47 protein-coding genes and 8 pseudogenes (1 of these 55 cut by a window edge) are annotated in these 57,671 nt (G+C 50.1%); 28 read left to right on the top strand and 27 right to left on the bottom strand.

The window, feature by feature from the left end; translation table 11 throughout:
- The 5 genes from ACL2XN_RS01775 to ACL2XN_RS01755 form a co-directional block, all read right to left on the bottom strand.
- Positions 1-681 carry the 5' portion of an ABC transporter substrate-binding protein gene (locus tag ACL2XN_RS01775; RefSeq protein ID WP_413729977.1) on the bottom strand. The gene continues 360 nt to the left of window position 1, outside the view, so only the first 681 of its 1,041 coding nucleotides appear in the window; the start codon lies at positions 679-681; its stop codon lies off the left edge, out of view.
- A gap of 57 nt (positions 682-738) precedes the next feature.
- Positions 739-1,848, bottom strand: a complete 1,110-nt coding sequence (locus ACL2XN_RS01770; protein WP_413729976.1) for a mandelate racemase/muconate lactonizing enzyme family protein — start codon at positions 1,846-1,848, stop codon at positions 739-741.
- A complete protein-coding gene (locus tag ACL2XN_RS01765; protein WP_413729975.1) occupies positions 1,845-3,116 on the bottom strand; it encodes an ROK family transcriptional regulator in 1,272 nt (423 codons plus the stop codon). The genes ACL2XN_RS01770 and ACL2XN_RS01765 overlap by 4 nt, the downstream gene beginning before the upstream one ends.
- Positions 3,116-3,805, bottom strand: a complete 690-nt coding sequence (locus ACL2XN_RS01760; protein ID WP_413729974.1) for a cyclase family protein — start codon at positions 3,803-3,805, stop codon at positions 3,116-3,118. The genes ACL2XN_RS01765 and ACL2XN_RS01760 overlap by 1 nt, the downstream gene beginning before the upstream one ends.
- 538 nt (positions 3,806-4,343) lie before the next feature.
- Positions 4,344-5,975 carry a sigma 54-interacting transcriptional regulator gene (locus ACL2XN_RS01755; RefSeq protein WP_413729973.1) on the bottom strand — a complete coding sequence of 544 codons (1,632 nt, stop codon included), beginning with the start codon at positions 5,973-5,975 and terminating at the stop codon, positions 4,344-4,346.
- A gap of 372 nt (positions 5,976-6,347) precedes the next feature.
- Between ACL2XN_RS01755 and ACL2XN_RS01750 the strand changes: the two genes are divergently transcribed.
- The 15 genes from ACL2XN_RS01750 to atzF all read left to right on the top strand — a co-directional run bounded on the left by ACL2XN_RS01750 (position 6,348) and on the right by atzF (position 20,269).
- On the top strand, positions 6,348-7,154 hold the full coding sequence (locus ACL2XN_RS01750; RefSeq protein ID WP_413729971.1) for an ABC transporter ATP-binding protein: 807 nt from the start codon (positions 6,348-6,350) through the stop codon (positions 7,152-7,154).
- Positions 7,151-7,969: an ABC transporter permease gene (locus ACL2XN_RS01745; RefSeq protein WP_413729970.1), complete on the top strand. Its 819-nt coding sequence runs from the start codon at positions 7,151-7,153 to the stop codon at positions 7,967-7,969. The genes ACL2XN_RS01750 and ACL2XN_RS01745 overlap by 4 nt, the downstream gene beginning before the upstream one ends.
- A 25-nt stretch (positions 7,970-7,994) precedes the next feature.
- Entirely contained in the window at positions 7,995-8,975 is a 981-nt protein-coding gene (locus tag ACL2XN_RS01740) for an ABC transporter substrate-binding protein (RefSeq protein ID WP_413731041.1), read from the top strand.
- Between the two features lie 7 nt (positions 8,976-8,982).
- Complete coding sequence (locus ACL2XN_RS01735; protein ID WP_413729969.1) at positions 8,983-10,647, top strand: carbon-nitrogen hydrolase family protein; 1,665 nt, start codon at positions 8,983-8,985, stop codon at positions 10,645-10,647.
- A gap of 224 nt (positions 10,648-10,871) precedes the next feature.
- Positions 10,872-11,867 carry an ABC transporter substrate-binding protein gene (locus ACL2XN_RS01730; protein ID WP_413729967.1) on the top strand — a complete coding sequence of 332 codons (996 nt, stop codon included), beginning with the start codon at positions 10,872-10,874 and terminating at the stop codon, positions 11,865-11,867.
- The gene (locus ACL2XN_RS01725) at positions 11,864-12,661 is read left to right on the top strand and encodes an ABC transporter permease (RefSeq protein WP_413729965.1); all 798 of its coding nucleotides are present in this window, start codon (positions 11,864-11,866) and stop codon (positions 12,659-12,661) included. Before ACL2XN_RS01730 ends, ACL2XN_RS01725 begins: the two co-directional genes overlap by 4 nt.
- A gap of 3 nt (positions 12,662-12,664) precedes the next feature.
- On the top strand, positions 12,665-13,420 hold the full coding sequence (locus tag ACL2XN_RS01720) for an ABC transporter ATP-binding protein (RefSeq protein WP_413729964.1): 756 nt from the start codon (positions 12,665-12,667) through the stop codon (positions 13,418-13,420).
- 9 nt (positions 13,421-13,429) lie between these two features.
- Positions 13,430-14,128 carry a nitrile hydratase subunit beta gene (gene nthB / locus ACL2XN_RS01715; protein ID WP_413729963.1) on the top strand — a complete coding sequence of 233 codons (699 nt, stop codon included), beginning with the start codon at positions 13,430-13,432 and terminating at the stop codon, positions 14,126-14,128.
- Complete coding sequence (gene nthA, locus ACL2XN_RS01710; RefSeq protein ID WP_413729962.1) at positions 14,121-14,783, top strand: nitrile hydratase subunit alpha; 663 nt, start codon at positions 14,121-14,123, stop codon at positions 14,781-14,783. Before nthB ends, nthA begins: the two co-directional genes overlap by 8 nt.
- Entirely contained in the window at positions 14,783-15,169 is a 387-nt protein-coding gene (locus tag ACL2XN_RS01705; protein WP_413729961.1) for a nitrile hydratase accessory protein, read from the top strand. Before nthA ends, ACL2XN_RS01705 begins: the two co-directional genes overlap by 1 nt.
- Entirely contained in the window at positions 15,166-15,870 is a 705-nt protein-coding gene (locus ACL2XN_RS01700) for a cysteine hydrolase family protein (RefSeq protein WP_413729960.1), read from the top strand. The genes ACL2XN_RS01705 and ACL2XN_RS01700 overlap by 4 nt, the downstream gene beginning before the upstream one ends.
- An 80-nt stretch (positions 15,871-15,950) precedes the next feature.
- Positions 15,951-16,856, top strand: a complete 906-nt coding sequence (locus tag ACL2XN_RS01695) for a LysR family transcriptional regulator (RefSeq protein ID WP_413729959.1) — start codon at positions 15,951-15,953, stop codon at positions 16,854-16,856.
- A gap of 99 nt (positions 16,857-16,955) precedes the next feature.
- A complete protein-coding gene (locus tag ACL2XN_RS01690) occupies positions 16,956-17,747 on the top strand; it encodes an urea amidolyase associated protein UAAP1 (RefSeq protein WP_413729958.1) in 792 nt (263 codons plus the stop codon).
- 10 nt (positions 17,748-17,757) lie between these two features.
- The gene (locus tag ACL2XN_RS01685; protein WP_413729957.1) at positions 17,758-18,396 is read left to right on the top strand and encodes an urea amidolyase associated protein UAAP2; all 639 of its coding nucleotides are present in this window, start codon (positions 17,758-17,760) and stop codon (positions 18,394-18,396) included.
- 67 nt (positions 18,397-18,463) lie between these two features.
- Entirely contained in the window at positions 18,464-20,269 is a 1,806-nt protein-coding gene (gene atzF / locus ACL2XN_RS01680; RefSeq protein ID WP_413729956.1) for an allophanate hydrolase, read from the top strand.
- Between the two features lie 284 nt (positions 20,270-20,553).
- On the opposite strand, the pseudogene ACL2XN_RS01675 reads toward atzF, so the two are convergent.
- Positions 20,554-20,715 (bottom strand): annotated as a pseudogene (locus ACL2XN_RS01675) (transposase domain-containing protein); the annotation flags it as partial.
- Between the two features lie 73 nt (positions 20,716-20,788).
- Between ACL2XN_RS01675 and ACL2XN_RS01670 the strand changes: the two are divergent.
- Positions 20,789-21,904: pseudogene (locus ACL2XN_RS01670) on the top strand (IS110 family transposase).
- A 272-nt stretch (positions 21,905-22,176) separates the two neighbouring features.
- On the opposite strand, the pseudogene ACL2XN_RS01665 reads toward ACL2XN_RS01670, so the two are convergent.
- The 3 genes and pseudogenes from ACL2XN_RS01665 to ACL2XN_RS01655 form a co-directional block, all read right to left on the bottom strand.
- Positions 22,177-22,671 (bottom strand): annotated as a pseudogene (locus tag ACL2XN_RS01665) (IS66 family transposase); the annotation flags it as partial.
- Between the two features lie 360 nt (positions 22,672-23,031).
- Positions 23,032-23,367: a helix-turn-helix domain-containing protein gene (locus ACL2XN_RS01660; RefSeq protein WP_413729955.1), complete on the bottom strand. Its 336-nt coding sequence runs from the start codon at positions 23,365-23,367 to the stop codon at positions 23,032-23,034.
- Between the two features lie 168 nt (positions 23,368-23,535).
- A complete protein-coding gene (locus ACL2XN_RS01655) occupies positions 23,536-24,543 on the bottom strand; it encodes a zinc-dependent alcohol dehydrogenase family protein (protein WP_413729954.1) in 1,008 nt (335 codons plus the stop codon).
- A 110-nt stretch (positions 24,544-24,653) separates the two neighbouring features.
- Here ACL2XN_RS01655 and ACL2XN_RS01650 point away from each other — a divergent pair, with 110 nt between their 5' ends.
- On the top strand, positions 24,654-25,007 hold the full coding sequence (locus ACL2XN_RS01650; protein ID WP_413729953.1) for a winged helix-turn-helix transcriptional regulator: 354 nt from the start codon (positions 24,654-24,656) through the stop codon (positions 25,005-25,007).
- A gap of 419 nt (positions 25,008-25,426) precedes the next feature.
- Positions 25,427-25,654, top strand: a complete 228-nt coding sequence (locus ACL2XN_RS01645) for a LysR substrate-binding domain-containing protein (protein WP_413729952.1) — start codon at positions 25,427-25,429, stop codon at positions 25,652-25,654.
- Positions 25,655-26,173: 519 nt separating this feature from the next.
- Here the strand turns inward: ACL2XN_RS01645 and ACL2XN_RS01640 are convergent.
- Positions 26,174-27,085 (bottom strand): LysR substrate-binding domain-containing protein, encoded by a 912-nt coding sequence (locus tag ACL2XN_RS01640; protein ID WP_413729951.1) that lies wholly within the window; start codon positions 27,083-27,085, stop codon positions 26,174-26,176.
- A gap of 1,003 nt (positions 27,086-28,088) precedes the next feature.
- Here ACL2XN_RS01640 and aaeB point away from each other — a divergent pair.
- Entirely contained in the window at positions 28,089-30,065 is a 1,977-nt protein-coding gene (aaeB, locus tag ACL2XN_RS01635) for a p-hydroxybenzoic acid efflux pump subunit AaeB (protein ID WP_413729950.1), read from the top strand.
- A 344-nt stretch (positions 30,066-30,409) separates the two neighbouring features.
- Here the strand turns inward: aaeB and ACL2XN_RS01630 are convergent, their stop codons facing one another.
- Positions 30,410-31,876, bottom strand: coding sequence for a glycoside hydrolase family 1 protein (locus ACL2XN_RS01630; RefSeq protein ID WP_413729949.1), 1,467 nt, complete (start codon positions 31,874-31,876; stop codon positions 30,410-30,412).
- 168 nt (positions 31,877-32,044) lie between these two features.
- On the opposite strand from ACL2XN_RS01630, the pseudogene ACL2XN_RS01625 reads away from it, so the two are divergent.
- Positions 32,045-32,209, top strand: a pseudogene (locus ACL2XN_RS01625) (IS66 family transposase); the annotation flags it as partial.
- A 257-nt stretch (positions 32,210-32,466) separates the two neighbouring features.
- Here the strand turns inward: ACL2XN_RS01625 and ACL2XN_RS01620 are convergent.
- The 5 genes from ACL2XN_RS01620 to ACL2XN_RS01600 form a co-directional block, all read right to left on the bottom strand.
- A complete protein-coding gene (locus ACL2XN_RS01620) occupies positions 32,467-33,117 on the bottom strand; it encodes a TetR/AcrR family transcriptional regulator (protein WP_413729948.1) in 651 nt (216 codons plus the stop codon).
- A 52-nt stretch (positions 33,118-33,169) separates the two neighbouring features.
- Complete coding sequence (locus ACL2XN_RS01615) at positions 33,170-35,155, bottom strand: CocE/NonD family hydrolase (protein WP_413729947.1); 1,986 nt, start codon at positions 35,153-35,155, stop codon at positions 33,170-33,172.
- A 146-nt stretch (positions 35,156-35,301) separates the two neighbouring features.
- Positions 35,302-35,478, bottom strand: coding sequence for a zinc-binding dehydrogenase (locus ACL2XN_RS01610; protein ID WP_413731040.1), 177 nt, complete (start codon positions 35,476-35,478; stop codon positions 35,302-35,304).
- 19 nt (positions 35,479-35,497) lie between these two features.
- The gene (locus ACL2XN_RS01605) at positions 35,498-35,647 is read right to left on the bottom strand and encodes a hypothetical protein (RefSeq protein WP_413731070.1); all 150 of its coding nucleotides are present in this window, start codon (positions 35,645-35,647) and stop codon (positions 35,498-35,500) included.
- Positions 35,648-35,787: 140 nt separating this feature from the next.
- Positions 35,788-36,936: an MFS transporter gene (locus tag ACL2XN_RS01600; protein WP_413729946.1), complete on the bottom strand. Its 1,149-nt coding sequence runs from the start codon at positions 36,934-36,936 to the stop codon at positions 35,788-35,790.
- A 135-nt stretch (positions 36,937-37,071) separates the two neighbouring features.
- Here ACL2XN_RS01600 and ACL2XN_RS01595 point away from each other — a divergent pair, with 135 nt between their 5' ends.
- Positions 37,072-37,827, top strand: a complete 756-nt coding sequence (locus tag ACL2XN_RS01595; RefSeq protein WP_413729945.1) for an IclR family transcriptional regulator — start codon at positions 37,072-37,074, stop codon at positions 37,825-37,827.
- A 254-nt stretch (positions 37,828-38,081) separates the two neighbouring features.
- Positions 38,082-39,352 (top strand): annotated as a pseudogene (locus ACL2XN_RS01590) (tyrosine-type recombinase/integrase).
- A gap of 127 nt (positions 39,353-39,479) precedes the next feature.
- Here the strand turns inward: ACL2XN_RS01590 and ACL2XN_RS01585 are convergent.
- The 7 genes from ACL2XN_RS01585 to ACL2XN_RS01555 form a co-directional block, all read right to left on the bottom strand.
- Positions 39,480-40,322 (bottom strand): LysR family transcriptional regulator, encoded by an 843-nt coding sequence (locus ACL2XN_RS01585; RefSeq protein ID WP_413729944.1) that lies wholly within the window; start codon positions 40,320-40,322, stop codon positions 39,480-39,482.
- A gap of 339 nt (positions 40,323-40,661) precedes the next feature.
- On the bottom strand, positions 40,662-41,903 hold the full coding sequence (locus ACL2XN_RS01580) for an MFS transporter (RefSeq protein WP_413729943.1): 1,242 nt from the start codon (positions 41,901-41,903) through the stop codon (positions 40,662-40,664).
- Between the two features lie 451 nt (positions 41,904-42,354).
- Positions 42,355-43,869: an amidase family protein gene (locus tag ACL2XN_RS01575; RefSeq protein WP_413729942.1), complete on the bottom strand. Its 1,515-nt coding sequence runs from the start codon at positions 43,867-43,869 to the stop codon at positions 42,355-42,357.
- Between the two features lie 734 nt (positions 43,870-44,603).
- Positions 44,604-45,935, bottom strand: a complete 1,332-nt coding sequence (locus ACL2XN_RS01570; protein ID WP_413729941.1) for an MFS transporter — start codon at positions 45,933-45,935, stop codon at positions 44,604-44,606.
- Entirely contained in the window at positions 45,932-46,588 is a 657-nt protein-coding gene (locus ACL2XN_RS01565) for a hypothetical protein (protein WP_413729940.1), read from the bottom strand. Before ACL2XN_RS01565 ends, ACL2XN_RS01570 begins: the two co-directional genes overlap by 4 nt.
- 34 nt (positions 46,589-46,622) lie before the next feature.
- Entirely contained in the window at positions 46,623-47,996 is a 1,374-nt protein-coding gene (locus tag ACL2XN_RS01560; protein ID WP_413731039.1) for an amidase, read from the bottom strand.
- Positions 47,997-48,010: 14 nt separating this feature from the next.
- Complete coding sequence (locus ACL2XN_RS01555; RefSeq protein ID WP_413729938.1) at positions 48,011-48,727, bottom strand: DUF2848 domain-containing protein; 717 nt, start codon at positions 48,725-48,727, stop codon at positions 48,011-48,013.
- A gap of 171 nt (positions 48,728-48,898) precedes the next feature.
- Here ACL2XN_RS01555 and ACL2XN_RS01550 point away from each other — a divergent pair, with 171 nt between their 5' ends.
- The 4 genes and pseudogenes from ACL2XN_RS01550 (at position 48,899) to istB (ending at position 51,616) form a co-directional block, all read left to right on the top strand.
- Complete coding sequence (locus tag ACL2XN_RS01550) at positions 48,899-49,540, top strand: GntR family transcriptional regulator (protein ID WP_413731038.1); 642 nt, start codon at positions 48,899-48,901, stop codon at positions 49,538-49,540.
- 494 nt (positions 49,541-50,034) lie between these two features.
- A pseudogene (locus ACL2XN_RS01545) lies at positions 50,035-50,424 on the top strand (Arm DNA-binding domain-containing protein); the annotation flags it as partial.
- Positions 50,418-50,854 (top strand): annotated as a pseudogene (locus tag ACL2XN_RS01540) (IS21 family transposase); the annotation flags it as partial. The pseudogenes ACL2XN_RS01545 and ACL2XN_RS01540, both read left to right, overlap by 7 nt.
- Positions 50,851-51,616, top strand: a pseudogene (gene istB / locus ACL2XN_RS01535) (IS21-like element helper ATPase IstB). The pseudogenes ACL2XN_RS01540 and istB, both read left to right, overlap by 4 nt.
- A 60-nt stretch (positions 51,617-51,676) precedes the next feature.
- Here the strand turns inward: istB and ACL2XN_RS01530 are convergent.
- Positions 51,677-52,609 carry a LysR family transcriptional regulator gene (locus tag ACL2XN_RS01530; RefSeq protein ID WP_413723074.1) on the bottom strand — a complete coding sequence of 311 codons (933 nt, stop codon included), beginning with the start codon at positions 52,607-52,609 and terminating at the stop codon, positions 51,677-51,679.
- 85 nt (positions 52,610-52,694) lie between these two features.
- On the opposite strand from ACL2XN_RS01530, the gene ACL2XN_RS01525 reads away from it, so the two are divergent.
- Entirely contained in the window at positions 52,695-53,243 is a 549-nt protein-coding gene (locus tag ACL2XN_RS01525; protein WP_413723075.1) for a nuclear transport factor 2 family protein, read from the top strand.
- 18 nt (positions 53,244-53,261) lie between these two features.
- A complete protein-coding gene (locus tag ACL2XN_RS01520) occupies positions 53,262-53,666 on the top strand; it encodes a nuclear transport factor 2 family protein (RefSeq protein WP_413723076.1) in 405 nt (134 codons plus the stop codon).
- A 281-nt stretch (positions 53,667-53,947) separates the two neighbouring features.
- Here the strand turns inward: ACL2XN_RS01520 and ACL2XN_RS01515 are convergent, their stop codons facing one another.
- From ACL2XN_RS01515 to ACL2XN_RS01505, 3 genes are all read right to left on the bottom strand, one after another.
- The gene (locus ACL2XN_RS01515; protein ID WP_413729937.1) at positions 53,948-54,859 is read right to left on the bottom strand and encodes an SDR family oxidoreductase; all 912 of its coding nucleotides are present in this window, start codon (positions 54,857-54,859) and stop codon (positions 53,948-53,950) included.
- 483 nt (positions 54,860-55,342) lie between these two features.
- Positions 55,343-56,227: an FAD:protein FMN transferase gene (locus tag ACL2XN_RS01510; RefSeq protein WP_413728152.1), complete on the bottom strand. Its 885-nt coding sequence runs from the start codon at positions 56,225-56,227 to the stop codon at positions 55,343-55,345.
- A gap of 187 nt (positions 56,228-56,414) precedes the next feature.
- The gene (locus tag ACL2XN_RS01505; protein WP_413729936.1) at positions 56,415-56,993 is read right to left on the bottom strand and encodes a nucleotidyltransferase family protein; all 579 of its coding nucleotides are present in this window, start codon (positions 56,991-56,993) and stop codon (positions 56,415-56,417) included.
- Positions 56,994-57,671: the final 678 nt, after the last annotated feature.

The following is a 57,671-nucleotide window of genomic DNA, read 5'->3' as shown; positions in this document are numbered from 1 at the left end:
ATATAATAGCTTGTCGCGTTCTGATAATTTTGTCGGCGGCTGTGTAAAATAGAGGGTATTGCCCGTTGCATAGAGCGTGCCGTTTAATTGCTGTAATCGATATAAGAAGGGTTGCCAAGACAATAGCATATCAACGTCTCCGCGACTGGCCGCGACTACGCCTTCGCTCGGTTCCATATTCATCATCCGGATTTTCCTGACGTCAAAATGATACTTTTCAGCCAGATGAGATAAAATTAATGGGTTATTCGCGCCTTCGGTGAAAGCGCATCGTTTGCCCTCAAGCACAGACGGTGACTCCGGATGAAAACCTGGCGCCAATACCAGCCCTTGTCCACCGGATATATCAGCGAAGGCGCAGAGTATTTTTGCCGGTATGTTACGGGAGGCCAAAATAATCTGGCTAAGCGGATTGCCGACGCCGATGGGAAATCCGCCGCCCATAATGGTCAGCATGTCGCCACTAGACTGTTGCCAGCGGATAGTGACATCAATGCCCTGAGCCTGAAATAATTTAAAATAATCAGCCAAGGCCAATTGCATGCCTAATTGCGGATCCCGCACTCCCAATAATTCAAATTCAGTCAATTCATTTTTACCGCTTATCTCGGCGCTATTCGCCGTTTTTACGAGTAACGGCGAAACGGCGATGGCACTAAGAAAGGTTCTTCTGGTCAACATGTGTGTTTCTCCCAACTTTTACGCTTAATTAATGGAAATGATGAGATAAGCCGAAGATTATATTTTCAACTGCAATGATTTAATAATATCCAGATTGACTTCGACCCCGTGGCCCGGAGTGTCTGAAATGTTTACCATGCCGCCTCTAACGGAAAGCGGAGCAGAAGTCACGTCCTGGCTTAAATAATCCTGAGTAAAACTTACACCAGTATTTAACCGCGACACGGTGGCGGCTAAATGAGCCATCGCGCTGGAAGCCACGCTGGACTCCGCTATTTTGCACGCCAGCACCACATTGCCGTTAGTACTGTCACAATTCAGAACGCCGGCTAAAATGTGGTTATAAGTACCAAACTTCAATAATTTAAGATTGAACCACATCACGCCGAGATGACGTTCCCGCAAAATATCGGCGTCGGTATGCAGGCTTTCATCCGCCGCGATGTCCATCAGCGAGGAGTGAGCCAATAACATTTTCAGTCCATCGTCATCCGCAGGTTTCAACGGTTGCTCAAGATATTGCAGGCCCGCTGGGGAAGCGTGACGCATAAACTGAAGAGCCTTATCCACGTCCCAGGCCATATTGGCGTCGGCCGATAATGCAATTTTATCGCCATGGGTCGCGCGGATGGCGCAAATCCGTTCAGCATCTTCTAGCGGATCGTCGATACCAACCTTTATTTTAAAATAGCGATATCCTGCTCTGATTGCGTCGGTTAACGTTGCGTCATCCTGCGATTGGCCGGAACCACTTAATATCTTTAACGCTGGAATACTATCCCTTCTCTTATTCCCAAGCAGTTGCCACAGCGGGATATCTTTCTGACGAGCGACCAGGTCGGCAATCGCCATGCACAGTGCGGACTTGGCGGTTGTTGCTCCAGCGATAAGCCGGTCGATCTTATATTCAATTGCGGTAAAATTATCGGTATCCTCGCCAATTAAATGCGGAATAAGGGAATAATCTAGTGCAAATAATACATCAACCAAATATTCCCCAGTCATGGTCGCAGCAATGCTCGCCTCCCCCCAGCCATGGTGATTATCCGATGAAAGCACCCTGATGAAGACGTTCACAGTGGATTCAATTTTCTCACTGGCAAGCTTCATCGCCTGCTTAAGCGGCAAACGGACCGGATATATTTCTATTGACTTGATTTTACTCATACCGACGTTATCCCAATTGACGTTTTTATAGGATCGCCCTCACCAAATAATACCTGTTCAAGGCTATATAATTCCGCGATGGCGCCATAGCCCAGATCGTTGATTCTGACGAAAGGCGGTTCAATATTTAATCGCCGCCACATATTTTTCACCCCCTCGCTTACCCCCCTTTGATACGCCTGTACTTGTCCCACTACGCCGGACAGCACAATAGTTTTAAGCGTGAAGCAAACTGAAAGGGAAAATATGGCTTCGCCGAGCACAACACCCGCCGCAAAAAAACTGTCTTCGATTTTTTTATCACCGGCATTCAGCCGGGAAATTAAATTCAATAATTTTCCGGGTTCGATTTCATCCAGTAATATCGGTGCAAATCGGTACTCATCGCCGCTGCTTTGCTTGACCAGTGAATAACCGGACGCTTTCGTCAATAAACATCCCCTAGCACCGCATAGACAGAGATCGTCGGCACCGAGAACAGGAATGTGCGCAATCAGCCGATCATCGTTGATATTTCCATGGGCAATGCCGTTAATCAGTACATACGCCCCGATACCGAAGGCGATATAGATCAGAAGCGTCGCGTCCTTGCTCTTATAAGGATCCGGCGCAACGGAGTTGAATTCCAGAGGCCGCTTTTCAGAGAACACCTTTTCCCCTATGCTCAGCGCTTCGCCAATGGTTCCCAGATAAACAGGAACCTTAAAGAACTCCCCCAGCTTATGGGTAATTAATTGATTATTAAGAACATGGATCGAAGAAATACAAATTTTACCCTGTCTTTTATCAACCGCACCGATGGTCACTACTCCGATACCAATGATTTTATTTTTACTGATATTATTTTCAGACAATACCCCGTCAATTTTATCTATCAGGTCCTCAACCACGGTATTGCCGGAGCCTTTAAGAGTATCGGTAAGATCGCTGCGGGCAAGTTGCTGGCCGCGCAGGTTTATTATCGATACGCAATGCTCAAACGCGGTAAGGCACACCGAAATAATAAACTTTGAGGTGACGCTGAGCGCCAGGGGCACCTGCCGGCGGCCGGGTCCTTGCGCCTGTCCCTGCGGCGCAGCTTCACTGATTAAATCATCCTCGATCAATTCCCTGACAATACGGGAGATTGCCGCCTCGGATAAACTGAGGGTTTTAGCAATATCCGAACGTGACATCCTTCCATGCCGGCTCAGAGCATGAATGATCAGGCTGCGGTTATACTCTCTGATATTCACCGTATTACGGCCTTTTCCTTGTTCGTTCATCATCAGTCCAGCACCGCCACCGCTCTGATGGGGCTTCCCGTACCGCCTTTTATTTTCAACGGGAAACCGATAAATTTAAACCGGCCTTTACCGACCAATAACTCTAAATGTTCCAGCCCTTCCATATGCGTGAATCCCATATCCCGGCATACATGATGAACTTCGAAATTATTCCGTCCCGTCCGCCCGGGGCTCATGGCTTCGACCCCGAACATAGCTATGCCCTGCTGCCCCAGCCAGGTTGCGGAATCTTTGGTCAATCCCGGAAAATCGGTAATGTGCCCGGGCGTGCCCAGGGTTCGTTGATTGAAGGCCATATAGAGCAGTACGGTATCTTTCGCTTTTATTTCCACGCCGGCCTTCACGATGGCATCTTGTAAATCCTTCACACTGATATCACTGTTCAGCGGCTTGTGAGATAAATCCAGGCAAACCGCCTCGGTATAAAAGTTCTCCAGGGGCATTTCGTCGATAGATTTCGCCTGTGATGAATCATCAAAATGGTGAGGGGCATCGACATGTGTTCCGCTGTGCTCTCCCATGACCAGCAGATTCACTGCCGTTGAAAATAGATAGCCCTCCGCTGCCCTCTTCTCCTCATGGGTGGTAAATGGGGTAATGCTTACGGTGGGATGATTGGGTAACCGCTGCATTTTGTGGCTTATCTCTCTGCTCAAATCGATTAATTGCATTTGGCTTTCCTTTTGATCTTTCTTATAACTAATTGATTAATATAAATATTACCCTTATGAGAGGTCTGCAATCTCAATTCAAGAGACATTTGTATTATTTGCTGTCAGTAAGTAATTAATAAGCAAACAACATGCCAACCGACTGGGCATTCGACACCTTCAGGGTTACCCCCTCGTCTAATTAAAAATTATTCAAACAAGATGATTGTGTTATCAAAGAATTACCTGGTTAAAATTCCGAAGGAAATGCGGAAACGCAGAGAAAATGAACTTGCCCCTGCGCTACAACCTTAGTTACGTTTAACATTCTTTGCACAAAAAAAGTTCATTTTACGCGATACTTCGCACTGTGAACGCACAAACTCGCTTGGCGAGCCAGCGTCAACGGTAACATTCCGGAGCCGGCCGATGAGCTCCCCTGCTCAACGCAAGGCCTGCGCGTTACATTTTCCAGCGCTATCACCCATGCCGGCAGCACCAAGACCCATCATTTTGTCCTCGCTCAACACCATGACCGTTCAATAAAGCCTGGCATGCGTCAGGTGGCAGTCAGCCCAAGCTTGCGCATCCTATAAATGAGTTGGCTCAAAGTTATTCCCAGCCGCTGCGCGGCTCGTGACTTGTTACCACCGCAGTGGGAAAGTGCCAGTTGGATGGAGTTGGCATCGCTGGGTTCGATACGGGACGAAAAAAGGTGCGCCTGGGAGCTCCCTGCGGCGTCAAGAGGATCGTCCGCAGGCTGGTGCGTCGCAGCGGCTTGTTCATGTTCCAACAAAGCGGCAACGTGCTGGGCATCGATGATGGGTAATTCCGACAGTAAGACCAATCGGTTAACCACATTTTGCAGTTGGCGGACATTCCCCGGCCAGGTATAACGGATCAGCGCGGCCAGCGCCTCCGCGGAGCATTGCACCCGGCGCTGGAAACGCGCGCCGCTCTCTTCAATGAAATGCTGAATCAGCGTAGACAGATCCTCCGGACGCTCCCGCAGCGAGGGTAAAAATATCGGCACCACGTAGAGCCGATAGAACAAATCCAGCCTGAATCTCCCCTCGGCGACCTGCTGGCGAAGGTCCAGATTCGTCGCGGCGACTATACGGACATTGATCGACCGCTCCTCCCCGCCGCCGACTCGCTGAATCGTTTTTTCTTGCAATGCCCGTAATAATTTAGCTTGCAGATTCAACGGCAATTCACCGATTTCATCGAGGAATAATGTACCGTTGTCCGCCTTTTCAAAATGCCCTTGCTTGGTTTTGTCCGCTCCTGTAAACGCGCCTTTTTCATGGCCGAACAGCTCTGATTCAAACAGGTTTTCCGGCACGGCCGCACAGTTCATTTTGATATATTGTCCACTGCGTTTGCTGGCGATATGCACCGCCCTGGCAAACAGCTCTTTGCCGGTGCCCGATTCGCCGATCAGGAGTACCGTGACATCACTGCCTGCCACCTGTTCAATTTGGCGGATGGCGGCGCGAATTTTATCCGAATCGCCATAAATGCCATATTCCAGCATGTCATGCTTCAGGGCCTGTCGTAGCGTACGGTTTTCATGTTCCAGCGCCACGGTATGCATTTGGACCCGCTCGGCAATAAGATCTTCCATGCGCAGCATTTGAGCGATATGACCCACCACTTCGCGCAAAATCTCAATATCCGCGGTCAGGTTACGCGAGATACCGCGAAAGCGATTGGCGCAAAATACTCCTCGGGCTCTGCCGTTGAGCAGGATGGGGAAGAAAAACATCGACGTGACGCCGCTGGGTAACGCATCCCTGGTCACTGAACGCCATAAATAATTAGGTTCTGAATCGATATCCTGAACAATGGTCATCTGACCCGACAAGAATACCTTGCCGGTGACGCCTTCATCTGGCTGCAATAGGCCTCGCGCTTTTTCCCGCAGTGTCAATCCATAAGCGCAGCGGATGGAGAGCAAGCCGCTTTTATCGTCATAGATAAACAACCGACCTCGATTAAGCCCCAGGATCTCCGACAGCAAATGGAAAACCTCGCGAAGATTTTCGTCGGTATCGGTATAGCGGATGAGAATTTTCGCCATCTCCCGGCGAAAAAACAGTTCGTGCTGAGCCCAGTCGACATTGACATGCACTTCCGTAGTCAGTTCTGCTCGCGCGGAGGGTACCTGCGCGATATGGGGTTGTTGCATGGTCTTATCCTCTCTTTTTGAGAAAATGATCCGGGGAGCGATGTTGGTGGGCGCGACGTTAAGTGTGAGTTTCTCAGCGGCGCGGTGAATAAGTGAAAATTTAAAAATTATTAATAATTTATTAATTTGTCAATAAAATTTGAGTAATAAATCGACCTCCCCAACAAGGATTGACTCCTGTATTTACGCGGTTATATATCAACAACCTTATGATTTTTATAAAATTATATATTTATTTACTCCATTCATCACCGTTTGGCCCATAGTTTGCTTTATAAATCTATAACAGTTAAGGCTGACGGAACCAAAGGACAAAAACCATAATCCACTGGTTAAACAAAACCGTATTCACGTTAATGGTAGGGGACAGAAATGCGCGCGATGGTATATGACTCGGCTAATTCCTATTCCACAGGGATACGTCCTCCGGTGGTCACGATAACAAATCTCCGCAAATGTTTTGGTGCAGACGTTATTTACGATAATTTCAATTATGAGTTCAAACCCGGTACGTTTACCGCCATTTTTGGTCCGAATGGCTGTGGCAAATCGACATTAATCAATATGATGGCCGGGCTCACCCCTTATGACGCGGGCCAAATACTTTATAATGGCAAGGATGTCAGCAAAACCACTATCGGCTACGTTTTTCAAAATTATCGCGAGGCGTTGTTTCCCTGGTGGAAAGCCAGGGAAAATATTGAATATCCGTTGAAGATAAAAGGCATGAAGGCCGCTGAACGCCGTCGGCGCGTCGATGAATTGATAGTACAATTTGATATCAAATTTGACCTGGAGCGTTACCCTTACGAGTTCTCGGGCGGGCAGCAGCAATTGCTATCCATTTTAAGAGCCCTGGCGCCCCGACCAGAAATCATCTTTCTCGACGAGCCCTTTTCCGCTCTGGATTATGAAATGACTCTATTCATCCGGGAAAAGCTGCAACTGATATTTGCACAAAGCAAGATTGCCATGGTGTTGGTTTCGCACGATCTAGAAGATGCGGTATTTTTAGCTGAACAGGTGATGATGTTAAGTAAACGCCCGACCCGTCTGGTTGAAATGATCCCGGTTAATTTGCCTTATCCGAGAAATGATCTGACTTTGCTGCATCCCGATTTTATTGAAGCCAAACGGCATAGCCTCGAAATTTTCCAACAGGAGGTTCGCCGGCCATGAAACAGTCTTTTTTTATTGCCGCAAAGTCGGCGCGAACCTACAAGCCAAATTTTTCCTCGCTCTTTTTACGACTGCTACGGCCGGGGATTATCGGTCCGATAGTATTAATCGCGTTCTGGAGTCTGGCCCACTCCGCCCACTGGGTGACCCCGCGGCTTCTGCCCGGCCCGTTGGAGACGTTTTATGCTTTTACGCAAAGCGTCGTAGACGGCGGTTTGTGGGCGGACTTCATCCGCACGGTATTAAGGACGGTTTACTCTTTTCTGATCGCCGCCGCCATCGGTATTCCGGTCGGTATTACCATAGGAGCGAATACCGGCATTTATCGCTGCGTGGAATTCATTATCGATTTTTTTCGATCCACACCCGCGACCGCGTTATTCCCGCTGTTCTTGCTGATATTCGGTATCGGCGAGGAATCGAAGATCGCTATCGCGGCGTTTTCCGCCTGCCTGGTTATTCTTTTTAACGTAGCGTACGGCGTGATGAATGCGCGCCAGACGCGCATCCTGGCCGCCAGGGTCATGGGTGCCTCAAACTGGCGCATTCTTCGCGACGTGCTTTTGTATGAATCATTGCCGCAAACTTTTATTGGCTTAAGGCTAGGCGTCTCTTATGCACTGGTGGTGATTATCGTCGCGGAAATGTTTATCGGCTCCTCCGTTGGCATGGGCCACCGGATTATTGATGCGCAACAGGTTTATAACCTGGCTGAAATGTACAGCTCCATTATTGTCACCGGCTGTATCGGTTATCTCATCAACTTACTTTTCCTGCTCATTGAACGCCATTTCATTAAATGGTCTGGAAAATAATATTATTATCGCTGAAGGAAATATTATGAAACGCGTTATTTTATTGTCGATAGCTACGGCCGCAGTCCTGTTTTCTTCGCTTTCTGCACAGGCCAATGAAAAAGTAACCGTCGCTTGGCTACCCATTATGCAAACCACGGCCTTTTATATTGCCATGCATGATAAATTATTTGAGAAAGCGGGTATTGATATAACCGCCGTTAAATTTGAAAATCCTAATCAAATAATTGATTCACTGGTTTCCGGTCAGGCCGATGTCGGCGCGCCCGGCTCCGCCGCCGGTATAGCGGTGTTGGCGGAATCACGTTTTCCCGGCACGTTCAAAGTATTCGGACTGCAGGGCGGCAGCATCAAATACCACCGGATCAATGATGCGCTGATTGTCGCCAATGACTCGACGATTAACAGCTTTGCCGATCTCAAAGGCAAATCCCTGGGGCAATTACCTGGTGTACAGTGGCGAACCATCGCCCGTTATATGGTCCGCCAGGCCGGGCTTGATCCGGATAAAGATATCCACATGCAGGATATAGCTACCGGCTTACAGGTGCCCTCGGTGGTATCAGGGAGCGTCGATGCCACATTATCTCTTGAACCGGTCGGCTCTATCGCGGTGGCGAACGGCGACGCACAGCGGGCATTGACTAATCCCGCCGAAACGCTGATAGCCGACCCGTTTTATTCCGGCGTCTCGCTACTCACCACCAAGTTCCTCAAAGAGCGCCCTGAAACCGCCAAAAAAGTCGTGGCGGTGCTTGACGAGGCGACCCGTTTGGCCAATGAACGTTTCGCCGCTTATCGTCCGGTCATTGCCAATTATACGCCGATTAAAAAAGATCAGATTGCGCTGGTGGCGCAACCCTACCTACGCGCCTGGAAAGACATTGGTCCCGAGGATATTCACTCTTATCAGGCGCTGGTGAATGTATTTGAAAAAGAAGGCGTGCTGAAGACCCCGATGGACGTCAGCACAATGATCCTGCGTAACTCAGACTTTGCAAAGTGAGAACCCCATGCCAATAACGTTTAATGCCGCCGTGGTACAGACCCTTGCGGTGCTCGGCGATCTCAAAGCCAATATCGCTCTCGCTACCGACGGTGTGAAAGAAGCCGTACGACAGGGCGCAAAACTGATTGTTTTGCCGGAATGCATGAACACCGGCTATTTGTTCGACTCGGCGCAGCATTGCCGGGCATTGGCCGAACCGGTCGATGGCAAATATTGCCGGGCGCTGGCGTCACTCTGTATCGAATATAACGTATTTATCGCTTCCGGCATGACTGAACTGGGCGACGACGGCAAAATCTATAATTCGGGAGTCTTGTTCGACCCAACAGGGGTGCTGATTTGCCATTATCAGAAGCAATTTTTGGCAACCCATGATCAGAACTGGTTTGAAGTGGGCATTAAAGGCAATCCCTGGGTAGATACCGAACTGGGACGGTTGGGATTATTAATTTGTTTTGACGGACGTATCCCTGAAATCGCCCGTTGTCTCGCGGCGCAAAACGTCGATGTGGTCATTGATATGGCTAATTTTTTCGCCATGGATCAGGCCGAATTGTGGGTGCCGGCCCGCGCTTACGAAAATGGCTGTTGGATTATCGCCGCCACCAAGTCCGGCGTGGAGCGCAGTATCTATTATCCCGGCGGCAGTATGATTGTTGATCCGCAGGGCCGGGTGCAGGCCCGAATACCTTACGATACCCATGGCGTGGTGACCGCCCGGGTGGAGCTAGCTGGCAACGCGGCCAGTCCATGGTCGTTCGGCGGAGACAAGATGGCGGACCGGCGTCCGCCGGCCTACGGTATTATCGCGCAGCCATTCGAGACTACGCCACTGTCAGTTTTATTACGCGAACCGCTGGTGGCGGCACTGAGCAGCAGCAAAGTCGCCGCGGTGCAAGCCCATGTTTCAGCCGCCCATACCCTTGACGATGCCCTGGAAATGATAGAGCACGCGGCGCAGCTGGGCGTCAAGGTCATGGCGCTGCCGGCCTGCTTCGCCTCTCCCGTCTGGTGCCCGGACCAGGATGAGGCGCGGCGGCTGGCACGGGAGGCTGAGACCGTTATGAATGCCGTTACCGGCATTTGCAAACGCCACCAGGCATTGGTTGCCCTGCCCTCGACCACGGGAAAGAACGGCCAACTGCGGCATGAGCTGCTGTTAATCGGCCCGGACGGTATTATGGGACGCCAGCCCCAGGTGCATAACGGACCGCGCGCCGCTCAGTGGGCCTCCGGCGCCGAAGCAGGCTTCACGGTGTTTGATACCCGCTACGGCAGGATAGGGTTACTGAACGATTACGACGGCATGTTCCCTGAATCGAGCCGGGTGCTGACCCTCCTTGGCGCCGATATCATCTTATGGAGTTGCGCCTGGGAACACCCGAACCAGCGTAATCTACTGGCGGTGACCAAAGCCGAAGATAACCGTGTCTATATAGTCTGCGCCAATCGAACCGATTCGCCCTTTCCAGGCGGTTCCCTGGTTATCCCGCCCACCGGTTTTACCAACTGGAACCTCTCTTTCCTAATACCACCTGATATCCGGTGGGGGGCCGTTACGCCACTGTATGCTCACCGCGCGCTGACGAGACAAAAGGAAATGATTCCTGGTGTGGATATGGTGCGCAACCGCCAGACAGGCAGTTATTCAGTACTGATTAATTCATGACGTAGTGTATGTTCACCGGGCGGCACATGTTTTTATTATATTATCAAGCAGCATCTGTTTGAAAAGCCATTAATGCCCCATTAATTACTTTATAAAAAAGTGATGTAAACATGGAGTCACCGCTATTTATCCAATGACGCAAGACAAGCTAATAATAATGAAATGAGAAACGCCCGGTGACTCTTCACTGTGGCAAAGAGATGTTATTCTTAAAAGGAGAGAATATGAAATATGCCAGCGGATGTATTGTCGCAGCCACCCTGTTGGGTCTCGGAATTTCGCCTTTACGGGCCCAGGAAAAATTGACCCATATCCGAGTCGGCCATATGGTGGCGCTGGATATGGCGCCGCTTTTCGTGGCGAAGGAAAGCGATTGTTTTACACAGCAGGGACTGGATGTGGAAACAATGTTTTTCGCCAATCCCGGCGACAATAACGCGGCATTATCGGGCGGCGCGATTGATTTCAGCTTTCTGCCCTTCACCCTGCCGTTTTTCGCCGCTAACAGCGGCGTGCCGATCCGAGTGATTTCCGCCGGCGGCGGCTGGGGCGTCATGGAGGTTGTGGCGCAAGGCAAATTGGGTTTACATGATATGGCTGAGCTGAAAAGGTATATTCAACAACATCCCGGCCATCCGCTGAAAATAGCCACCTTGCAAGGCGACACGCTGGAATTAATTCTGGATCGGCAATTCGCCAAAAGCGGCATTGATCCCAAAAGTGTGGAATTGGTGTATTTCAACGATCTGCTGGCAATGGTTGAAGCCTTCCGCGGCGGTCAAGTTGATATTCTAAGCCATATAAAACCCTATACCACTGATATGGTAGTAAATAAAAACGCATCGCTACTAGCCAATAATGCCTCAACCTGGTCATTAAATTCACCCAATACGGTAGTCAGCGTATTGGATAAAACCCTGACCGAGCGCGGCCCGGTGGTTAAGGAATTCCTCAGCGGTCTGATCTGCGGCGCAAAAATCATCAATGAACACCCGGATCAAGCGGTGAGCTATTTAGATAAAGGACATTATTTCCGGGTTTCGTCCGCGGTACTCTCACAGGCGCTGAAATCCGCATCGGCGCCAATCAGTTTTACCCCGGATCTAAAATCCATACAAAGCGTGGTGGACGATATGAGCCGTCTCGGCTATATCAAAACCGGCGTACGCGCCGAAGATATTTTCCGACTGGATACCATCCGCGGCCTGGAGAAGCAATGAGCCGGTTTATAACGCGCCTGCAAGCCTGCCTGCCGGTACTGGTCGGTACTGCGTCCGTCGGTACGCTGGTGATGGTCTGGGAGCTTGCCGGCGCGGATGGGGGCTCGTCCCTGGCGGCGGTATTGCCGCCGCCCAGCCATTTTTTACGCACCATTGCTGAGAGCGATTTCCGGATCGGACTGGGCAGCCAATCCTCGCCAATAATTGATTCTGTTTTGGCAACGTTCGCCCGGGTTTTCTGCGGTCTGGCTCTCGCGTTTGCCGCCGCGATATTGAGCGCGGCGCTGCTTAGCCTATCGCAGGCGGCCACCTGGATTATCAGCCCGGTTATCTATCTCTTGTCCCCTATCGCGCCCATTGCCTGGATCCCCGCCGCCATTACTTTGTTTGGCATTGGCAACGATACGGCAATATTTATTGTTTTTATGGGGGTCTATTTTATCCTGACCATCGGGACGTTGGCCGAAATCCGCCGGCTGCCGGAAGAGTTCCTGATTGTGGCCCAGGATTTGGGCGCAAACGCATTGCAACGCTGGCTTTGGGTAGTGCTGCCGGCAGTATTGCCGGGCGCGTTCACGCTATTGCGCACCAATTTTATCGCGGCCTGGATGGCGGTGCTGGTGGCGGAAATGGTGGGATTACACGACGGCCTGGGTGCTATCATTATGATGGGGCGGAATCTGTTCAATAATGATCTGATCATGTTCGGCATGGTAGTCATTGGCCTGTCCGGTTTTATCGTCGATCGTTTGCTGGCTTACATTGGCAAATATCTGCTCTGGTGGAGGGTGTAAACCATGGCCGCCGACGCCGATAACGCCTTGTTCCATGTCGATCGCTTCAGCGTTGCCTACGCCGGGGCCTCACCGCTGAAAGAATTATCCTTGACGCTGAATCGGGGGGACATTACCTGCATCTTGGGCAAATCCGGCTGCGGCAAAACCACGCTGCTTAAAGCCCTGGGCGGCTTTGCGGTCGGCCATACCCAGGGAACCATTACTTTCCAGGGAAAAACGCTGCAAGGCCCTAACCCCGATAGCGTAATGATTTTTCAGGAAAACAATCTATTCCCCTGGCTAACGGTCAGACGCAACGTAGAGTTCGGCCTACGGTTCTCCGGGAATGTTTTATCACGCCGGGAACGCCAACTGCGCATCGAAGCGATGCTGGGCACCGTCGGCCTGCTCGACGCGGCCCACCGCTACCCGTTCCAGCTCTCGGGCGGCATGCGCCAACGCACCGCCATCGCGCGTGCGCTGGTTTCCAACCCCAGAGTGGTGCTGCTTGATGAGCCTTTCAGCGCGTTGGACATCAGCCTGCGCCGGCGGATGCAGCTGTTTCTCAAGCAATTGGGGGAGGAACGGCGAATATCGATGGTCATGGTCACCCATAACGTTGAAGAGGCCATTACGCTCGGTCATCGGGTGATTGTGCTGGGCGGGCAGCCGGCACGGATTCTGCTTGAACGCGAGACCCGCGCCGGGGCCTTCGGCGATCGCTACTCGACGGTGTTTCTCGATCTGCAACGGGAAATCGAATCCATTATCGATTAAGGAGTGGCGATGAACGGTATTCATGACATGGGCGGATTACATGGTTTCGGCCCGGTCAAGGTTGAAGCGGATGAACCGGTGTTCCACAGCGAATGGGAGAGCCGCGTTTTTTGCATCACCCAGCTCATCGATACGCTGGGGATATGGAATCTGGACGAACACCGCCATGAAATTGAACTGATGCGGCCGGCGGATTATCTGGACGCCGGCTATTACGGCCGATGGCTGTTTGCCATGGAAAGACTGCTGCACTGTAAAGGCATCGTATTCAACGATGAACTTGAAAACCGGATTGCCGAGTACTGGGCCGATGTCCGCCACTACAGCCAATCCGCTGCCAGACAGCGCAATTGGCCGTTGCCGGCGTCGGCCGAAGTCCGCTGGGGCGCCTGGCGCAAGGAGGCGACCGTGACGCCCCGCTATCAGTTGGACCAGCAGGTCAAGGTACGGAACATCCACCCGGCGGGGCATACACGGGTAGCCAATTATATCCGCGGCAAGGAAGGCATTATCGTCAATGTTCACGAGCAGGCATGGGTTTTTCCCGATACCCGGGCCCACTACCTGGGCGAGAAGCTACAGCCCGTTTACAGCGTAAAGTTCTGCGCCAAAACCCTATGGGGTCCACAGGCGGAAGCAGACGTATTTAACCATGTTGATCTGAGCGAAGATCATCTGGAACCCATAGCAGGAGATAAGCATGAGTGATAATCACAACCACGAAAAGCCCTGGCAAGCGGTCCGCACTGAAGCGATGGAGAGCCTGCTGGCCGAAATCGGGGTCATTCAAACAGACAGTGTCGACAGGATAGTCCGGCACTACGAGGAAAAGGTCGGTCCGCAGACCGGCGCGCGCGTGGTGGCCCGCGCTTGGGTGGATGCCGCTTTTAAACAACGCCTGCTCCACGACGGCCTGGCAGCCTGCGCTGAACTCGGCATCGGTGGTCCAGAGACCGAATACCTGACCGTGGTGGAAAACACCGCCGATCTCCATAACGTTATTGTCTGCACCTTGTGCTCCTGCTACCCCTGGCCGATTCTCGGACTGCCGCCGGCCTGGTATAAATCCAGCGCCTATCGTTCAAGGATAGTGCGGGAACCTCGCCGGGTACTGGCGGAGATGGGGTTGGAGTTACCGCCTGAGGTCACTGTACGCGTCTGGGATAGCGTTTCGGAAATCCGTTATCTAGTGCTGCCCCAGCGGCCTCCGGGAACCGAACGGCTGGATATGGCGGCCCTGGCCGCTTTGGTGACCCGGGACGCCATGATTGGCGTAGCCCGCGTGGCCCCGCCAGCCGCGCCAGCCGCGCCGGCAACACTCGGCGCAGCCCGACAGGCACCCATTAACCAGGACGGCAACTGATGAACCCGACCGATTTCTTAACTCAATCGCTGACGGACCGGCAATTTTTGCAATCCGTCGCTTTTCCCAATCCTTGGGCGGCCAGAGCTTTTGGATTGACCCTGGCCGCCGCCGAACAACGTTTGTTTACCCTGACAGAGTTTCAGCAATGCCTGATCGGCAGCATTGGCGAATTGGAAGCACAAGGACAGGCCATCACCGGCGAAGAACAGTATTACAGTTGCTGGATAGAAGCGTTGAGCCGATTACTCAAGCAAAAACGATTGCTGACGCCGGACAGATTACAATCCGAAGAACTGCGGATACGGGATTATACGCGGCAGTTGCATCAGCATCAGCCGCCTCATTACCCGCCCCGTCCATTGGTAATTCAGGAGGGCCGATGATTATCGCCGGCGAGCCGTACGATTTTCCGATTTCCGGTGATATGGCAACGACGGACAGTGCGTTATTGATTATCGATATGCAACGCGACTTTTGCGATCCGCGGGGATACATGAACCATCGTGGCGATGATATTTCCGCTGCGAGGGCGATCATCCCCGTCATCGAACGCGTGCGCGACGCCGCCACCCGTGCCGGGATCAAAATTATTTATACCCGGGAGGGCCACCGCCCCGACCTGTCCGATTTACCGTTAAGCAAACGGCTCAAGACCGCCAGGGCGGGGGCTGAAATCGGCGCGCGCGGCCCGTTGGGACGGCTGTTGATCCGCGGAGAACCGGGGTGGGAACTGGTGCCGGAATTACAACCGCGCGGCGAGGAAGCGGTAATCGATAAGCCTGGTACCGGCGCTTTCCACGGCACCGATCTGCACCATATCCTGGTCAACGAAGGCATCCGTAACCTGATACTGACCGGCGTGACTACCGGCGTATGCGTATCGTCCACCGCACGTGAAGCCAGCGATCGCGGCTACAGCGTTCTGGTGCTCAGCGATTGCTGCGCCGAGCCCGATCCGCTTAACCATGCGATGGCAATCGGATTGCTTAAAATCGAGGGCGGCTATATGGCCACCGTATCAACGGCGCGACACTTTATCGCCTCATTGACGCCACGAACCACCCCCGCGCCGCTGCAGAAGTGAATGGCGGAGTTCCGCGTGTTGCCTTCCGGACAAGCACGGGGACAATGCGTGATGGCGATTTTTGTTAACAGGGGGCTGGGATGGTTATCAGCAATATTGATTTAAAACTGTTGAAGGTATTCAAAACTGTGGTGGAATCCAACGGCTTTTCCAATGCCCAGACCCTGCTGAATGTCGCGCCATCCACCATCAGCGCACAGATGTCGCAGTTAGAGGTCAGGCTGGGATTCAGGTTATGCCAGCGCGGGCGTGCCGGTTTTCTACTGACCGCTAAAGGGGAAGCGTTCTATCAATACACGCTGCAATTTCTGCAATCGCTACACGAATTTCAGGAGCGCAGCACTGCGCTTAAGGGCGGCCTGACCGGTACACTGCGTATCGGTTTTCTGGATAATGTAGTTACTGACCCGAAAAATCCGCTCTGCCAGGCAATAGAGATGCTGATGCAGTTACCGCAAAATACGCTTCATCTGGAATTGGAAACGCTCTCGCCCCCTGAACTGGAAAAAAAAGTACTGGACCATAGTCTCGATGCGGCGATCAGTATCTTCCCCGGACGCCTGCCCGGTCTCTGTTACCAAGCGCTCTATGACGAACAGGATATTCTGGTATGCCGCAAAGATCATCCCTTGGTCGAGGTGGATAATCCCCAGCATATCATCAGTGCCCTGCCCGGCACACCGCGGGTGATCCGCACCTTTCTGACCAATAACGAGTTCCCGTTGCAGGTTGTCAAGGATACGGTATCAGCCAGCGTCAGCAATCTGGAGGCATCGGCGATACTGGTGCTCACCGGCCTATATATCGGTTTTTTTCCTCAACATTATATCCAGCGCTGGCTGGATTCGGGTGAACTGGTCTCCTTGCGGCCGGATAGCATCAGCCGCCATTCACTCTTCAAACTTATCTACCGCGATAAAAAGACGCCATTATCCCTGCCGCTCCAGGCGTTTTTACGTTGCGTTAATAGCGTCATGGAGACCTAGCTTATTGGGCCTGCGCCTCGCCAAGATTTCCGGATTGTGATAACCGGTCGTCGGCACGCTTCATCCGCAGCAATGCGTAACCAGAAAAGGGTAGAAAACATGACAGCTGAAAACACCGGGGAATTTTACAGCACCCTACTACCGGCCGGTTCCCACTGGTCGTTTCGTCTGCGGCGCGGTACCGCCCTGCGCCTCAACGACAGCCAGGGCGGTGCCAACGTCGGGATGCTGTTTTATAACCCGGAAAATTTGCTGGAGCGCTATAACGCCCCCGATACGCTGAAATGCCAGCACACGTTCCGCCTGACTACCGGCCACTGTCTCTATTCCGATATGGGCCGGATATTCTGCGGTATCGAAAAAGACAGTTTCGGTTGGCACGATACGGTCTGCGGCACCATGAACGCCGCGCTGACCGAACAGCGTTTCGGTCTAGCTAATTATCAGCAGGCGCTCAACGAACGCCATCAGAACGGCTATGATAGTTTTTTGGTCGAACTTAAGAAATACGGCCTCGGCAAACGGGATATGGCAGCCTGCCTCAATCTGTTTTCCAGGGTGGAGGTTAATGATGAGGGCGCAATCCGGTTAGTGGCGCATTCACAGCCCGGCAGTTCGGTTACGTTGCGATTCGCCATGGATTCGCTGGTAATACTGCATACGTGCCCCCATCCCTTGACACAAGCTGTCAGCTACCCCCGCGCCCCCGTGGAAATCGCCCTGCTGGCCGACACCGCGCCGTTGCCCGAAGCCTGCCTGAACCGCGATGAGAACCGCCGCGGACTTACCAATAATCAATTGTATTATGCGGCTTCGCCAGCCCCTTTCGGCGATAGGCAAGACAACCGGGCGCCGACTGCCAAGGCAGGCATCAGCCCCGTTATTCGTTGAGGAAAGTCACATGATCAAGACCAGCGACTTAGAGATGCAGGATTCCCGTTATCACCGCAGGATTGACGCAGGAGACTACTGGCTGTACCGCCTGGAGTCGGGTCATACGCTGCGCATAAGCGACAGTGAAGGTAACCAGGCGGTTGATACCTTATTTTTTAACGCCGATGATATTGCCGAACGCTACAGTATGATGGATACCCTGCGTGGACAACGCAATGTTTTTCTTACCGCCGGCAGCGTGCTGCGTTCTAACGACGATAACCCCATGCTGGAGATTGTCGCCGATACCTGCGGCCGTCATGACACTTTAGGCGGGGCCTGCGCCACCGAAAGCAATACGGTGCGTTACTCCCTGGAAAAACGCCACATGCATGCCTGTCGCGACAGTTGGATGCTGGCGCTGGCCGAACATCCCGAATATGGTCTGACTAAACGCGACATAACCCATAATATCAATTTTTTCATGAACGTACCGGTAACCGCTCAAGGAGGTCTCACCTTTGCAGATGGCATTTCAGCGCCCGGTAAATATGTTGAGCTTGTGGCCAGAATGAATGTGCTAGTGCTGATTTCCAATTGCCCGCAGCTTAACAATCCCTGCAACGGCTACCAGCCTACGCCCATCGAAGTCAATATCTGGTCATAACGATGACGGCTCGGCTTCCATTAGAGGCCGGGAGCGTTAATCCTCACATCCCAATAGGAACTTATGTATGCGACATATCACCTGCGCGACCGTGCAAGAATGGCAAACGCATTATCAGAGCAAACCTGAGACGGTAAGGGATACCTTGACATCCTTACTTGCCAGACTCGGTGGACCGGATACCGCATGGATCTATCTTGCAACGCCAGAGCAATTGGCCCTTCAATGCGACCAGCTTGCAAAACGCGTTGCCAGTATCAAAGGCAATCGTTCTGCCCTTCCGCTGTACGGTATCCCTTTTGCGGTCAAAGATAATATTGATGTCGGCGGCTGGCCGACCAGCGCCGCATGTCCGGAATTTATCTATGAGGCATCCCGTGATGCGCAAGTCGTTGCTCGCTTACGCGCGGCGGGCGCTATCGTTATCGGTAAGACCAATTTGGATCAATTCGCCACCGGACTGGTGGGAACCCGCTCGCCGTACGGAGCGGTGACCAATAGCTTTAACCCAGACTATGTCAGCGGCGGATCCAGTTCAGGTTCGGCATCGGTGGTGGCTCGCGGTCTGGTACCCTTTGCCCTGGGCACCGATACTGCCGGTTCGGGGCGTGTTCCGGCCGGTTTTAATAATATCGTCGGTCTAAAACCCACCAAAGGCTGGCTTTCCACTCACGGTGTGGTGCCCGCCTGTCGGCTGAATGACTGTGTTTCGGTCTTTGCCCTGACCGCTGCCGATGCTTGGACTATTGCCGAAATTGCCGGCGGCTATAGCGTTAACGACGCCTATTCCCGGCATCATCCGGGCACCACGCCGGCGCTGATGCCGGCCGCGCCGCGCTTAGCCGTGCCGGACAAGGTGGAGTTTTTTGGCGATCGAGCCAGCGAGCAAGCTTTTCGGCAGGCGCTGCAAAAGCTGCAAGACAGCGGCGCAATTTTGGAGGTCATTGATTATACTCCATTCAGCAGCTTGGCCGAGCAGCTTTATGAGGCCGCATGGGTGGCAGAACGTACGGTCATCATTGGTTCCCGATTGCAAGATGATCCCGCCAGCCTGGATCCGGTGGTAAGAAGCATTATCGCTAAAGGGCTGGACTATAGCGCTTGCGATGCCTGGCGGGCCGAGTATCTGCGAGCGGAGTTGTCCAGGAGTATCAATGAGACACTGCGCCTCTTTGACGCGCTATTAGTGCCTACCTCCCCCACCATTCGTACTATTGATGAGATGAAACAGGAACCGGTGCATTACAATTCACAGTTCGGTATTTATACCAATTTTACCAATTTGGCGGATTTGTGCGCTTTGGCGTTGCCTTCATCACTGCGCGACGACGGTTTACCGGCAGGTATTACGCTTATCGCACCCGCCTGGCATGACCGGGCGCTGGCCGATTTCGGCATGCGCTGGCAACAAGGGCTGAACCTGCCGCTCGGTGCGACCGGCCGCGCCATACCGGCGCAACGGCCGGTTCTCAGAGAACCTTCACTTTTGCATGTCAGGGTAGCGGTGGTCGGCGCCCATCTGCGCGGTATGCCGCTTAATGAACAATTGACCTCTCGTGGTGCGGTTTTTGTCGAGACAGGCAGCACCGCTCCGCAGTATCGTCTCTACGCGCTGGCCGCGACACTACCGCCTAAACCGGGCCTGACGAAGGCGGAAAATGGGCGAAGTATCGAAATCGAACTTTGGGATATTCCTTTGGCGCGCTTCGGCGAGTTTGTCGACAAAATCCCTGCCCCCCTTGGTATCGGTACGCTGATACTTGCAGATGGGCGTGCGGTCAAAGGTTTTATCTGTGAAAATTATGCGCTGGCGGATGCCCTGGATATTACTGCTTTCGGGGGCTGGAAAAATTACCTCGCCAGTCTTGCATGATGTGCCAATTGCACACCTCATATTGAGAACTTGTCGCCAACATTTTGCTGGCGTCCACCTAGCATCATTCCGATCTTTTTTACGAATTTCAAGTTTCAAGCTTAGCGGAACTCGTACAGGGAAGCGACAGTACTCGGGGTTATGAAGGAGGGTATCACTCAGGCCAGATGGAGATACCATCAAGTCACACTTCGCATACCACGCATGCCAAGTACCATTCAATCAAATTAAAATCTCTTGCCTACGCTTAAGAAATAAGCGTCAACTCAGGGCCGTATTGACGCTTATTCAGCAGGGATGTTGAGGTTCCACGGCAGGAGATCTGTGATTTTGTTGATCGGGTGATCCGCGATAGTGGCAAGCACATGGCGCAGATACGCTTCCCGCTCCACGCCGTTCAGTTTGCAACTGCCGATCAGCGTGTACATCCGCGCCGCCCGCTCTCCGAACCGAAGAACAGATAGATGGTATGACCTTGATATAATCGCTTTGGTATTGGTGCATTATTCGGAGGTCATCATGGCATCGAGTACTCCATCAGTTTATGTAGGTCTGGATGTTCATAAAGAGTCGCTGGCTGTAGCCATCGCCAACCCTGAAAGGCTTGGCGAAATCCGCTTCTACGGGAATATTCCAAATCAGCAGCAGAGCATTCATCATTTATTTCTGAAGCTACAAAAACAACATCCGTATATCACGGCTTGTTATGAGGCGGGCCCATGTGGATTTGGCATTTATCACCAACTTACTGAGATGAATGTCGAATGCATCGTTGTTGCTCCCTCCCGTATTCCCAAATCACCCACCGACAAAATTAAAAATGACCATCGTGACGCGGTCGGTCTTGCCCGGCTGTTGCGTGCCGGCGAACTCACTCCGGTCTGGATACCTGATCTGACTCATGAAGCCATGCGGGATCTGGTTCGGGCGAGAACCGCTGCCAAATTAGATAATAGGATCGCCCGGCAACGTATTCAGAGCATGCTGCTTCGTACCGATAGGCGCTACGATAAAAAGCCCTGGGGATATAATCACCGGGTGTGGCTGGCGGATCAGTCTTTCCCCCTTCCATAGCAACAGATTGCTTTTCAGCACTATTGCCAGAGCCTGGAACAAATTGAAAATAGGATTGAGCAACTGGATAAAGAAATTGAACGGTTGCTGCCAGAGTGGTCTCTGTACAATGTGGTCTGTCAGTTACAGGCACTGAAAGGCGTGGGGAAAATCATCGCGGTTTCCCTGGTATCCGAACTGGGTGATTTCTCCCGGTTTGCCAATCCCAAACAAATCATGGCCTATCTGGGGTTAATTCCTGGTGAGCATTCCAGCGGTAATACAACCCGGCCCAGGGGAATAACCAAAACCGGCAACAGCGAACTGCGCAGATTGCTTTATGAATCCGCCTGGTCTTACCGGGCTCCCGCCAAGGTGGGTGCATGGCTGATAACCTACCGGCCTGATTCGGTCACCCAGGACTCAAAGGATATCGCCTGGAAAGCTCAGCAGCGGCTTTGCTCCCGATATAAAAAATTGCTCCAGAAAGGAAAAAAATCACAGGTTGCCATTACCGCCGTCGCTCGAGAGCTGACAGGATTTATATGGGACATTGACCTGACAGCCCGACAATCCAGTTAACGGTACAGCGTTAAACCCTGAAGCGCGCCGGGCACGGAATGAGTGATCCTCGTCAAGAATTTAGGTCGGTAAACAGTAATCCGATACCAGCAGGTAGAAAGAGGCCAGCTCATGACGAAAACCATCGTGGGGCAAACCATCCCCAAATAAGAGTCTGTTAAATTCAGGATACAGCCCGGTCGCTTCAGGCACCATGACGCCAGTTACTGTCTACAGCGTAGCTGATCCAGGCTGTGCGGGATAAGTACGGGCGAAATCCTTGACAAAGGTCATAAGAGTTCTTGCGACCCCAGGCTCACCACCCGCAGCGCGTTTTCGGCGATATTGTTGTCGATCTCCGCCCAGCCATCGGTACTGTAATAACACAGTGCCTGCCAGTGGTTCATCAGGTAGTTGAACGCCTTCGCCGTATCGGCCAGGCGCGACAGCGTGGTGAGTTTTTCCCGGATCCAGCTCTCCAGGCTCATCAGTAACGGCCAGGATCGCGCTTCGCGCACCTGCCTTCGTTCTTCGGCCGGACGCCCCCGGATGTCGGCTTCGATCGCATACAGTTCACCGATCCACTGCAGGGCTACGGTAGTGGTCGGTGATGGATGCCGCATAGGGATATCATGGATCTTACGCCGGGCGTGGGCCATACAGCCGACCTCGCGGATACGGTCTTCTTTATACAGCGGGTTGAAGCCCGCATCCGCATCCTCCTTCCCCTGCAACAGTCCGCTGAACCCGGCCAGATGCGTTTGCGGGTGAACCCCCTTGCGGTCCGGGCATCAGTCTACGGACCGTTTTGCCATTAAGCAATATTTCTTCATTTTGTCACGCAAGTCTCAGGGGTCGGTATCCGTATCGCCCTTTATTCTGATGATACAGTCTCAGGATCAGCGCCTTTACGGTTTCATAGCGATCCGGGAGGATCATTATTTTCTGATGATAGTAGAATGTACTACGCGGCAGCCCTGCTGCCTTTAACAGCCGGGGCAGTGACCACCACCTATGCCTTAGCTCATTCACGATCTTTACTTTTCCCCTGGTAATGAACGTGATTTTTTGCGGAACCAAGGCCTGCAACTTTTTTAAGTTAGCATTCTTAGCCCGCAACTGTTCAAGTTCTTCCCGCTCTGTGCCGGTCAACAATGATGGCTGTGATGATGGTAATGATTGCAGCGTTTCAGGCAAGCTTCTGGCTTTTCCTTTTTTTCGGGTGAAGGCGTTTTCTCCTGACTTATTATATTTTTTAGCCAGAGCGATACAGTATAGAATGTAGGAATACCATACTTTACAGCAGCTTCTCGAATCGAGAGTTTATTGTGTAAAATTTCGCTGATGACGATAAGTTTGAAATCGGCTGTGGCTATATAGCGGCCCTTCTTCCCCGTCAGGGTTCCGATGCCCTGCTCTCGATATATATAGACCCACTTCCTCACGGTGCTAGGACTGATAACATGAAGTTCAGCAACTGACACAAGGCTGAGCTTCCCTTGGAGATACTTGTATTTGCCCCTTGATGATCCAATACTACTCCGCCACTTTCTGTTTGAACTCTAATGCAAACTTCGGCATTTGTGCCCCTCCATCAAATAAACTGGTCCGATGTCCAACAATTGGGGCGCAGATCACCACCTACGTTTTCATTAAATCTCCACAACAATTTTTCCGGTATGTTTACCCTTGAGCTGATATTGGAAAGCGTCAACAATTTTGTCCAGCGGCCAAACAGAATCAATCATCGGGCGGACGTCAGTTTTTTCTAAGGCCCGAATCATGTCCTGTTGATGCGTGCGGCAACCCACTGTGATGCCCTTGACGGTCAGTTGCTTACCCATAATTGCTCCGGTTGGCACGTCACCGGCGATACCGGTAAAGACACCAATCAAGGTGATTTTCCCTCCGATGCGCGAAGCCTTAATAGATTGTGCAAGAGTGCCCGGACCTCCAATCTCAACCACATGATCGACACCTCGGCCTCCTGTCATTTCAAAGATTCGTTCACCCCATTCCGGTTCTTGTTGGTAATTCACAACGCCCGCAGCGCCCTGGTCTCGCAACCAGATCATTTTATCCGGTGAGGAAGATGTTGCCCAAACTCTTGCTCCTGCCATCTTGGCAATCTGAAGAGCAAAAACAGACACACCGCCTGAACCGAGTATTAGCACATCCTCACCCGGCTTGATACGTCCCTCAACCACCAGTGCACGCCACGCCGTCACTGCAGCAGTCGGAAGTGTTGAAGCTTCGGCATGGGACCAACCTTCAGGCGCAAGCGTGAAATAATGTGCTGGTCTAACGACAAAGGTTGTTGCATAACCGTCGAGCCCATCGCCCGGTGTACGACTGAATCCGCTAACAGGACATTCCCCATTCTCCCAGTCCGGAAAAAATGTCGATATCACCGAGTCCCCCGGCTTAAACGCGGAAACGCCTTCTCCGGTGCTCTCGACAACGCCGGCGCCGTCAGACATAAGCACCCGTCCGGGAGCGGCGGGAAGAATACCTGCAACCACGTTATAATCATGAAAATTAAGTGAAACATTATGAATTCTGACCCTGATCTCGCCTTTTCCTGGCTTGCCCGGATCCGGGATATCGATAATCGAGAGGCTATCAATACCGGCTGTCTGACCTCGTTGAGCAGCTTTCATGTCGTGTTTTTCTCCCTATTTCAGTTATATTGACCGGCTGACTTTAGCGCTATTAAGCAATTCAGGTAAGTACCTACAAAAATGTCTGTATCTATAAAGGATGCTGCTAAATGAAAAATGTGCTGGCAGAACGTCTCCGCCGCCGTGAAACGTTTGATGCCAACTGTCCTCACAGGCGGCTGCTCAGCCATATCACGAGTCGTTGGGGGACATTGGCACTGATTACTATGATAGATGGTCCACACCGCTTCGGTGCACTGAAGCGAAAAATGGGTGGTATTACAGACAGGATGCTGATTAAAACACTACATGAGCTAGAAAAAGATTCAATGATCGTCCGACAGGTTTATCAGATTATGCCCCCTCATACGGAATATGAGTTAACAAAATCTGGAAAGGAAGCAGCTGTCCATATTGAAAATCTCACCGACTGGATAGCTGATTATTTGGATCAGCAAAAGTGAGCATCAAGCTTTTCCCAGACACTGAACGGACGGATGGAGTTACGCGAGCAAAGAAAAGAAACTGGCCTTCGGCCCGTACCCTGCTGTTTCGTCGGTATAAGACCGGCAACAACGAAATTGGACTGCCCTTGGGATCGTGAGCACATGTCATTGTGGCACGACACAAGGCGACGGATACTCCAGACTTATTCCCCCTCGAACTCTTCAGTTGACAGTAAAGATGTCGTCAGGGGTCAGATGAATGCGATAGTTCCTCTGCGCGTCCGGTCCCCCGTAACGCAATAAAGATGACAATGGCGGTTAGTGCCGTTACGGTCGCGAGCACAACGAGCAGGATGCTGACAAGGTGTCCCAACGGATCGTGGCGTTCGATATCCGGCAGGCAACGTTTCGTGTCGGACCGGGGCGAGGCGCTACTGGTGGCCGCCCTGTCTGGTATGGGCATCGCATATCTGCCCGCATTTCTGTTCGAACAGCATCTTGAAGCGAAACGACTCATACAGGTCCTGCCCGAGTGCCGTACGGAAGAGGTGCCAATCTCGGTTATGTATCCTTCGAAGCGTTACCTGCCTGCGAAGGTGCGCGCCTTCGTCGATGCGTTAGTGGAAGCGGCGAAGGATACAGCACCGGTTCCACCACGGTATTGATAACATTTTTTTCCTTTTAGTGAACCCGCGCGCCACCGAGATGAACGTGAAATGGCGCATTCGAATCCAAGGCCACTCGTTCGCAACTGAACTGGCCGGAATTTCAGCGGTTTGCCAACGGCTTGCGCGAGTGTTTCTCGAATCAAGCCAACAAGATAGGCTGATCACTGGTTGCGCTAGCGTGAGGTGTTGGCCAGAATGGCTTAGTACAAGGGACTGGTCACAGAAAGAAAATGAGTTTTCAATGAGATATTGGGAATATCTTCTTATTACACGTAATTATAGATAAACAGCTAATGTAACGGCCTAATAATCAAGGCCAGTAAAATATGCGTAGTGAATGTCATACACCATCTTTAATAAACTTCTTTCTCATAAGGACACTATCATGCTTTGTATCAAAAATTAATTTTACTAGGGACCGAATTTCAACACAATAATACCCGAACATGATAATAAAACCGATTAAACTAACTGTTTTTATAGTGCCAAAATTAACACGAAGTATGGCGCAAACTATTAATTATTGGTTTTTTTCATGGCTAGACGGAGAAAATTTTCTATGATTGGATTGTCTTCATCGATACGGCAAGCCACCGCCAATTTTGCAGTTTGATCATTTTTTGGTAACTTACGATAGATGATATTTTCAAGCTTTATCCTACTTAATGTTTCAGGTAAGATAGAAACACCGAGTCCTCCCGCGATCATCGTCATAATGGCCATGGCATTCCTCACAGGTTTGATTTTTTCGGGGATAAAACCACATATTTTTTGCAATATAGGAAGGAGTTCAAAATTGGATTCCGAATCTGTAAACACAAAAAATGTTTCATCGGCTAATAGCGCTAAATCTATAATTTCTTGGTTGGCCATGGCATGGTCGGACGGTAATGCAATCATCCAAGGCCATGCACCGACTTGTGCAATTTTGATAGACTCGGGGATGCTAACTGAATACAATGTAACGTAACCAATATCGAGTTGACTTTTTTGTAATCCTTGCAATTGTGATCGAATTGACATTTCATTCAAACTAATGTCCACCTGAGGATATTGCTGTCTAAAAGAACGTACAGTTGAAGATAAAACACCAGAATAAGCAGAATTGCCTGAAAATCCAATGTTGAGTTGTCCTATCTCACCTGCACCGGCACGACTAGCTAACAGTGCAGCGTGATCCACCTTTTCAAGAATCATCTTAGCTTCATGGAAGAAAATCCGGCCGGCTTCCGTTAACTCGACATGTCGATTAGTACGGTTAAACAAACGAACCCCGAGAACACCTTCCAATGCTTTAATTTGCATACTAAGGGCCGGTTGAACAATATTTAACAACTGAGCGGCTCTTCCAAAATGTAACTCACTCGCTACAGCTAAAAAATATCGCAAATGGCGTAGCTCTAAATTTTCGGGGGATTTAATAAGCATGATTAGCTATCTTAACTTTGGATGAATGATTTAATTATAACAATAATTTTCACTTATAACCAGAATAACATATAAATTTTTATATCTTTAACGCTTAAGTGTTACTGTATAATATAATACAAGATGCATTCAACTTTCTGTTATTTCTCATTTGACTAAACAGATTATTGTTATAAGTAAATATCTTCTAATATTAAGAATGATGGGGATAGAAAATTCATAAAATTTATTTAAGGCCATATAATTTCATTAAATAAGTTTTTTTGCGATACCTTTCCATGAGAATTTTTAACAATTCATGGAGTCGACGCCTTCACTCTTAATGTTACCGTGACAGGTTCCAGCACGACAAGTAAATATTAATTTCTGACAAGCATACTTAAATTCTAGGCCTGTTACCTCGTCGCCGAACTTGGGTAAACGCAGAGAAAGTATATAAAGCCTTACCTCTTTGTGGTTTAAAATATTTATTCATGTACTATTACAATACTTTTTTAACTTAATGGTTTTTTCATTCGGCTTAGCCATTTACTTCAACAAATTAACATATTGCCACATCAATAATGACAGTAAGTAAAATTCTACTTTCTTTGATTATTTTTTATAAGCAATACCGCTTTATCATATTTAAGTATATTAAGAAAACCTAGTTATCAATTCATCGTTACTTGATAGAATTCGTCTTTTTGAGTATCGCATTCCAGTAGTCATCATTAATACTGATTGATTGATAAAAATAATATATTATGATTATAATTAAAACTATCATATAATCCTTTCCGAGATAAATTATCAAAAAGAATGATTCGTCATATTTCTTAACTTCATTACTTTATAACATGATACCTGGCAATATTTAGCAAAGCACAAGTGATTTATTCCTTAAATTATTCACTATAAGGAAAAGTCTCATGCACATAGTCTTTTTATCTCATCACTTGTTTTTGATGCTGAACATAGCAACCTCACTGTTAAAGTTATCACTGATATATAAGGGTATTTGATGTCATTAATTTCAGCTCTGATCAGAATGCGTTTTGCTTTTAAGTTAAGTTTTGCCGTGCTTTTCGCGTTGGTAGTTGGATTTGAATTAAATTTACAAACCCCACGCTGGTCAGCAATGACCGCAATAATCGTCGCTGGCGGTTCCGCTCTTAGCGCGGGGGGAGAACCCTTCTCTGGTGCCATTCGGCATCGAGGTTGGCTCAGAATAGTAGGAACCTTTATTGGTACGGCCTTCGGTCTGGCGATTATTATTGCAAGCGCTCGTGCACCAATGGTCATGCTACTAGTGTGTTGTATTTGGGCAGGCATCTGCTCCTACTTCTCTTCACGTATTTCTCTAGAAAATTCTTATGCCTGGGCGCTTGCCGGTTATACTTCCCTCATTCTTATCGTAACCTGCGCTAGCAGCACGTCCAACCTTTTACTGGCCCCGCAGTTCGCGGTAGAACGCTGTTCTGAAATCGTACTGGGCATTCTAAGTGCTATATTAGCAGATGTGCTGTTCTCTCCTCGGTCGATAAAAAAAGATATCGACCGTTTGGCAGATAAACTAATAGTGGATCAGTTCCGTTTAATGCAGCTCTGCGTAAGCGGGGATAGCATGGAAGAAAGTGAACTTGACAGACGCTGGAATAGGCTAGTCCATGAAAGTAATAGTCTTACGGGAATGCGTACTAATCTTTTACTTGAATCTTCTGCCTGGCATCGAGTAACACGTCGTATCGAAGCCCTTCATAGTTTATCACTGGCGATGATTACTCATGCTTGTGAAACTTACTTTGTACTGCTCAATAATTCCAGTCAGCTATCAAGTAATATTAAAGATTTATTTAGCGCACCGGTGGAAACCCGGCAAGATGTGCATTCTCGCCTAAAGGTCTTGCGGCTAGAGCTGGCTAATCATGGTATTCAGGAGGTATTACAACCGGTGGTTGATTGGACTGGTGTTGCTACACGTTATTTATTAATAGGTAAAGGTATTCAAACCAATAGCTCAATTAGTATTATTGAAGAAGATGTCTTAAGCCGTGAGCGGTTGATTAAAAAAAATTCGGGAGACTGGCATCAGTCCATAGTCAATGGCATACGTACCTGGTTGGCGACCTCTTTTGGCTGCTTGTTGTGGTTATGGACCGGTTGGTCTTCAGGAAGTGGTTTTATGTTGGCAATTGCGGTAGTGACAACATTAGCAATGCGCACCAATAATCCACGTTTGGTAGCGTTGGATTTTGTTGTAGGATTTGCCCTAGCAGTTCCGGTAGCATCATTCTATTTTTTGTTTATAATTCCCTCAACTCAACAAAGCCTTCTACTATTATGTCTGAGTCTGGGTGTACTCACATTTTTCTCGGGCATTGAAATCCAGAAAAGACGTATGGGTATGCTTGGCATGCTATTGGGATCCGTAAATATATTAGTACTATCAAATCCCATGAAATTTGATATGATCACTTTTATTGATAGTGCAGCCGGCCAGCTCATTGGCGGTTGTGTCGCTTTGGTAGTGTTTACTCTTATCCCTAATCTTGCTCATAAAAAGGTTGGACAGAGGTTACTTGATAGTTTTGTTACTAGTGCTGTAACGGCATTAACAACACGAACCGCCAAGCGAAGCGAGAATCGCCTACCTTATTTATACTCACGGCTAAATAATATGATGATGTCATTTCCAAACGATATACAGAAGTATCGTCTGGCCATTTTATTAATAATTGCACATCAAAGATTTTTACGGACAGAGGTCCCAGACAATAAAGAATTTTTGCATTTACATAAACAAATAAGAAAGACCGCATCTAATCTAATAAAAACAAAAAATCCCGTAAAACGCACTTATTATTTTGATCATTTATTAAATAAGATAGATGATTATCAACTAGTGTTGAAAAAAAACAAAGTATCAAGGGACATTTGTGAACCAATTGATATTTTTTCGAAGATGCTTCATCAATATGGCAATATTTTATTTAAATAGTTTATTTTCGATACTAAAAAGATGATTATTTCTTTAGACATTACCATTACTTCATTAAATGTAAACTTCTGTAGATCTCCATGTGCTTTAATGAACCTGATACGGACATTACCAGCATAATTACATAAAGCAGTGTTGATATAACAGATAATATTCCTAGGTTTGTTTATTTGTTTAGAAAAAAAAGAATGTACTACTAAACAGAATATCCGCAATGCCTGGGGTAATACGGACCTCCTCGTTAATTCTGATGGTGTCGGAGCAGTCATAACGGATTGCGCGGGGTAACTATGTGCCTGTACATCCGTCACAGCTGCTGAATGTAGTTTTACTGCCTGCCGGCATTAACTCCCTTTACAGTCAGTTTCGCTGACTCTTTCGCCATGAATGATTTTGCTGTAGACCTCCGCGCTTAATTTTGGCGTTCTCTTCTGCGTGTCGTAATCCACATAGATCATGCCGAAACGGCTTTTATACCCGCTCAGCCATTCAAGATTGTCATGACTGGACCAGACGTGGTAACCCTGGACATTAGCGCCCTTCGCAATTGATCGTTTCATGGCAGCGATGTGAGCGACCAGGTAGAGACAGCGATTTACGTCGGTAACTTTACCATTGATTAACTTGTCCTCCCCCTCAAAACCTGCACCATTTTCGGTGATGATGACAGGTGGGTTACCATATTCATCCCTCACGCGCTCAAGCAGAGCGGAAAATTGATCGGGTCTGACCGCGCCATTAAAAGCAAGTTTTTCATCAGGCGGGAAGAAAAGTTCAGGGGCGTAGCTTTCGTTACTGCTTTGCTGATGGCGAATGAAAAAAGGGGCGTAATAATTAATACCAAGGAAGCCCAAACCAGCGTCGTGAATTCGTCTGGCATCATCAGGCTGAACATCTATATCCAGATGATATGCTGACACCAGTTGTAGGACATCAGCCGGATAGGTTCCTTTGTACATTGCATCAAGGAACCAGCGGTTCAAAATACCGTCAACGAGCCGGGCGTTGTCTTTATCCTCTTTTGACGCTTTTTTTCCCGTCAGCACAGGAAAGAAAGGCAGCGCAATGCCCAGACGGCCTTTATACTGTTTCGCTTTAAAACTTTCCGCTGCGGCGGCAGATGCCAGCAGGATGTGATTGTATGACTTGAGCGAAGTCTCAAGGTAAGGCAGCGTTGGCACGATGGGAGGAAACTTAATCTCTTCACCCTTTATCCGTTTCTCGGCCATGATTTTTGTTGCGACCTCAACGGTCGGCTCATTAATCAGAACGAATTGGTCGACCTGGTCTGAGAAGTTGGCAAAGATGACCTCTGCATAGCGACGAAACCACTCTACAGATTCACGATTTTCCCACCCTCCGGCCGCAGCCAGCGACTCTGGCATGTCCCAGTGATACAGGGTCACAAGCGGTACAATACCGGCCGCCTTAAGGTCCGCAATGAACTGGCGATAATGGGCGATGGCCTGCAAGTTCACTGGTCCCTGACCATCTGGGATAATGCGGGTCCAGGCAATAGAGAAGCGATAGCTGTTCAGACCGAGCGATTTGAATAGCTCAATATCTTTCAAATATTGGGCACGATCATAAAAATTAATGGCTACATTTCCTGAAATGCCTGGCCCTGCAAGATGTTTTTCATCAAGATAATAGTCCCATACGGACCGGCCTTTCCCGTCTGCATTGTTTGCGCCTTCAACCTGGTAAGCGGCTGATGCTGCACCCCACAGAAAATTGTCAGGCACATCGGCAGCCCACACAACATTCATTGCGGCGGTCAGGCCTAACGCCAGTACTCCTCTTATCATCATTTTCCCCTAGTTAACATCAATAGCTCGTTAAAATCACATTCCGGTCACTCTGTTTTTCAAAAAGGTGAACCAGCATAAATTCATGTGGCAAATATATCATCATCAGATGATATATTCCTTTAACTCTATCGTCGTTTCCATTTTATTTACGTAAGCGTTATCCCAGTAGGGTTCAGCGGGCTGTTGCAGGCGAAGGCGGATGCGGGCTTCAACCCGCTGTATAAAGAAGACCGTATCCGCGAGGTCGGCTGCAATGGGGCCCACGCTCGGCGTAAGATCCATGATATCCCTATGAGGTATCCGTCGCCGACCTCCGCCGAGGCCCTGCAGCGTACTGAGTGAAGAAGCCGTTGAACAGAAGAGATTACCCCGACATAATCAGTCTGGGCTGCTGAAACACAGCCATTGCGAACCTACATCCCTGTCCCGCATATTGCCATTGCTTTATTGGGCAGAAAAAGCAGAAAGCGCCGGATTGGTGGTAACCGTTCCAAAGCGTATATTTTGCTTTGACAACCCGGACGTTAAGCGCGCCAGACAGGTAAGCTGCGGAGTTCACCTGCGAAATACTGAAGTCTTTTCCACATGTATCAGAAGATGATCTGCGAGCCGGCGAATAGACGGATAGCTTCGTCCGCCATGTCATCAAGAAATGAAGACGATTGCTCCGCACCCTGGCTTATCAGGCCGGGCGTGATAATTGGCAATGAAATGGCCGAAATCAGTAGTGCAAAAATTATTTCCGGTTGTTTCCCATTAATGATGTCATGGGCGATTGCCTGCTTTATCACCGGAAGGCAACTTTCACGAAAAGGCGACACCAGATACCGAAGGAGATGATCCAGACGCACTTCGCCCCTGGCCGCTTCATTAAGCAGCAGTGACGGAAATTCAGGAATGTCTATACTAATGGTGATAAGTTGGCGAATGAAACGCCTGAATGAATTTTCTGGATTGGTGCTGAAGTGCTCATCAATATCCCTTATTTCAGCAAGATGAATGCGCTGTTTTTCAAGAAGATATTCGAGTACGGCCTCCCAGAGAGCCGATTTCGACCCAAAAAGGCGTGCCACCAGTGCCATATCGACACCTGCCTCGCTGGCTATTTTGCGCAATGACGCACCCTCATAGCCATATCGTGAAAAAAATCGGGTAGCAACCGGAAGCAACGCTTCACGACCAGATACTCTACCGCCGGGCCGGCGGCCTCGCATGGGAGATTTGATTTCTACTGAACTCATTATGCTACGCTATTGAGAGCACCGGGACTAGCCGGTGCTGACGTGTCTGTTGTCAAGACACCATATCATCTTTTGGCATAAAAGGGACTTGTAGATAGCTGTCATATTTACCGCCAAAATGAATGACATGAGTCCCAGCATTACGGCTCATGGGCGCCTGGACCTGCTGCTCACTAACAAACGATAGCAGGGTTGAGCGATCCCCGCCAAGCGCTAGACGCTTCACTTTGTTACCGGGCGTAAACGTCCCCCCCGACGCCGGTAAGGTGATAATAGCTGAGCCAAAACCCATATCGATACTGGTTGGGATAGGACGCTGTGCAGCAATGGTCAGCACTAATTCTTCACCGGGATGATAACGCATGGCCATTGGCCAGATGCCAATTTCCACGGGTACAATCTCGCCGGGTTTGAGTTTTTCTTCATGTGTGTGGAGCAGTAAGGGTTCTTCGTTCGTTGTCCGCTCAGGATCAAGGGCTCGCTGGGAAACCCTTAGTAAACCCGAGGCAACAACAGGACCTTTTACCCCCTCACCAAGAAGACGCTCGTAGGGTTTCCCGTTTTTATCGCGCTTCTCAACGCCAACCTCCAGTTCCATATCTTCCGATCCCCGCGCTTCCACCCAGAGTTTCAGCTTCATATAGCCGATGATCTCAGTTTCCTGAGTAAAGGTGTAATGCAGCTCAGTTTTTCCTTCGCCTGACACCTCATAAGACAGGGATGCAGACAAGCTCTGACCGAATGTGTCAAGCTGGCCATTGCCACTAATAAACATTCGCTTCATCTGCACCTTAGGCAGTGGCCAGCTGTCTTCAATCCGGTCAACGATATCGGTTCCGCCAGCATCCAGTACGCATATACGGACGCGAGGCGTTTGCTCCCAGCCGTTATTAGCGCCTTTAAGGTAATGATCGAAAAATGCCAGCAGCTCATGTGCATATTTTGGCGTGTAAAAATCCAGCCATTCATTGGTATTGTTCACTCGGAGCCATTTTTCCTCCGAGGCTATCTGACGATAGCCGGCAAATGATCCGTGAGTGTGTGCATGGTTTGTATAACTGGCCACGACATAAGTGGGAATTTTAATGCGCTCAAGCCGTGCTTTTTTATCCTCCCAGTAAGGATCCATCAGTTGTGTCTCCATGATCATTCTGGGTTGATCTTCAACCAGATTTCCCCCGGCAAATGATTTCAGGATAACTTCCGGGAATGCTGGTGCAGGTATGCCTCCCCGGTTACCGGTTTCGCGGAAGTGATCGACAAAACCTTCCCAGGGAGCTATGGCAGTAAGATGCGGCGGCTGCTCTGCCGCGATGAACCACTGAGATACGGCAAGCCAGGAGTTGCCCGCCATACCGACTTTTCCGCTGCTCCAGGACTGTTGGGCCGCCCACTCAATGAAGTCGTAGCCGTCTTCAGCCAGTTGACGTCCCCAATAAGAGATATTCCCCTCAGACTTATAGGCGCCTCGAGGGTCGGGATTGAGAATAACATATCCTTCATTAACCCAAAATGCCGGGTCTGGTCCCTCGAACTTTTGCAGTTCTGACACCCAATCCAGCGGTACACCGGAACGTTCCTGGATATCGTCCAGCCACTGCCCGCCAATCTCCTTGCCATAAGGACTCCATGCCACCAAGGCGGGGTATTTCCCCTCTTTTATCGGGCGGAAAACATCTGTGTAAATAGTTATTCCATCGCGCATTTTAAGAGCAACGTCACGCTCAAACAAGATGTCGCAGGGCAGTGGTCTCGCACCTTCTCGGCGCACCGTACCTTTCTTCAGAACGGTGATACCCGGTGCAAATCCAGGGTACCGCGCTCGCGGTGCATTCAGTGGAAGCGGACGGCGGTACCAGACGGGGTATGCTGCATCACCATAAATTCGTGTTTTGAGCATAATCTTTTCCCCATTTTGACTGACGGCCCCGGCAAAAGAGAGCCTAGGCATTATCATGTTAGTGACTGCCATACTGACAGCGCCCGCTAATAGCGAACGACGCGACAGATAGGAGCCATTCAGATCTGTGATTTTCATAACGCATCCTTTTAAATCATCACTTGATGATTTAATTTTAAGGCGAAAACCGACTTAGTCAACAGAGTGTTGATGATTTGGAAGCATTGCGCATTTTTACTCAATAAACGCCGACAAAAGTCCGCGTTCACGTCAAATCTTCACCCTCATTTCCCTATATTTTTACCAATGCGTAGATGTCGGAATGCATCCTTTATTTCGTTCAGCGACCAGACGGAATCAATGACTGCACGGACCCTTGACTTTTCAAATGACTGGATTATTTGTTGTTGATGCTCTTCGCTACTTAAGGTAATTCCCCGCAGGGTGGGCTGTTTGCCCATGATTGCGCCCGTAGGTACATCATCTGCGATGCCGGAAATCGTCAATTAAAGCGGTTTCCCCGCCAATGCGCACAGCGTCCATAAGCTGATGAAGCGTACCCGGCCCGCCAATATCTACTACGTGACCAACGCCACGGCCTCTGGTCATTTCAAAGATTTTTTTGCTCATTTCGTGTTTTCTCTAAAATTCACAAAGGCCACCCACATTGCGTATGTAGCCAATCCATCTTTCCCGGCAAAGGAATAGTGAAAAATTGAAAAACTTGACTGCTAATGACCCCAGCGAAGAGGACTGAGCTAAGGATTTATTCAGACTTTAAACATCGTTAGCGCACGGCTACGTACCCTAACAAATAAAGTAAAAACCAGTGCAATCCCCGCAGCAAAAAGAAAAACAGACTGCAGGGTACCCGGGAAATATCCCATAAAAGACGATAGAAACTGTCCCAGAAATATTGCCATTGAAAGCCGAGCAAGATTCCGTCCCCGAAATGTCGTGCTGCTCAGATCCACAATAAGATGGTTCACGAGAGGAACGGAAAAACCGAACCCCAGCCCGAGGGCAATCCCGCCAATCACAAAGACGGGCATGGAAGGAGCTACCGCAAAAATAAGATGAGCAACGGTGTAAAAGCCAAACGCGATGGATAATGTTGGAAAATCACCAAAGCGACTGACCAGTTTCGGCATCAGCCATGCGCCAAATACCGCCACAAGCGAGACAAATGAAAGGAAGTAGCCGATCTGCAACTCAGTAACGTCATTGTCATGCAAATGTAGCGGCAGCAGGACAATAGCGGTAAAGAAAACGATCATGGAAAAAAGTGCCGCCACCCACGTCAGTACCATTGCTGAAGACGGTCCTCCGAGATGAATCTCATGAGTGCTTTCATCAGATATTACCAACTTGCCCGGTCGGGGTACATACGCCAACACCATGAGCAGCATAAGCCAGGCGAAAAGGTAAAGCATGAATGGCCAGCGCCAGCCGACGGCTGCCAGCAACCCGCCAATAAACAGGAATATTACACCACCAAGCTCAATCGACATCCCTTGGCGAGCAATCATCTTCATCCGTTTCGCGCCGTCATAAAAAACGGAGATTAAGCCGGTACCAGCCGACATAACCAGCGCCGTTGCACCACCGAGCAAAAACCGATCCGCAAAAACAAATGAATAACCCGACAAAAATGCACCGGCACCACCCAACAGCCCGTAAAGGAAAAGCCCGAGACAGAGGGTTTTATAAAGACCAGCCTTTTCAACAAGTTTCCCCACTAATGGCCCGAGCACCACCACCCCCAAAGACGGCAAGGTAACAAGCCAGCTCTCTGCACCCTTAACATCAAGTGCCGTGGAGATAGTGGTCAGGCCTGGTACAATCACGCATCCCACCATGATGGTTAGGCAGGCTACAGCAAGTAGCGTAAATCCTCCTGCCTTGTTTATCTGTTGCATACAAACTCCAACTGTCCACTATATGGATATGTTAACCATTATTAGGATATAATTTTCATGGTATTGTCGGATTATGTCAATGCGCAAAATGTAAGATAAATGTTTCTAAATCTATAACAACTGTAAAGAGGATCTATGGAAACTGATACAGATAGCACGGGTTCCCAGGTAATTGCCCGAGCCGCAAAATTGTTCAAAGCGGTTGAAGAACAACCTCAGGGTTTGACTATCTCCGCACTCTCACGAAGTACGGGACTGCCGCGGACAACCGTTCACAGACTGGTTGCCTCTCTCGAAGCCGAACAGTTATTACTCAACAGCTCAGGCATGATCCGACTTGGTCCGGCGCTTGCACGTCTTGCAGCCTCCGCTCATACGGATGTCATTTCACTGTCGCGTCCGTCGATTGAGACACTTGGCCGGCGAACACGGGAAACGGTCGATCTTTGCGTGTATCGCGGGTCGCATGCACTTTTGGTTAGCCAATACGCATCTGATCAGGAACTGCGGGTCGTTTCGCCCGTTGGCACTGCTTTTCCCTGCCACTGCACTGCGACTGGTAAGGCTCTGCTTGCCGGTTTACAAGACGAGCAGATATCTTTGATATACACACAAAAACCTGAAACAAGAACGGCACTTTCTCTGAGAACAGTGGCCGGAATTCTTGATGAAGTTGAAAAAATACGCTCAGAAGGGTTTGCTAGTGATCGTGAAGAACACGCAAAAGGCGTTTGTGGTCTGGGCGTAAGCATCCCCTATTCCCTGAACGAAAATTATGCCATTTCTGTGGCAGTGCCAGCATCGCGATTCGATGAAAATTTTGATTTCCTGGTTGCCTCTCTCAAGCAATGTAAGGCTGAAATTGAAGCTTTGATTTCTCCCACCGTTTGATCTACAAGCAAAAATACGGGTCAACCGGCGGGGATAGAATTTATGATGAAATTCAACTTAATAGATAACTGAATGTTCCCGAGTCCGGGCACCACCATTTCTTTTTTATGCTTTCTTATGAATCCCTATATATCTTAAATTCAATAGGTTAGCGTAAAAACCCTTTCCGATACGTTTTAATTTATCCCTAGGTATCCGGAAAATGTGGGGTCAAATTGCGGGTCATTCAGTTCGATGAATGGAGTGACCCTCACATGGCTCTGACTGACAGCAAAATCCGCGCTGCAAAAACCTTCGTAAAATCCTACAAACTCTCCGATGCCCACGGTCTGTATCTACTGGTATCAACCAGCGGCTCACGTCTGTGGTATTTCCGCTACAGCTTCGGTGGCAAAGAATCCCGCCTGGCTTTAGGCGCCTATCCGCAGGTCACGCTGGCGGAGGCTCGCGAAAAGCGCGACGCTGCCCGCAAGCTGCTGGCCTCCGGCATCTGCCCTTCCCTGCCCCGTGAATCCGAAAAAACCGCTGTAGACAAAACCCGCACCTTTAAACACATCGCAATCTCGTGGCACACCAGCAGCCTCCGGCTCTGGTCGGCAAGCCACGCGGATAAAATTCTTACCTGCCTGAGGCGCTATGCCTTCCCTGACATGGGCGAAATGGATATCGCGGAGATCGAAACACGGCATCTGGCGCAGCTCATCAAAGCCATCGACGACAAAGGCGTGCATGACGTGGCCGGGAGGATGCGCCAGTATCTGACCAAAATCATGCGTCACGCCGTGCTGCAACAGGGCCTAATCAAATACAACCCCGTGTTCGACCTGGGCGGCGTCGTGACGCCGATTGTGGCCCAACATCTTCCCGCGTTGCCACTGCGACGCTTGCCTGAACTGTTGGTGAACATAGAAAACTACCAAGGCCGTGTACTGACCCGTTTGGCGCTGGAACTGAATTTGCACGTCTTTTTGCGCTCAAGCGAGTTGCGCTTCGCCCGCTGGGAAGAGTTCGACCTGAAAGCCCATATCTGGACGGTGCCCGCGCAGCGCGCAGCCGTAAAAGGCGTGAGATTTTCAGAGCGTGGCGCAAAGATGAAGGACGAACATCTAGTGCCACTATCCAATCAGGCAGTTGCCCTGCTAAAACAGATCAAGGCGCTTACCTGTGAGTCGGTCTTCGTTTTTCCGGGTGCGCGTGGTCTGGACAAACCGATGAGCGAAAACACCATTAATAAAGCGCTACGTGTGATTGGTTATGACACCAAAATCGAGGTTTGCGGCCACGGATTCAGAACGATGGCCTGTAGCGCCCTAAACGAGTCCGGGTTGTGGTCAAGGCCATCGAACGTCAGATGAGCCATAAAGAGCGCAACGGCGTGCGGGCCGCCTATGTCCACAAAGCGGAGCATCTGGAAGCCCGCATGGAGATGATGCAATGGTGGTCGGATTAACTGGACGTAAATCGGAAGGGGTATGTCGCGCCATATATTTATGCGCGGCAACATAAAGCAGCGAATGACAATTAGCTAGCAAAAAGCGGATCCCTTTCAGGGGGATCTGTTTTTTTACTTTATGAAAGCTTTTATCTTTTTTATTTTGTTTTAACGGAATTATTGTGAAAACTTACCAAGATGAGTTGATTGAAACAGTTTTTTAAACTTCTCGAAAAGCGCTGGCAATAGCACGTAAGGCTCCTCTTGTTCTCTTGTCAGATAAAGAGGAATGAAGGACGATTGAAAATGAAGGGAGAACAGGAAGACCAAACTTGGGACCAACCTCAACGAGTTCAGGAGAAGCTAGTCTACGTGAAAATGCTCCAATTGCGAGTCCCGCCGATATCGCGGCAATGACTACCGATAATCCTCCACCGACGAACACTTCTGTCCAGCGGATTGAGGCCTGTTTCAACGCCTTGGCCGCTAGATCGCGCACTCCACAATCAGGGGTGAGGCTAGCCAAACGTAAAGGCTCATCTGAACGATATTCGAAGTCAGGTGCGGCAAACCAACCGAAGTGCTCTGGGCATAAGACAGTGCCATCCCGTCTAGCATCATCGCTACGTATTATTACAGCATCAAGTAATCCGTTACTAAAATCGTCGAGTAATACTCGCGAACTGTCAAGTTTGACTTCAATTAAAAATGAGGGGTCCAATGATTTCAACCTGGAGAGGATTTTTGGTACTTCTGGGCCCATCACATAACATGCAATGCCAAGTTTAAACTGTCTCCTGGTAGCAGCTAGACTGGTAATTGCGCGTTCATGCGCCTCAAGAAAATTCCGGGCGGACTCAATGAATAACTCGCCGGGTGATGAGAGCCGCACGTGACGTGGCGTCCGTTCAACCAACCGTTGCCCCAGCCGGTCTTCGAGACGTTTCAGCTTGACGCTAAGTGCCCCTTGCGTTGTACCTAGCTCCTCAGCTGCACGAGTGAAGCTCTTTAAATCAGAGATCACAACGAAGGCTCTTACCGAGTCGACATCAAGGCTAATCATATGGATCATTCCATTTTGTTGTCATGGAAACACTTAAACATACGATTATGATGTGGTCAAGCGAATGCTACTATATACGAGAAAAACGGCATTCCATCAATACTTATTTCGACTTAGTATAGAGTAAACCGACTGACATCAATGTTAAGAAATAATACAACCTAAACACTGTTGCCAAAGGAAGAAGCTGTCCTCACCAGTTCGATCAAACATCGCTATATTATTTGGGCTAGCACTAATGTCCAATACAATTGATTTATCCTTTACATCGCCTAAATGGCGATGTCGTCAATAGTTACTGCCACTTTGGCAACTACAGTAACTATAAAAAATAAATGCCTACGCAATCGTAGATGCTCTCCTATGCGTACCACGAGCACGAAAGAGCGCGAGCACGAACCCTATAAAAGACAGCAGAATCAGGCTACTACCATATAGATTCGCGACAGATAAAAGGTCAAGATGTTGGGCCATGTATCCTGCAAGGATCGCTGGAATGCTATTAGCCAAATAACTTTCTACGTAAAAAGCGGCCATTAGCCCTGCTCGTTCAGTTGGCTCAGCAAGTGGTACTATGCTTCTGATTGCACCAAGAAACCCTGAACCGAATCCGACCCCAGCGATAGCTGATCCGGTTAGCAAAACCACCGTCAATCCTAGATTAGCGCCGGCAAGGATGATGGACATTCCAATCATCAACATTACAGCACCAATGACGAGTGCCCAGAATGCATTGCTACGCCGTACCAAAAAAATGGCCAAGCCACCACATAAGGTCAGGGTGGCGACATTCAGACCACCGAGCCAGACAGAAGTCGATTTAGTAGTCATGGCTATCAATGAGGGCATGAGCGACAGATAAAATCCACCGAGCGCCCATACCGCCACGTTAATGGGTGTAATCGCTAGTAATGTCGCCCTTGCTCGTTTGGGTATCGCAACACTTGGACGCAACGAACCTAACACGCCTGGGCGGCTCTCTGATGTTTCGGGAGTACGCCAAGTTTGCAATAACTGCACGAAGAAAAAAAGCAGCAATAATATGAAGACGAGGTGAAGCGGTGCTGGCGCGAGTTGTACCAAAGCGGTCGTGCCTAAGGCGCCAATAGCCATGCCACCCATCGTTGAAAGGCCATTGGTCAAAGCGCCGCGTTCCCGATCGAGGTCGATGAGGGCCGCGCCCAATGCTGCCGTAGCAAGCCCTGTTGCCACACCTTGAAGTGCTCTTGCGGTAATCAACCAACTGGGTCCACCAGCGGTAAGGAACAACCCCATAGCGGCGAGTTCCAGCGCCAGTGCAATACTGATGATAGGGCGTCGACCGATATAATCGGAGATACTGCCAGCCACAAGCAATGCTGATAGTAAGGCAAGTGCATAAATACCGAATATTAATGTCAACATTACCGATGAAAAATGCCATTGTGCTTGATACAATCGATAGAGAGGTGTTGGGGCAGTCGATGCGGCAAGATAAGCCGTAAGCGTCACAGTGTGTACAATCAGTGATGATTCAATGGGTAGTTTCAAACCGAGCGTAGAAAATTTCATAAATTTTTTTTTATTGAGATTGTTGGCCATTTTATTTCTCTCTTATGTTTTATGCCATTAATATTATTTCGCAGCGAATAAATATGTTTCCTATTTACATTTTATAAAACGCGAAGTTTTCGAGGAGAAATTATTAATTTTCATAATTGATCATATATATAACAGCACTGTATTCAATACTCTCTCTTTCTGAGTCATTATCTCAAACGGCCTTGCTCGCCAACACGCTTGAAATGTTATCCCACACGCCAATAATATAATGAATTTAGTATTGTAAGAAAATCACACAAATAAGGTTAGCTTCACACGAGCTTATTATTTAACATACCAGAAACAGCAATATTAAATAAATAAAATCAAACATAACTTAAATAAAGCAGTCGTGAAAACCTCCGCAACCGTGATCAACTTTACGGTTCAAACAGGTGATTACCCTATCAACTGACACCATAGTTTCAATTGAATTTTTCTAACAGGATTTTTAAAACTCGGGCAATGGTGCGGAGCCAAGAGCTTTTTCTAAAGACAGTCCCAGAGCAAGTAACTCTCTGTCATGTCCTTTTAAATTAGCGAATTCTATCCCAATAGGCATACCGTTACGTGCAAGTCCGGCGGAAAGCACGAGACTTGTCATGCCGGCACAGCTTCCTAGTGCTACGTTTCGACCGAAGGCATCAAATGCACTAATTTTCCGGCCTTCTTCAATCATAACTTCGTCTTCCTCTCCAATTTTTGGCGCTCGAACCATCGCAGCAGGATAGGCAAGCGCATGGACACCTTGATTTCGCATATAGGAGGTAAGGGCTGAAGTTAGCGCCGTTTTTCGAACTATTGCATTTTCATAGGCTTCCCGCGACGGAGTATTGGGGCTAAGAACCATAGAATCTACCAAGTTTTTTGTATTAGCTCCGAGATTTGCGTAAAGGTTATCAAAGGATACTCCGGTTTTTTGCTGTTTAAGAAATGCTGAAATGCAGCCTTTTAACTCATAAGATACGATAGTCCCAACTATGTCGGAGGATTTTTCAATATCTTTTATTGGGAATGAAACATCAATAATTGATGCACCAGCGTCTCTCAAACGGGTAATTGCATTGAAAGAAACGCGCTCAACTTCTGGGTCTAATCCTTCCCAGAATGCCACAGGGATAGCTATGACAATCTGGTTCAAAGGAAGTGGCTTTACCACACGGTAGTCGCTTGCGGCTACTTGATCGAACAAGATAACGTCTTCTACAAACCGGGCGAGTGATCCAACTTGATCAAACGATTTGGTTAGTGGCATGACACCGTCATCAGGATAGCGTCCACGACTTGGTCGAAAACCTACCAGCCCGCAAAAAGAGGCGGGCAAACGAATAGATCCCCACGTATCTTCAGCTACCGCTAATGGTGCTATCTTGGAAGAAACGGCTGCAGCTGAACCTCCGCTACTGCCACCGGTACTACATTCCATGTCGTAGGGATTGCGAACTGGCCCGAAGTTTTCGTTATTGCTCGTCCATCCGAAGGAAATCTCGTGTAGATTGGTTTTGCCCATAATGATGGCACCCTCATCTTTAATGAGTTTGATAATGCCTGCGTCGACAGCCGGTCTGAAATTCTTCAGAGACATCGTCCCATTCGAGGTTGGGAAAGAAGATGTATTGACGCTATCTTTTACCGGAATTGGCAGACCATGAAGCAGGCCCAGCGCCTTCCCTTGATTGCGGGCATTGTCAAGAGCACGGGAAGCTGTAAGCAAATTCTCATTATCCATCGTACAAAATACATTTAGGAGAGACCAACGTTCTGCTTGCGCGAGAAGTGCCTTCGCGTACGTCTCTGCTGTAAAAAAACCTTTTTGCATGGCAGTCACCGCCTGGACAGCACCAAGCTCTAGCATATTTGAATCATATTCAGAAATAGCTGGAACAATGGAGGAAGGTGGTTCATTCGGTCCCAATAGGTTTGGGGATGATTTTATGAATTCTATTTTATTGAAACGCTCGTTCATTCCTATTTTTTCCTATGTTTCAAAATTTTAAAAATATTTCGCAACGTATTGATATATCATTTTTCTCGTTTTATGAAATGCAAAATTTTCTATAGGTTAACCTTCATGCGCTTGAGATACCATGATAAACGGCACTCAACATAAAGAGATTTTATCATCCAAAATATTCAAAGCAGATCATAATCCAGTCACCTTTAATCCTGTGTTCACATGATCATATGGAAAGATGTATCACCCTTCCTGGTAACTATATAAACATTAGCACCATTGCGAAACAAAATTATTTTACATTTCAGTGATAACAATATTGGATAGGTCATATGAGCAAGTTGAAAATTAGGATAGTGCAGTTTAAACAAAATAACGCGATCGCGATCTTCGGTCGCTGAAAAAGATGAACCCCACAAAAAAACATGGGGTTCGTCAGCAGTCTGAAGCCCGTTAGTTAGCGGGCTTTTTGGTCTTCTGCCTGATGGCAGAGTTTTCTACGCTTCTATTTTCCTCTCACTGTCAAACACCGGCACTTATTACGACATAGAAGGTTTCAAACGATTTAGCCATACCCGTAAGGGTTCATCCAGAGTTACCCCCCCCATTTCATCTAACGTTGTGCGCGCCCCATGGGATTCATGGCACAAGTGAATGCCCGCCTTGGCAACGAGCGTGGCCAGTCGCCCACCAGAATATGCAGATGGGCTAGGAAAATGGCTTATCGCGCCGGCGCACGATGTGGATTATAAAGGTTTATGCGCTGTCTCTTTGGCGGCGAAAACCGCTACCAACGTGATCAGCAGTGCCAGTGTCACATAGGCGGAAATGGCCAGCGTACTGTTATACTCTTTATAGAGTGTGGTGATAATCAACGGGGCAAAGCCGCCGCCGACAATACCTGCCAATGTATAGGCCAGGGACGAACCGGCATACCGTACGCGCGTCGGAAACTGTTCGGTCACGAACGCCGCCTGCGGGCCGTACATCATCGCATGAATCAATAATCCGATAATTACCGCCAGGCAGATAAGCACCGGCTGGGTACTGTCGAGCAACACGAAAAAGGCATAGGCCCAGACGATCGCCAGCAGTGCGCCGACAATATAGACCGGACGGCGGCCGAAGCGGTCGGATAGCGCGCCGAACACCGGTACCGTAATCGCATTGCCCAGCGCGCCGAGCATAGTGGCGGTCAGCGCCAGCGGACGCGGCAGATGCAATACGGTGGTGACGTAGGTCAGCGTGAATACCACCACCAGCGCATACAATACATCCGACCCGATGCGTGACCCGCCGGCGATAAGCAGCGGTCGCAAATGTTGACTAAACACTTCTTTTACCGGGGTGTGGGTAGTGTTTTTGGCCTGTTCCAATTTGAGGAACGCCGGCGTTTCGCCCACGCCGCTACGCAGCCATAAGCCGAAGATTACCAGTAGCAGACTCAGCAAAAACGGCACGCGCCAGCCCCATAGCTGGAAATCTTCCGCGGGCATCATCACCGTGACCAGCGTGATAAACCCGGTCCCAATCAGGGTGCCACAGGAAGGGCCGACCTGGGCGAAGGAGGCGTTGCGCCCGCGCTGTCCGGCGTCGCCATGTTCCATTGACAGCAATACCGCCCCCGCCCATTCGCCGCCGAGCGCGATACCCTGGATAAAACGCAGCGTAACCAGCAGCAGCGGACTCCAGACACCTAAAGACGCGTAACCGGGTAACAGCCCCATCAGCGCGGTGGTGACGCCCATGATGATAAGCGTCGCCACCAGCACGAAGCGACGCCCCATCACATCGCCCAGGTGGCCAAACAGAATGCCGCCGATGGGCCGCGACACATAACCGACGGCGTAGGTGGAAAAGGCCAGGATAGTACCCACCAACGGATCGAATGAAGGGAAAAAGACATGATTGAAAATCAGCGCCGCCATGATGTTGTAAACGGTGAAATCGTACCATTCCAGGGCAGTGCCGATCGAACTGGCCGCGGCCAGCCGACCGGTATTGGGCGGCAGGCGCACAATACCGTCCAACGCGTCGACGTCCTTTGGAATAACGTTATTCTCGCTGGAAAGGTTCATGATTTGAGCTCCTGTGCGCTAAGCTGCCAGCTCAGGCCGTAGTACTGCACCTCGCCGTGAGGGTGTTGCAACGTCTGGCAGGCGCTCGCCGCAAATGTCCGGCTGGCCTCGGCGCTGCTGCTTTCAAGCAATATCATGGGCAACAGTTCTCTGTTGTCGCGCGACTCATTGGGCAACGGTGAACTGAGGGTTTCGTCGGGCGTCAATAGCGAACAACGGACAAATCCGTTTTGTTCGCGCAACAACGCGCCAAGGGCGGCGACCTCGGCGTTAAGTTTGGTCCCCGGCGACCGGGAGGCCAGGACCAGGATAGCCAGGTAACTCCCCGTGCCGATCCCGGTCACCGACTCGACAGCGCAAACCCGACGCATCGGATCCTGCATTTTCGCCAGGTTAGCCACCGACCAGGGCGTTTGGCGGGTAAAGGCCGCATGGTAGGCTTGCGAGGTGAAACTCGCCAATGATTCGGTCAGATAGAGCCCCAGATACTTACGCCCGCCCTGCAAGGACTGATAGCGGGTGCCCGACAGAAATCCGGCAATGCGTACCCGCTCCTCCACGTGTTCCCGGTCATACCACCGGTTAAAATCCTCTTCATCCGCCGGCGCGATGCCGGTTGCGACCAACAGCATAGCGTTCGATCTGTGTTCCATGGGTACTCTCCTCAAGGTTAACGTCGATAGGAAATTATTTTCCCGCAGGGAACCGTGCTGCGCTCAGGCAGCGTTCAATTTGCAGCGCCCAATTCAGCAATGCACCGTCCCGCATCGGCAGGGACGCGACCATCAGCCCCACCGGCGCGGCGTCCACCGGTTGGCAAGGCAGTGATACGGCGCAACCGTCGAGAAAATTGATCATCGCCGGATTGCGCAGCACCGCGCCGTTGACACGGAAATAGGCATTTTCATCCGCGTCCAACGCGGCAATGGGCGGCGCAATCAGCGGCACCGTCGGCATCAGCAACGCGTCATACGAGCCGATGGCGGCAGCTACCCGGTGCTGCCAGTCGGCGCGCTGTCGCAGCAGTTGCCGTCGGTCGTTTTCGTCGAGCGCCTCGCCGCGGCGGATGCGTGAAATAACCCGGGGGTCGTACTGCGCGCTGTTTTGTTCAATCAAGGGCCGGTGCCATAACCAGGACTCCAGCGCGGTAAATCCGCCGGCGGCGTTGATGCGGGACAGTTCGGCAAATTCAACGCAGGGGATCTCTGTGATATGCGCGCCGGCCCGCCGCAGATGCGCCAAAGCGGCGGAAAACGCCGCCGCTACGTCGTCGTCGAGATCGTCGAGCACCAGCGTTTGCGGCACGGCAAAATGCGCCTGCGCCAGCGGTTTGTGGACCAGCGCCAACGGCCGGTCACTGATGATATTATCGAGCGCCAGGCAGCTGGACACGTCATGGGCCATCACCCCCACCGAGTCCAGCGCGGGAGACAATGGCAATACACCGGCGAGATCGATACGGCGTGCGGTGGGTTTATAGCCGGTCAGCCCGCAAAAGGCCGCGGGAATACGCACCGACCCGCCGGTATCGCTGCCAATCGACCCCAGGCACATGCCATCGCTGACGGCAACGGCGCCGCCGGAGGACGACCCGCCGGGAATGCGGCGCGTGGCCCGGTCATAGGGATTGGCCGGCGTGCCATAATGCGGGTTGATCCCCAAGCCGGAATAGGCAAACTCGGTCATATTGGTTTTGCCGACGATCACCGCGCCCGCGCGCAGCAGTTTGTCGACAATGACGGCATGACGCGCGGCGACGGGCGCATCGGCCAATACCACCGAGCCGCCGGTGGTGCTTTCGCCGGCCACGTCGAATAAATCCTTGATGGATATCGGCATGCCATCCAGGGAGGAAAGCAGCCTCCCTGCCCTCCGGCGCTCATCGGAGGCCGCCGCCCGTAGCCGCGCCTGCCGGCGATAAATGCGGGTAAAGACGCGCACGCCTTCACCCCGGGGATCATCCATTGCCGCCAAGGCCGCCTCTGTTAACTCCCGGGCGCTGACAGTGCCGACATTAAGCCGCTCCGCTGCCTGTGATAAGGCCATCTCGCTCTTTTTCATCATCGGTCCCCCCTTTACGCAACAACCGGTAATTCGGTGCAGTAATAGCGGTGAGTGATGGTCCGGCCCAGGACGTCATCTACCAGCGCCATTCGGAATTCCGTGGACGGTCGGATGCCACCGATGGCGGCCACCGTGCCGCAGACTATGGCCAGGCCGTCGATCGGCCCGGACGACGGAGTTAGTCCCCTTGCCAACATTTCTTGGCTAGAGAAATAGCACTCCAGCAGTTCGGCCGGTTTACGCAGGCTGGCCAACGTTCCTTGCTGATACAAACGAAGCTCGCCTTCCTCTTTGATCCAAGAGCGCAAGATGAGTTGGTCCCAGTGCCCCGCCACCTCATGCAGCGGCCAGGCGGTACGGGCTACCGGTTTGGCACAGATTTGCTTTGATAGCGCGACGCTGTGAGTTTCCAACCGACGATCGGTATGGTCGGACGCCAACGAGACGTAAAGACAGCCCTGATGGGAGAAGACCAGGGGTTCAACTTCGCCCGACGTCGCGCCGCCCATCACTTCGATAACCTCTTGCTGGCTTAACTGGTTGGCGGCCACGCGATAAAACAACGGTGTTGCACTTGGCCGGGGCACGCCCAGCGCTTCAAGTTCACTGATATGGTGCAGGATCGCTTCGGGATCGCGACCGGTCCAGCCGGCAACGATTAATTGATTAATGTCGGTCTGTAGGTGCCCGGCGCCAGTGGATCCGGGTAGCTCAAAGGTCAATTCCATAGTTGCCAGCTCGCTGTATTTAAGTGATTAAAGAAAACATCGTGAAATTTCACTCTATTTTCAGAAATGAAATAAGCGATTTTCATGCCACCTTTTGTGTAGAATGTCTAAAATGTTTTAAACAGGACATTACGCGTGAAATCTTCTGATACCGTGAGCCAAGATTTGCCGATGGACGATGAGTCCGATTTGTCGCTCAATGAACTGGCCTACCGCCGTTTTAAACAGGCGCTGGTAACGTTGAGCTATAAGCCGGGTGATTTTCTCAATACGGCGCAGGTGATGAATGAGCTGGCGATGGGCAGAACGCCGATCAACCAGGCAATCCACCGCCTGGCCAATGAGGGCATGCTGCAAATTATCCCACGTAAGGGTGTGATGGTATCGCCGCTCTCTATTGACGATGCGCTGGAGCTGATTGAGGTTCGGCTGGCGAATGAGATCTTATGTGTGAAATTGGCCAGCAAGCGAATTTCCGCTGCGGACGTTGCCAACCTACGGGAAATAAACGAATGGATTGCAGACGCATGCCATTCCCGAGAGCGGGATCGGATGATGGCCCTGGATTATCAGTTCCATCAATTGCTGGCGCAAATCGCCGGTAATGCAATGTTGGCGGACATTTTGCGGGTGCTGCATGCCAAGGCGCAACGATTCTGGGCCAGTTCGCTGTCGAAAGAGGGCCATATGCTGGAGGTTATCGAAGAACATCAGGCGATCATTGTCGCGCTGGCCGCACAGGACGGCGAGGCGGCCGCGCTTGCGGCAGAGGCGCATATTATATCGTTCCGCGGCGCCCTGCTTCGGGGATAGGCCAAATCACCCGATGTGGGCTTCGCTTGCAAATGACAGGCATCAAATTTTGAGCCATTAGCGCATATAACGTTGCACTGATGAAATACTGACTGGCCTCCCTTAGCGAGCACTTAGTTACTAAGTTACAGTAGTAACCTTGACCAGCACTATCATTTGAAGCTGGCGTCATATTTGATCGCCACACCCCATAATAGTACTGACCAAAAAGAAATCTCTTGCCACCTTATTTAAGTAAGTCCAAAATTGAGTCCAGTTCTATTTGATGAATATATAAAATTGTTTAATCTACAATTGGTTAGCGCATGGATTCAGGTCCAGTCAGAGGAGCCAAATTCTTGTTTTCATGCCGCTCCGCGAATCCTTATCTGAACTAGATTCAAAAAGTTAGCGTGAAAAACCTTCCCGATGCATTTTTGTTTTTCCCTCCGCATCGGGAGAATTTGGTGGTCAGATTTGGGGTCAAGTTGGTTCGATGACGGAGTGACCCCCAAATGTCTCTTAACGACACAAAAATCCGCAGCTCAAAACCATCCGCTAAACCCTTCAAAGTTTCCGATTCTCATGGCCTGTACCTTTTGATCAATCCCGGCGGTTCACGTCTCTGCTATATCAAATATCGCATCAATGGTAAGGAATCCCGGCTTGGCTTAGGGGCTTATCCCGATGTTTCTCTGGCTTACACCCGGCAGCAACGTGATGGCATACGCAAGCCGCTGGCGCAGAATATCAATCCAGCACAGCAACGTATCGCAGAGATAGCTGCCAGCTCCCCTGAAAAATCCTTTAAACACGTTGCATTAACCTGGCATAAAAGCAATCGAACCTGGTCACAGAACCACTCCGTACGTCTGCTTGCCAGCATGAACAATCACATCTTCCCGAAATGTGCCAACCCTACCGCGCGCAGACAAAGGGCAAGGTCGAGCGCTTCAACGGTTACTTGTGGCGTTCGTTTTATGTGCCGCCGGCAAGTCGTCTGAGCCAGAGCGGCTTGCAGCTCGATGTCGTCACCGCCAATGCCGAAGTGGCGCGTTGGCTGCGAGAAGTTGCCAACGACCGGGTGCACGGCACGACACAGGAAAGGCCGGCGGCACGGCTGGCAAAGGAAGTGCCCTGTCTACAGGCGCTGGCTGTGCCCTGGCGCGGGAATATCGCTGCTGCGCGGCCACAAGTGCAAGCCGCAAAGGAGCCCGCCCCGCCACGTCGGCCGGCAATCGTGCCTGAGCGGCTGGCAGAAACGACGCCTGAGCAGCACCCCTGGCCGTCTATGAGCAACTGCTGTTCAACGTCCGGCAAGGGATGGCGGTATGAACTTACAACATGAACGGATAGCCCGGTTGTGCGAGACGCTGAAGCTCTCCTTCATGGCACAAGGCTACGGCGCGGCGGCTCAGCAGGCGGCCAAGGATGAGACGGCTTACAGCGACTTCCTGGAGGCGTTGCTGCGCAAAGAGGTCGCGGGACGGAACGTGCGAAAACAAAGCATGATGACACGCATGGCGGGCTTCCCGGCGATCAAGACGCTGGAACAGTTCAACTATGACTTCGCCAAAGGCGTTAAGCGCAGCCAGATTGAAGAACTGGCCGGACTGGGATTTATCGAACGCAACGAGAACGTGGTGTTGGTCGGCCCCAGCGGCGTGGGCAAAACCCATTTGGCGATGGCGCTGGGTTACAAGGCAACGCAGGCCGGCATCAAAACGCGTTTTACGACAGCATCGGACTTGCTGCTGGCGTTGAGCACGGCACACGCGCAAAACGGTGATGCGCCGGGCCATCAAGGCTTACCGCCTGCTTATCATCGATGAAATAGGCTATCTACCGATGAACCGCGAGCAGGCCAACCTGTTCTTCCAGGTGATCGCGGCGCTCTACGAAAAGGGCAGTTTAATCGTGACCAGTAACCTGCCGTTCGGGCAGTGGGATGCAACGTTCGCGCATGACGCCACCCTGACGGCGGCACTACTGGATCGGCTGCTGCATCATGCCCATATCGTGCCGATTGCCGGCGAAAACTACCGACTCAAGCACCAACGGCAGGCCGGAATGGTTCATGGAAACAAAGTAGCCTGATCCAGCAGTGAAATCAGTGAAAAACCAGGACTTGCTGGTATTGATACAACCCCGGCTAAATTATCCGTTTCGCAACCAGTCAATAAATGCCCTCATCGCTGGCGATATAGCTTTACCCACGATCCAGCAAAGGTAATATCCATCAAACTGACTCTCCCATGCCTCGAGAACGCGATGAAGCGCGCCAGAGTCGAGATGAACACTCACTCTTTCCGCTGTGACCTGAGCAACGCCGATCCCCGCGATGGCAGCCCGATATTGACGTTCCCGGTCATCCACTACCAGATTTCCTGTAACGGAAATATTTTTTAACTGTCCATTAAAAGAAAACTGCCAGGGCTCTGGGGTCACCTTGCCCGGCCAACGCCAGCCAATGCAATTATGCTGGCTTAAATCTTCCGGCTGTTTAATGTTTCCACGTGCTTCAAGATAGGATGGCGCGGCCACCACTATTTGATGTAACCGCTCACCAATGGGAACCGCAACTAATCCTGGGTCAAGTACTTCACCAAGCCGTAGAGAGAGATCGAATCGTCCCGCCATAAGATCCGCGGGGCAGTCATTTATCGTGAGATCAATATGCACATCGGGGAAAGAGGCAAGAAAACCCGCTACCTTACAATCCAGAAACATTTCAGCAGCCGAACGAAAGGCATGAATTCGAATATTTCCTTTAACGATACTGCTTCGCGAATGCGCTTGCATGAACGCATCGGCAAGATTTTCCAGTAATGGCGCAGTTTGAAGATACAGCACTCGCCCCTCCTCAGTGAGACACACTGAGCGTGTGGTGCGATTTAAAAGTCTCAATCCCAAGCGCTCTTCAAGTCCCTGGATTTGTTGGCTGACCGCAGAGGCGGATATACCGAGTTTGTCCGCCACAGCCCTGAAGTTCAGTTTCTCCGCCACCATGATAAAAGTCTTAAGCGCCAAAAAATCCGAACGGCTAATCATTTCTACCTCTCTATTATTAAATTGCTCTAATAACTGCATCCAGTTATGGCTGTATTAATTAATTAAAAAGAACAATTATAATAGCGGCAATCCAGACAAACCAGCAAACTAGGAGAAGGGGCTAATGGTTGACAGAAACCGACTTACCTTAGAACAACGACTGCAGATAACGGAAGATAAGCTGGCCATTTATGAGCTTATTGCCTCTCATCCCCCCAGTGCCGACAGCGGGCTCGCTGAATATACGGCCTCTGTTTATATGGAGGATGGTGTGTTTAATCGAGGTGAAGGGTTAGATGGTGCTAAAGGCGTGAACGCGATCGCAGCATTTATACTCAGACCAGCACATGAAAAGGCAATTAAAAGCGGACTGGCACATTTTGCCGGGCTGCCGCTTATCGACTTACGAGGCGATACGGCTATTGTCACCTCCTATTTACAGCTATTACAGTTGGATCAACAGGGAGAACCACGTGAGATGGCCAACCATGGATATTCTACCGGGTATCGTATCCATCGGGTAGTGGTTAATCGTTGGGAGCTGGAACGTCACGATAATCGCTGGAAAATACGCAGCAGAACGCTTCTTCCTGTCGACGGAACCGATGCGCCGCGTCAACTGTTAGCCCGCGGTCTCTCTGATATTCTTAAAAGCACACGTCAGAATTCATAAACAGCCAGGAGATACATAATGAGTGAAGAAAATCGCCAGTTCTTATCGTCGCTTTTCCAGTCGGTAGCCAACCAAGGATGGGGAGAGAATTTTATGGCCGCATTACACGAGGATCTGGAATTTAATGCACTGGGAACTTCGCCAGTTTCAGGATGCTATCGGGGGAAGATAAACTACAGGAATAATCTTCTTAACCGCCTTGATGACAAACTGGAATCATGGCCTGTGCCAATCATCGATGCAATGATAGTTGACGGAGATTATGCCTGCCTGCGTTTCCATGCTACAGGCGGTAAAGGTAAAAACGGAGTGAACTTCAATATGCAATACTGCTGGGTACTGCGCATAAAGGATAAACAAATTGTAAAAATCTGGGGGTATTATGATTCGATCATCATGAATGCACTTTTTGAAAAGTCGTAACTAAAATTGAGTGACAGTTGTTTGATAAAAAATAACTTACCGCAAAAACATAGCTTTATACTAAAAAACAGTAGGGCTAATAATCAACTTCTATAAAAGAAGTATTGCTGAAATATAGTTATATTAAGATATTCATAAACCAGTGACGTATGCCATACTATGACCAACTCCCCTCTGGTTAATCCATCGCCAGGCTAGTAATGTTTAATGGGAAGAGATCACTGATATAAAGCCCCCGAGAGCACAGTCAGAGGGATCCATCAGCACTTCCCCGATGGAACTCAGTCTTTGAACCGCCCACGAACAGCATTAAGTTCGCGGATAAACGTGGGGGGTTCCTTGGCGAGGGGTAAACTGTCCCGGTCCCGAATGGCGTCGTAGCCGTCGATAGGATCGACCGGCAGTGCCGAGAAAAGCGGCTCCAGATCGGACTGGGCAGCGCCTTGTTCGGCGACCAGCTCAAAGGTTTTGCGATTGGCGGCAGGCGAGGTCAGCGAAGCGACGAGGACCTGGGCGATCTGGGCACGGGCAACTACACCGTCGGAAGGCGATCCGGCCCAGTGCGTGTCTCCTTGTCGCATCACGAGACGGTGCTGTTCGGGCGTATTGTAGTCAAACCATCCGGGACGAACGATGGTGTAAGGCAGACCACTGGCGCGCACAAGCCGCTCCCCACGCCGCTTCCAGTCGTGTCCGATAGTGGGTTTCGTGACGCCGACCGTGGTCATCAGAGCGATCCGCGCCGGGGCTTGCAAAACGCTCAAAATGTTGCGCACCGCGCCGTAGTTCACCTGCTCGGCTCCTTGCGGATCGTTCCCGCTGATGCCATGTGTGAAGATGATGCCTGTAACGCCTGCGACCGCGTCGTGCAGTGTCTCGGCCCGGGTCAGGTCACCCACGACGACCTGGACGCCAGCGGGGAACAATTTCGCCTGGCCCGGATCACGCACCAGAGCCCTGGTCTCATATCCCTTCCTGAATGCTTCCGCGACGACCGGTCTGCCGATGCTACCGCTTGCACCGACAACCAGGACAACAGGTTTATTTGTACTCATTAGCTTCTCCGGTCCGGGATCACTATCAGTTGATTGTAAAGCCGCCTGCGGCTGCTTCGAAGCGGCGATGGCAGTGCCGGCTAACAGTAAATGAGCAAGCATGAGCGTCAGAAATATTTTGCAGGCGAAACAATTCATGTCGCACACTCCCTGAGTGATATCAATAAGATGTTATATCGCACGGCTCCGCCATCGAGTGAATTGCTGCATTGCTTTGCCTCTTTGTCGAGACAAACCATCACCCCAGGGATCGACGTAAGCGGGCGGTGCGGCAGTCGGCGACGCCCGAATATGAAGCACATTGAGAACCCGAACGGAAGCGGCATTGCCAGTGGTCTGTGTTTGTCTAAATCCAGCATCGATGAATTCAAATGCGACAAACGGTCCTCATTAAAGCTATAAGGTGCAAACAGGGCATAGCGCCAAGCCGGGATGACATTTATGTCCTCACATTGAATTCTTTTTCAGCACGACCCATCTTACGTAGGAAGCTGACTTTAATTAAGAGGGTTATAACGCATTCAATGTTGAATGAAATTAATAAATAACTTCACGTCAGCGCCGGATTAACGGCTCTGGCGGTAAGCAATGTTCTGTGCAACCGTTAGCGTTTCGCAAACCTCAGAAATAGAGTTCACCTTTAAAATTCCCGGAAGCTTCTGCGTGTCCATCGGCAAACATCCTTACAAATTCGAAATCGAAATAATCCACCAGTTGTTCCTGTCCGACAAAAAACAGCGCCGTCGCCAGGCCATCCGCGGTGGCGGCATCGTCGGCAACAGCCCAGGTTGCAACGACATCTCGAACCGGTAGTCCTGTGCGGGCATCAAGCACATGATGGAGTCCATCACCCCATGCCCGTCGGTTAACTGCGGATGCACACAGCGCGCGTCCCTGTAAAGCGGCAACCCCGATCGCCATTGTGGGATTGAACGGATGCTCCAGCCCAATCCGGAGGGTGGATCTCCCAAAGTGACGGATATCACCACTGCCATCGACGACAAACTGGTCAAAACCTGCATCTCGGAGAATTTCAGAAACCATGTCCACCAGGTAACCTTTTCCCACAGCGCCAACATCGATCACAACAGCCCTGCGTGTGTTAAGCGAAGTTCCCTGACGCATAATGTCCTTCGACCAGACCGCTGTGTCACTCTCTATTACTGCGTTCCTGACCAGGTCAGGCGCGGGTTTAAGCGTATAATTTCTGTCATAACCGAGCAATTCGAGGGCACGCCCCACCAAGGGATCCACGGCACCGCCGGTTATGGCGTGCAGCCGGTCATAGAGAGAGAATAATGCGTGCGCATCCTCAGGAAAATCAAAACATCCTCCATTGGGCGCCGCGGCGATTCGAGACACCAGAGAATCTGCTCGAAAGCGCGAATAAACCGCCTCAAATAGCGCGATCCTATCAAGGATGGATTGACGCACACCGGTCCCCAATGGGATAAGCGTCTCGATTTCCCATCGGGTTCCAATGGCCTCAAATGAAAATTTTCCCATATACCGCCTTTTCAATACCCTCAAACTACCTTATGCGCCGCGGTATGCCTTTCACCTTACCGCATGGTTTATTTCCGCGGCATAACCATGAATTAATCACACGCAGCCGAGGTCAAGGGCCGAAGCGTCCCGATGGCTATTTCCACGCCGTGACACCCTATCCATCTTGAAATTAACAATAGTTACATCAGATTACTTGTGCATCAGGCATGGGCGGCAGGTCGATATCGGTAATCACCCCGCTATCGTTAACATCTATTAGCAAGGGGGGATACCTTCTCAGCACCTCTTTTGCCCCACAATCGCCCCGCAATTGCAAAAGCAAATCAATCGCCTGCGCGGAAAAACCTACCGGATGCCCTGGTTGATGACGATATACCGGCCTGACAGTCACATGCTGGTCAAGCGCAAGTGCAACTTGCTGATAAATAGCGTGGCTGACAAAAGGCATATCAGCTAATTGTACCAACCACCCTTTCCAGCCCCGACACGTATTTACCCCCGCGGCAATCGTTTCTCCAAGCCCATCGGTATCAGCACAGCTAAAAGTCACGTGGAAAGTCCGGCATATCTGATGAATTGACGTGTAAGAGGAACGAGTCACAACGTGAATCGGTAGTCCAGAACGACTCGCATTGAGCAAGGTCTGCTGGAACACAGTGACGCCATTATCAAGCAGATGCTCGAGTTTGAGTCCTATACCGCCGGCTGTTCGATATCGAAGCCCGTGACCGGCGGCGGCAATCAGTATACCAACAGGAAGCATTGCCCTTGCCCTCTCGCAACACATTCGATGAATCGCCCCATAACGTACAACCGTCGATATCATGATTAACCATTATAATTATACATCTCACATCTGGAAGGTTAACTTTATTGTGGTTTAGGCATTTTGTGACTGATAATCAAGATCTTGTTAACCTTATGCTATACCTGATCAATGAACCCATGACACATTGCATCCTCTCGCCAAAACGCGGCTATCTTCATTATGTATGAAATATTGTGTTGCCAAAGATCGTGTGGCGAATCGAGGCGTGTTTTCCAAACTCGGAATGACCCAGGTATAAATTTATGTATTAAATGCTATTAATCAATGCGTTAAAGAGATTTAATCACTAAATCTATCGCCTTTTATTCATGGTTTAATGGCGACAAACCCAGATCATATGATGAACAGTTATGAATAATTTTCACTAAGCCTAGCAAGTTTCAACAATAATCAATTGCTGCCCACCTGTTAAACTTACACGGTGAAAATGTTTACTGAATGTCAGCGTTTTGAATTTTACGGCATAGGATAGAGACAACATGACCCTACGTTATTTATGACGCTATCGCGGTTTCATATTGTCATGATTTAAGTTAAAAAACGTTTATATCATTAGAAAATAAAGCGTTTTTAGCGATGATAATAGAAGGGATTTTAAATATTAAAAAAGTA

It is taken from the genome of Sodalis sp. RH22 (genome assembly GCF_047324165.1).
Lineage (GTDB): Bacteria > Pseudomonadota > Gammaproteobacteria > Enterobacterales > Enterobacteriaceae > Acerihabitans.
This window is presented reverse-complemented; position numbering and strand designations above follow the sequence as displayed.

Coding starts and splice junctions, on each gene's coding strand:
- ACL2XN_RS01525 (WP_413723075.1), top strand. CDS start 52,695: ATGGTTGACAGAAACCGACTTACCTTAGAACAACGACTGCAGATAACG.
- ACL2XN_RS01585 (WP_413729944.1), bottom strand. CDS start 40,322: ATGATTAGCCTTGATGTCGACTCGGTAAGAGCCTTCGTTGTGATCTCT.
- ACL2XN_RS01685 (WP_413729957.1), top strand. CDS start 17,758: ATGATCAAGACCAGCGACTTAGAGATGCAGGATTCCCGTTATCACCGC.
- ACL2XN_RS01700 (WP_413729960.1), top strand. CDS start 15,166: ATGATTATCGCCGGCGAGCCGTACGATTTTCCGATTTCCGGTGATATG.
- ACL2XN_RS01595 (WP_413729945.1), top strand. CDS start 37,072: ATGGAAACTGATACAGATAGCACGGGTTCCCAGGTAATTGCCCGAGCC.
- ACL2XN_RS01765 (WP_413729975.1), bottom strand. CDS start 3,116: ATGATGAACGAACAAGGAAAAGGCCGTAATACGGTGAATATCAGAGAG.
- ACL2XN_RS01735 (WP_413729969.1), top strand. CDS start 8,983: ATGCCAATAACGTTTAATGCCGCCGTGGTACAGACCCTTGCGGTGCTC.
- ACL2XN_RS01575 (WP_413729942.1), bottom strand. CDS start 43,869: ATGAACGAGCGTTTCAATAAAATAGAATTCATAAAATCATCCCCAAAC.
- ACL2XN_RS01640 (WP_413729951.1), bottom strand. CDS start 27,085: ATGCTTATTAAATCCCCCGAAAATTTAGAGCTACGCCATTTGCGATAT.
- ACL2XN_RS01565 (WP_413729940.1), bottom strand. CDS start 46,588: ATGGAACACAGATCGAACGCTATGCTGTTGGTCGCAACCGGCATCGCG.
- ACL2XN_RS01620 (WP_413729948.1), bottom strand. CDS start 33,117: ATGAGTTCAGTAGAAATCAAATCTCCCATGCGAGGCCGCCGGCCCGGC.
- ACL2XN_RS01690 (WP_413729958.1), top strand. CDS start 16,956: ATGACAGCTGAAAACACCGGGGAATTTTACAGCACCCTACTACCGGCC.
- ACL2XN_RS01770 (WP_413729976.1), bottom strand. CDS start 1,848: ATGAGTAAAATCAAGTCAATAGAAATATATCCGGTCCGTTTGCCGCTT.
- ACL2XN_RS01750 (WP_413729971.1), top strand. CDS start 6,348: ATGCGCGCGATGGTATATGACTCGGCTAATTCCTATTCCACAGGGATA.
- aaeB (WP_413729950.1), top strand. CDS start 28,089: ATGTCATTAATTTCAGCTCTGATCAGAATGCGTTTTGCTTTTAAGTTA.
- ACL2XN_RS01580 (WP_413729943.1), bottom strand. CDS start 41,903: ATGGCCAACAATCTCAATAAAAAAAAATTTATGAAATTTTCTACGCTC.
- ACL2XN_RS01555 (WP_413729938.1), bottom strand. CDS start 48,727: ATGGAATTGACCTTTGAGCTACCCGGATCCACTGGCGCCGGGCACCTA.
- ACL2XN_RS01505 (WP_413729936.1), bottom strand. CDS start 56,993: ATGCTTCCTGTTGGTATACTGATTGCCGCCGCCGGTCACGGGCTTCGA.
- ACL2XN_RS01610 (WP_413731040.1), bottom strand. CDS start 35,478: ATGGGCAAACAGCCCACCCTGCGGGGAATTACCTTAAGTAGCGAAGAG.
- ACL2XN_RS01755 (WP_413729973.1), bottom strand. CDS start 5,975: ATGCAACAACCCCATATCGCGCAGGTACCCTCCGCGCGAGCAGAACTG.
- ACL2XN_RS01740 (WP_413731041.1), top strand. CDS start 7,995: ATGAAACGCGTTATTTTATTGTCGATAGCTACGGCCGCAGTCCTGTTT.
- ACL2XN_RS01600 (WP_413729946.1), bottom strand. CDS start 36,936: ATGCAACAGATAAACAAGGCAGGAGGATTTACGCTACTTGCTGTAGCC.
- ACL2XN_RS01760 (WP_413729974.1), bottom strand. CDS start 3,805: ATGCAATTAATCGATTTGAGCAGAGAGATAAGCCACAAAATGCAGCGG.
- ACL2XN_RS01745 (WP_413729970.1), top strand. CDS start 7,151: ATGAAACAGTCTTTTTTTATTGCCGCAAAGTCGGCGCGAACCTACAAG.
- ACL2XN_RS01605 (WP_413731070.1), bottom strand. CDS start 35,647: ATGAGCAAAAAAATCTTTGAAATGACCAGAGGCCGTGGCGTTGGTCAC.
- ACL2XN_RS01615 (WP_413729947.1), bottom strand. CDS start 35,155: ATGAAAATCACAGATCTGAATGGCTCCTATCTGTCGCGTCGTTCGCTA.
- ACL2XN_RS01720 (WP_413729964.1), top strand. CDS start 12,665: ATGGCCGCCGACGCCGATAACGCCTTGTTCCATGTCGATCGCTTCAGC.
- ACL2XN_RS01630 (WP_413729949.1), bottom strand. CDS start 31,876: ATGATGATAAGAGGAGTACTGGCGTTAGGCCTGACCGCCGCAATGAAT.
- nthB (WP_413729963.1), top strand. CDS start 13,430: ATGAACGGTATTCATGACATGGGCGGATTACATGGTTTCGGCCCGGTC.
- ACL2XN_RS01570 (WP_413729941.1), bottom strand. CDS start 45,935: ATGAACCTTTCCAGCGAGAATAACGTTATTCCAAAGGACGTCGACGCG.
- nthA (WP_413729962.1), top strand. CDS start 14,121: ATGAGTGATAATCACAACCACGAAAAGCCCTGGCAAGCGGTCCGCACT.
- atzF (WP_413729956.1), top strand. CDS start 18,464: ATGCGACATATCACCTGCGCGACCGTGCAAGAATGGCAAACGCATTAT.
- ACL2XN_RS01730 (WP_413729967.1), top strand. CDS start 10,872: ATGAAATATGCCAGCGGATGTATTGTCGCAGCCACCCTGTTGGGTCTC.
- ACL2XN_RS01530 (WP_413723074.1), bottom strand. CDS start 52,609: ATGCAGTTATTAGAGCAATTTAATAATAGAGAGGTAGAAATGATTAGC.
- ACL2XN_RS01705 (WP_413729961.1), top strand. CDS start 14,783: ATGAACCCGACCGATTTCTTAACTCAATCGCTGACGGACCGGCAATTT.
- ACL2XN_RS01695 (WP_413729959.1), top strand. CDS start 15,951: ATGGTTATCAGCAATATTGATTTAAAACTGTTGAAGGTATTCAAAACT.
- ACL2XN_RS01510 (WP_413728152.1), bottom strand. CDS start 56,227: ATGGGAAAATTTTCATTTGAGGCCATTGGAACCCGATGGGAAATCGAG.
- ACL2XN_RS01560 (WP_413731039.1), bottom strand. CDS start 47,996: ATGAAAAAGAGCGAGATGGCCTTATCACAGGCAGCGGAGCGGCTTAAT.
- ACL2XN_RS01515 (WP_413729937.1), bottom strand. CDS start 54,859: ATGAATTGTTTCGCCTGCAAAATATTTCTGACGCTCATGCTTGCTCAT.
- ACL2XN_RS01655 (WP_413729954.1), bottom strand. CDS start 24,543: ATGAAAGCTGCTCAACGAGGTCAGACAGCCGGTATTGATAGCCTCTCG.
- ACL2XN_RS01650 (WP_413729953.1), top strand. CDS start 24,654: ATGAAAAATGTGCTGGCAGAACGTCTCCGCCGCCGTGAAACGTTTGAT.
- ACL2XN_RS01520 (WP_413723076.1), top strand. CDS start 53,262: ATGAGTGAAGAAAATCGCCAGTTCTTATCGTCGCTTTTCCAGTCGGTA.
- ACL2XN_RS01550 (WP_413731038.1), top strand. CDS start 48,899: ATGGACGATGAGTCCGATTTGTCGCTCAATGAACTGGCCTACCGCCGT.
- ACL2XN_RS01725 (WP_413729965.1), top strand. CDS start 11,864: ATGAGCCGGTTTATAACGCGCCTGCAAGCCTGCCTGCCGGTACTGGTC.